Raw genomic sequence first — 56,078 nt, forward strand, 5'->3', positions numbered from 1 at the left:
AAACCCGCTGACGTGGTGCATGAGTGGTTTGTGATTGACGCCACCGATAAGGTGCTCGGACGGGTAGCCAGCGAAGTTGCCCTCCGTTTGCGCGGCAAACACAAAGCCATTTATACGCCTCACGTCGATACCGGTGACTTCATCGTCATCATCAACGCATCCAAGATCAAGGTCACTGGCACCAAATCTTTGGACAAGGTGTACTACCGTCACTCGGGTTACCCAGGCGGTATCACAGCCACCAACTTCCGCGACATGCAAGCCAAGCACCCTGGCCGCGCCATCGAGAAGGCCGTCAAGGGCATGTTGCCCAAAGGCCCGCTCGGTTACGCCATGATCAAAAAGCTCAAGGTGTACGGCGGTGCAGAGCATCCCCACACCGCCCAACAGCCTAAAGTGCTGGACATCTAAGGAGCTGACATGATTGGTGAATGGAACAACGGCACCGGCCGTCGCAAATCGAGCGTCGCTCGCGTGTTTCTGAAAAAAGGCACAGGCCAAATCAAGATCAATGGCAAAGACATCGCCGAATATTTCGGCCGTCAAACCTCGATCATGATTTCCAAGCAGCCCTTGCTGCTGACCAACAACGGCGAAGCCTTTGACATCCAAGTCAATGTGCACGGCGGTGGTGAGTCGGGTCAAGCGGGTGCGGTGCGTCACGGCATCACCCGTGCCCTGATCGACTACGACGCAGCCTTGAAGCCTGTGTTGTCGGCCGCAGGGTATGTGACCCGCGATGCACGCGAAGTGGAACGTAAAAAGGTCGGCTTGCACTCTGCGCGCCGCCGCAAGCAGTTCAGCAAGCGCTAATCCGCTTTCTGTTTTGCGCCAAAGCCGCACCGGTTCGCCGCTGCGGCTTTTTTGTGCGCGCTTGATGGTGCCGTATCAGCGCCACCCCCTCACCCCACGAATGCGTGTGTCCCCGCGTGAAACTGCCTTTGGCCATGCGATGGGCTTCAAAGTCCCCTATGGCCACCGAGTTACTCTCTGGAGGAGGCTCAATTCCCGACTAAAGCGCTATACTTTAGGCCTTGTATTTGGAGAGTCCTCATGAGCGCAGTTGCTGAAAACATTCAAACCGAAATGCCCACCCCGATCGTCTTCACGGACAGCGCAGCTGCCAAAGTGGCGGACTTGATCGCAGAAGAGGGCAACCCAGACCTCAAGTTGCGCGTGTTTGTCCAAGGTGGCGGTTGCTCAGGTTTTCAGTACGGTTTCACTTTCGACGAAGTGGTCAACGAAGACGACACCACCATGACCAAAAACAATGTGTCTCTGTTGATCGATGCCATGAGTTACCAGTACCTGCTGGGTGCTGAGATTGACTACAAAGAAGATTTGCAGGGCGCCCAGTTCGTCATCAAGAACCCCAATGCGACCACCACCTGTGGTTGTGGTTCATCGTTCTCGGTTTAACGCCCCGTCCATCACGGACGAGCCGTCGCCAGACCGCTAGGCGGGAAACACACCACCCAAAATACGGGCGCCTTGTGCGCCCGTGACTTTTGGCGAATTGCCAGGCAAGCGCAGCGTGGTTTGGCGGGCCAGCCAGGCAAAAGCCGCTGCCTCAACCTGCAAGGGAGGCAAACCGCGTTCAGCGGTAGCGGCCACGTGCAGTTGTGGCAAACCGTGTTGCAAGCGTGCCATCAACCAGCCGTTCAAGGCGCCGCCGCCGCACACCAGCAACTCGCGGGCCAGCGGCGCGTGACGGAGCACATCATTCAGGCAGGCGCGTGCCGTGAACTCGGTGAGGGTGGCTTGCACATCGACTGCTGTCAGCGTCGAAAAACCTTGGAGCTGTTGGGTCAACCAAGCAGGATGGAACAAATCGCGCCCCGTGCTTTTGGGGGGCACTTGGTGCAAAAACGGTTCGCGCAACATCGTGTGTAACAAAGGCTCAATCACTTGCCCCGAGCGCGCCCACCCACCGTCGTGGTCAAAGGGCTGGCCGGTGTGTAAGTGGCACCAGTGGTCGAGCAAGGCGTTGCCGGGCCCGCAGTCAAAGCCTTGAACCTCCCCTGAGGCGTGTAGCACGCTCAGGTTGGCAATTCCACCCAGGTTGAGCACGCACACCGTCTCCTCAGGTCGGGCAAACATACCTTGATGAAACAAGGGCACCAAGGGCGCTCCCTGTCCACCGGCAGCGACATCGCGGCTGCGAAAGTCGGCCACCACATCGATCCCCGTCAACTCGGCCAACAACGAGGGGTTGTTGAGTTGCAGGGTGTAGCCGGTACCGTCGTAGGCGCCAGGTTGGTGGCGTACGGTTTGTCCATGGGCGCCGATGGCCTGTATGTGCTGGGCCTGTCGACCGCTGGCTTGCAGCAAAGCGCTGACGGTGTCGGCGTACAAGCGCACCACGCGGTTTGCAGCCAGCGCGGCGTGGTGGAGTTCGTTCTCGGCGGGGGTGTTGAGCGCCAACAGGGTGTGCCTGAGTTGCGCATCAAAGGGGATGGCTTGATAACTCAGCACGCGGGGCGTCAGTGCGTCGAAATCCACCAAGACACCATCCACGCCATCCAGCGACGTGCCCGACATCAAGCCGATGTAGAGCGATGGCATTTATTCTGCGCGGCTTTGCTGGACGCTGGCAGCCGCAGTCAATTCGGTCTTGGCGGTGATGACCTGGCGTTTGAAAGCGTCACGTGCTGCGGCAGAAATTTCTGTCGCCACGCTTTGTCTGGCCATCGTGAGGGGGTCTTGGTGTTGGCCGTTGACCCGGAATTCAAAATGCAAGTGTGGACCGGTGGCCCATCCGGTGGCGCCCACCTCGCCCAAAGTTTGGCCTTGCGCCACGCTTTGCCCGCGTTTAACCAAAACACGGTTCAAGTGTGCATACACCGTGGTGTGACCGTTGGCATGCTTGACGAAGACCACATTGCCAAATCCGCCTTGCGTGCCCGCAAAGTCCACCGTACCTTGGCCCACGCTGTGCACAGCGGTGCCAGTGGCGGCGGCATAGTCCACACCTAAATGGGCGCGCCATGTTTGCAAGATCGGGTGAAAGCGCATTTTGAAGCCGCTGGTCATGCGCGAAAAGGTCAAGGGCGACGCCAAATACGCGCGGCGCAGGCTGACGCCTTCTGGAGAGAAGTAACCGCCTTCAGCGGCCTGTGGCTCTTTGAACCAAATCGCTTGGTGCGTTTTGCCGTTGTTCACAAATTCGGCCGACACAACGCGGCCTGCGCGCAGGGTTTCGCCATCGGCCTGCAGCGACTCGTACACGACCGAAAACCGGTCTCCCTTGCGCAATGCACGGTGAAAGTCGATGTCGCCTGAAAAAATATCGGCCAGCTGATTGGCCACGCTGTCAGGGATGTTGGCTTCGTCGGTGGCTGCAAACAGAGAGCTTTGGATCACGCCACTGGCCATGCGTGTGCTCACGCTCAGAGGGGCATTTTCCAGACGCTGCGTCAAGCCGTCGGCGCCTCGCTCCAGCACCCAGCGCGTGAACTGGTCTGATTTGTCGCTGCTCCAGCGTGCGGTCAAACGGGTCAAGCGGCGTGAATCGTCGCCTTCTACGCTGACCCAACGGCCAGCCCGTCCAAGCAGTTGCTGACGTGCCAAAGGAGCGCTTCGTAAAAAGCTGGCAGCTTCGTCGTCGTTGATTCCGAGACGGCTGAGCAAGCTCTCTGCGGTGTCGTTGGAGCGGGTGACGTCAGAGCGGAACAACACCATGGGCTGCTTGCTCGGCGTGCTCAAGGCCAGCGGTGAGCTCACGTTTTCCAACACCTCGCGCAAAGGCAGTTGGCTTGCATCTGGCCCAAGGTTGGCAACAGCCAAGGCACCGCCACCCATCACCGACAAGGCCACTGCCACACCCGCCATGATGCGGCGAGGATGGGTGGTCCAAACGGTGTGAAGGCGCATAGCCAAGGTTTCAAGATGTTGCTGCAAACGGGCTCTCCGGCAGAAGGTGGGTGCGAGGTTTCATATTCCCTCTGCGCCCTGTCGTGTTGTGCCAACTAAAATTGACCCATCACCCAAAGGGCGCAGTATAGCCGATCCGTCAAAAAATCCTTATGAATCAAGCATCTTTACCTCAACACCCCATCACAGACCGGGTGCGTGAAGCCCTGGCGGTTTCCAAGCGCGGCAGCGAAGAGCTGATTCCTGAGGACGAGTGGGTCAAAAAACTGGCGCGCTCTGAGGCGACGGGCCAACCTTTGCGCATCAAACTGGGCCTGGATCCGACCGCACCCGACATCCACATCGGTCACACCGTGGTGCTCAACAAAATGCGCCAGTTGCAAAACCTGGGGCACCAAGTGATTTTCTTGATCGGCGACTTCACCAGCCTGATCGGTGACCCTTCCGGGCGCAACAACACCCGCCCCCCTTTGACACCAGAGCAAATCAAGGTCAATGCCGAGACCTATTACAAACAAGCTTCTTTGGTGCTCGACCCAGAGAAAACGGAGATTCGTTACAACAGCGAGTGGTGCCTGCCCTTGGGCTCGATGGGCATGATCCAACTCGCCGCCAAATACACCGTGGCGCGCATGATGGAGCGCAACGACTTTCACGACCGTTTCAAGGCTGGCACCCCCATCAGCGTGCACGAATTCTTATACCCGCTCATGCAAGGCTACGACTCGGTAGCGCTGAAGTCGGATTTGGAACTGGGCGGCACCGACCAAAAATTCAATTTGCTCATGGGGCGCCACTTGCAAGTCGAGTACGGCCAAGAGGCCCAGTGCATCCTGACCATGCCTTTGTTGGAGGGCTTGGACGGTGTGGAAAAGATGTCCAAGTCAAAAAACAACTACATCGGCATCAGCGAAGAACCCAACACCATGTTCGCCAAGGTGTTGTCGATCTCTGACACGCTGATGTGGCGTTGGTACACCTTGTTGTCTTTCCAGTCAGAAGCACAGATTGAGGCTTTGAAGCAAGAAATTGCCAATGGCCGCAATCCCAAAGATGCCAAGGTCGCGCTGGCCAAAGAAATCACCGCCCGCTTCCATGGCGCTGTGGCCGCCGATGCGGCTGAGCAAGACTTCATCAACCGCAGCAAAGGTGGCGTGCCTGACGACATTCCTGATGTGGCGCTTCTGGGCGCACCTATGGGGCTGGGGACCTTGCTGAAATCGGCAGGCTTGGCGCCATCCAGCAGCGAGGCCAACCGTTTGATCGATGGCGGTGGCGTGCGTGTGGACTCGGTGGTGATCAGCGACAAAGGCCTCAAGCTCGACGCTGGCAGCTATGTGGTGCAAGTAGGCAAGCGCAAATTCGCGCGCGTCACGCTCGCGTGATGCCGAACAAGACGCCATGCCCATGAACAAATCCACCCTGGCCAAATGGCTGTCTCCCCAAGGCTTGCTCTTGGCTTCGGTGGCGGTGGCCGTGGTCACCATTGCTTTGAAGACGCTGGCTTGGTGGCTCACCGACTCGGTGGGGTTGTTGTCTGATGCCATGGAGTCGGTGGTCAACTTGGCCAGCGCAATCTTTGGTCTGTTGATGGTCACCGTGGCCGCCCGTCCAGCCGATGAAGACCATCCGTATGGGCACCACAAGGCCGAATATTTTTCCAGTGGCTTTGAAGGTATCTTGATCGTCGTGGCCGCGCTGTGCATTGTCTGGGCGGCCAGCCATCGCATCTTTGATCCGCAGCCCATCGAACAAGTGGGCCTTGGCTTGGTGCTGTCAGTGGTCAGCTCCGCACTCAACGGGTTGTTGGCCTGGGTGATGTTTCGCGCTGCCAAAACACACCGATCCATTGCCCTAGAGGCCGATGCCCGGCACCTGGTGACCGATGTGTGGACCTCGGTGGGCGTGGTCTTAGGCATTGGCTTGGTCGGTGTCACCGGCTGGTTGTGGCTCGACGCCGTGGTCGCGATTGGCGTGGCCCTGAACATTTTGAAAGAGGGCTGTCATTTGGTGTGGCGCGCATCCCAAGGCTTGATGGATGAAGCGGTCGAGCCCGATGTGTTGGCACAAATCCAAACCACCTTGGCCGGTTTTGCGCACCAACGTGGCGAACACCACATCATCCGTTTTGACCACGTCACCAGCCGCAAGGCGGGCCAGCGCCGCTTTGTGGACTTGCACATGCACATGCCTGCCGAGTGGTCGCTGGGTCGTGCGGCTGCCCTGCGTACCACGGTAGAGCAAGCCTTGATGAGTGATGTGCCGGGCTTGCGTGCCACCATCCAGTTGCTGCCCAGTGATGTAGAAGCACATCTGGACGACGGCAGGGACGTGCTGTGAAGGCCCTCTTACAGCGGGTGAGTGAGGCCCGTGTGGTGGTCGACGGGGATACGGTGGGTGAAATTGCCCAAGGCTTGTTGGTGCTGTTGTGCGCCGAACGTGGGGACACCGAGACCGTGGGGCAAAAAATGCTCGACAAAATTTTGAAGCTGCGCGTTTTTTATGACGAATCCGGCAAGATGAACCACAGCGTGCAAGACGTGGCCGGTGGACTGCTGGTGGTGAGTCAATTCACCCTCGCGGCAGACACGCGCAGCGGTACCCGGCCCAGCTTCACCTCGGCGGCGCCGGCAGAGGAGGGGCGTCATTTGTACGACCACTTCGTGGCGCAAGCGCGCTTGCGCCATCCTTGCGTGCAAACCGGTGTGTTTGGTGCAGACATGAAAGTTCATTTGGTCAACGACGGTCCCGTCACCATCCCGCTCACGATAATCGGTGCATGACCGCACCTACCCCCACTTTCGACACCCTGCCTTTATCGCCTGCCACGCTGAGCAACTTGACCCAGTTGGGCTACACGGCGATGACGCCCATTCAGGCGGCCAGCCTGCCGCTCACGCTGGCGGGACGCGACCTGCTGGCGCAGGCCAGCACGGGCAGCGGTAAAACCGCAGCTTTTGGCCTGCCCTTGGTGGAGAAACTCGATCCTGCGCAATTCGACGCCCAAGCCCTGGTGCTGTGCCCCACGCGTGAATTGGCCGACCAAGTGACGCAAGAAATTCGCCGCCTGGCACGTGCGGTCGGCAACATCAAGGTGGTCACCCTCTGCGGGGGCGTGGCCTTGCGTAGTCAGACCGTGAGCCTAGAGCACGGCGCCCATGTGGTGGTGGGCACGCCTGGTCGCATCCTGGACCATTTAGAGCGCGGTTCCTTGCGCTTGCAAGGCGTGCGCATGCTGGTGTTGGACGAAGCCGACCGCATGCTCGACATGGGCTTTTTCGATGACATCGCCAAGGTGGCGCGTCAGTGCCCGCCTGATCGCCAAACCCTGCTGTTCTCGGCCACTTACCCAGAGGGCATTGACAAGCTGGCTGCGCAGTTCATGCGCGACCCGCAAAGCGTCAAAGTGCAAGCCCAGCATGACGCACAAAAAATCAAGCAAATTTGCTACGAAGTCGACGAGCGCGAGCGCCTGCATGCCGTGTCTCTGTTGCTCAACCACTTTCGCCCACCCTCCAGCTTGGCGTTTTGCAACACCAAACAGCAATGCCGCGATTTGGTGGCGGTGTTGCAGGCCCAGGGCTTCAGCGCGCTGGCGCTGTACGGCGAGCTTGAGCAGCGTGAGCGTGACCAAGTGCTGGTGCAATTTGCCAACCGCAGTTGCTCGGTGCTGGTCGCCACCGATGTGGCGGCACGTGGTTTGGATGTGGCGCAACTGGAGGCCGTCATCAATGTGGATGTCACGCCTGACCCGGAGGTGCACATCCACCGCATTGGACGCACCGGACGCGGCGATGCCGAAGGCCTGGCCCTCACCTTGGTGAGCATGGACGAGATGGGGTCAGTGGGCAAGATCGAACAGCTGCAAGGCCGTGAATCGGTGTGGCAACCCTTGAGCAGCTTGACCCCCACCGCGGGTGGCCCCTTGCAGCCGCTCATGGCCACTTTGCAAATTGTGGGCGGGCGCAAAGAAAAAATCCGCGCCGGTGACGTCTTGGGCGCACTCACCGGCGACGCAGGCTTCACCAAAGAGCAAGTCGGCAAGATCAATGTCAACGAGTTTTCCACTTATGTGGCCGTGTCACGAGACGTGGCCGCAGATGCTGTCCGGCGTTTGAGCGCAGGACGCGTCAAGGGGAAAACCGTGAAAGTGCGTTTGCTGGAAGACACCGCAGGCCGTTGAACCCACATCGCGCAATAGCGCTGACCCGCCCACAGCTCTGGGTCTTCAGTAGGGGTTGGCAAAGCCCAAATCGGCCATGATGTCGACCTCGTAGGCTTCCATCTCTTGCGCGTCTTGTGCGCTGGTTTCATGGTCCCAGCCTTGTGCATGCAAGGTGCCATGCACCAGCAGGTGGGCGTAGTGCGCTTGCAAGGTTTTGCCTTGTTCTTTCGCCTCGCGTGCCACCACGGGTGCACACAGCACCAAGTCGGCCACCACCACCGGCTCTTGGGTGTAATCAAAGGTCAGCACGTTGGTGGCGTGGTCTTTTTTGCGGTAGCTCAAATTGAGCGCGCGTCCTTCGTCTTCCCCCACGATGCGCACCGTGATCTCTGCGTCGAGTGCCAGCGCGTGGCGAATCCAGCGGGTCACCTTGTGACGTGGCAGCGCGGTGCGGTGGCGTGCCGCATGCGGCACGTCACCAAATTGCAAGGAGAGTTGGAGCTGTTGAAGTGCCATGGTGCTGGGGGGATGAATCAGGTTGGGTGCCGTCACGCTCACGTGCGTTTGCGTGACGCGTCGGGGGCATCGCTGCTGCGTTTGGCGTCGTAAGCGTCCACGATCCGCGCCACCAGGGGATGGCGCACCACATCGGCACTGGTGAAGTGGCAAATGGCAATGCCCTTGACGCGGCGTAGCACACGCTCGGCATCGATCAAACCGCTCAACTGGGCTTTGGGTAAATCGATTTGGCTCACGTCGCCCGTGACCACCGCTTTGGCGCCAAAACCAATGCGGGTCAAAAACATCTTCATTTGTTCGGGCGTGGTGTTTTGCGCCTCATCCAAGATGACGAAAGCGTTGTTCAAGGTGCGCCCGCGCATGAATGCCAGGGGCGCAATTTCAATCGCCTGGCGCTCAAACGCTTTTTGCACCCGGTCAAAGCCCATCAGGTCATACAGCGCGTCGTACAGCGGGCGCAAATACGGATCGACCTTTTGGCCCAAATCGCCGGGCAAGAAGCCCAGTTTTTCGCCCGCCTCTACCGCTGGGCGGGTCAGCACAATGCGTTGCACCGCACTGCGCTCGAGCGCGTCTACGGCACATGCCACGGCCAAGTACGTTTTACCCGTGCCTGCTGGGCCAATGCCAAACGTGATGTCGTGGCTGGCAATGTTCTCAAGGTACACGCTTTGGTTGGGGGTGCGCGCGCGCAGGTCGGTGCGCCGCGTCTGCAAACTCATGCTGCCCTCTTCGTCTGGGCTCATGCCAGCGTCTGCCGCCAGCATCAGTTGCACCAGTTCTGTGGGAACGGTGCGTGCCGCACGTTCATACAGGGCTTGCAGCACCTCCAGAGCCCGGGTCGCCTTGGCCTTGGGGCCGTCGACCTTGAACTGTTCGTGGCGGTGTGCGATTTTGACGTTCAGCGCCATCTCAATGGTGCGCAAATGTTCGTCAAGCGGGCCGCACAAATGGGACAAACGTGTGTTGTTCGGTGGGGAAAAAGTGTGTCGCAGAATCAAGTCGATAATCTCGCAAAAGGTGACCCAATGATAGGCAAGATGTGATTGGCAGATTAAGCGGCATCCTCAGCGAAAAAAATCCTCCCCAAGTGCTGGTGGACTGCAACGGTGTGGGCTATGAGGTGGACGTGCCCATGAGCACCTTCTACAACTTGCCAGCCACGGGTGAGCGCGTCACCTTACTCACGCATTTTGTGGTGCGCGAAGACGCTCAAATTTTGTATGGCTTTGGCTCGGCCAGCGAACGCGCCACCTTTCGCTTGCTGATCAAAATATCTGGCGTGGGTCCGCGCACTGCCCTGGGCGTGCTCAGTGGCATGAGCGCCGACGAATTGGCCCGTGCCGTGGCCGAACAAGAGCCCGCACGTTTGACCAAGGTGCCTGGCATCGGCAAAAAAACGGCAGAACGTTTGTTGCTCGAACTCAAAGGCAAACTTGGCGTCGATCTCTGCCCCAGCACCGCCGGTCATACCGACCACCACAGCGACATCTTGCAGGCCTTGCTGGCCCTGGGCTACAGCGACAAAGAAGCGGCCCTGTCACTCAAAGCTTTGCCTGCGGATGTGGGGGTGAGCGAGGGCATCAAGTTGGCCTTGAAGGCTTTGGCCAAGTAAGGCGGGGCATCCATGAGCATTCAAACCGACAGTTTTGGCGAGGGCTTTGTGCCCACCCCGCGCGTGGTCTCTGCCGCACCTGTGTCATCCCATGAAGAAGCGATTGAGCGCGCGCTGCGCCCCAAGCTGTTGCAAGAGTACGTGGGGCAGGTCAAGGTGCGAGAGCAACTTGAAATTTTCATTGGTGCGGCCAAAAAACGTGGCGAGGCGCTCGACCATGTGCTGCTGTTTGGCCCGCCCGGTTTGGGTAAAACCACCTTGAGCCACATCATTGCCCAAGAGCTGGGCGTCAACCTGCGCTCAACCAGCGGACCCGTTCTAGAAAAGCCCAAAGACCTGGCCGCTTTGTTGACCGGCCTAGAGAAAAACGATGTGCTGTTCATCGACGAGATTCACCGCCTCTCACCTGTGGTCGAAGAAATTTTGTACCCCGCGCTGGAGGACTACCAGATCGACATCATGATTGGCGAAGGGCCGGCTGCGCGCAGCATCAAACTCGACCTGCAGCCCTTCACCTTGGTAGGCGCCACCACCCGTGCGGGCATGTTGACCAACCCGCTGCGCGACCGCTTTGGCATTGTGTCGCGCCTGGAGTTTTACACCGCCGACGAGTTGCAACGCATCGTCATGCGCAGTGCCGGCTTGCTCAACACCCCCACCGATGTGGAGGGCGGTTTTGAAATTGCGCGCCGTTCACGCGGCACACCGCGCATCGCCAACCGTTTGTTGCGCCGTGTGCGTGACTACGCGGAAGTGAAGGGCACGGGTCGCATCACCGAAGACATTGCCAAACGCGCACTCGCCATGTTGGACGTGGACCCGCAAGGCTTTGACTTGATGGACCGCAAACTGCTCGAGGCCGTCATTCACCGCTTTGATGGGGGTCCGGTGGGCTTGGACAACATCGCTGCCAGCATTGGCGAAGAGCGCGACACCATCGAAGACGTGATCGAGCCCTATTTGATCCAGCAAGGCTATTTGCAGCGCACCCCCCGTGGTCGCATCGCCACCCTGGCGGCTTACCGCCATTTGGGCGTGGCGCCACCCAGCAGCAACGGCGACTTGTTGTCAGACGCTTGATTCGTCTTTCGGTGCACGTGCCAAGTGCGACACGTCGCCCCAGCCCACCAAGCTCAAACCCTGGGGCGTCCACAACAAGCGGTTGATGGCGGCATTGCCCAAATGCCAGGTGCGCGGGGCTTGGATGTCTTGCTGTGTGGCCAAGCGGTACAGCACGTCCATCACACCCCCATGCGCCACCCACACAATGTGCTCGCCGATGTGCTGACTGGCCAATGCGCTCACACAGGCCGCAATGCGCTCACGCAACACCCACAAGGATTCGCCGCCCTGTGGTGACCAGTGGGGGTCTCGCGCGCGCCACAGCTTGGCGTCCTCGGGCCATTCGGCTTCAATGGCCGCCCAGGTTTGCCCTTGCAGATGTCCAAAGTGACGTTCACGCAGCGCGCGTGTGGGGGTCAGGGGCACAGGCTGTGCACGTGTCGGAGCTTGCGCAATGGCTTGGGCGGTTTGGTGGGCACGCTTCAAATCGCTGCTGTAAACCACTTGAATGTCTTCGTCGCTCAGCGCCAGGCCCAGCTGCTGTGCTTGCCACAGGCCGGTGTCGTTGAGTTCAATATCAAGTTGCCCTTGAATGCGCGTGTCCACATTCCATGAGGTTTCGCCATGGCGAATGGCCAAAATTCGAGTCGCTTGCATGGGGTATGAGTTGAGGAGTTGAAGGGGTTCGTTGGGTTTTTCATGCAAAATAGCACGATCGTTCTTTTTAAGTGAGCCATGACCGTTTCTCAAAAATTGCCAGCCTCTGAAAGCCGTGCTATTCAAAAAGGTCAGCAAACCAAAGCGGCCATTGTCGACGCTGCCTTGGGGCTGGCCACGCAAATCGGCCTAGAGGGTTTGAGCATCGGTGCTTTGGCGGAGGTCGCGCGCATGAGCAAATCGGGCGTTTTTGCCCACTTCGGGTCGCGCGAAGAATTACAGCTGTCGGTGGTGCGTGAGTACCACGAGCGCTTTGAGGCCGAGGTGTTCTACCCCGCCTTGCAAGCCGAGCGAGGGTTGCCCAGGTTGCGTCAGCTGTTTGCCAACTGGACCCAACGCACCTCTGCAGAGATTGACTCAGGCTGTCTGTACATCAGCGGTGCGGCCGAGTTCGACGACCGCCCAGGCCCGGTGCGCGACGCCTTGGCGAGTTCGGTCAAAACCTGGCTGGCCGCCGTTTTGCGATCTGTGTTGCAAGCGCGTGATGAGGGGCATTTGGCCCCCGACATGGATGCCGAGCAAATGGTTTTTGAGATCCATGGCTTGATCTTGGCGCTGCAATACGAGGCCCGTTTTTTGCGCTCAGCCAAATCGTTGCAGTACACCGCCGTGGGGTTTGAAAACATTTTGGTGCGCTATGGCGCAGCCACTGCGCCCACCCAAGCCGATCGCTGGGTGGCGAAGACATCTGTCAAAAAGTAAGGAGCTTGTGATGCCCAGCTATACCCCCCCGTTGCGCGACATGCAGTTTTTGTTGCATGAAGTTCTGCATGTCACCGAGGCATTGCACGCCATGCCTGCGCATGCAGACATGGATGCCGAAACTTTAGCGGCCGTTCTCGAAGAAGGCGGCAAATTTGCCGCTGAAGTGATCTTTCCGCTCAACCAGGTTGGCGACCAGCAAGGCTGCCAGCTCGATCCCGCCACGCACGACGTCAAAACTCCCGATGGTTTCAAAGCTGCCTATGCACAGTACGTGCAAGGGGGCTGGCCATCGCTGAGTTGTGACCCAGCCTTCGGAGGCCAAGGCCTGCCCATCGTGGTGAACCAGTGCTTGTACGAAATGCTCAACAGCGCCAACCAGGCGTGGACCATGTACCCCGGTCTCACACATGGCGCATACGAGGCCTTGCATGCCCACGGCACCGAGGCGCAAAAGCAGTGCTACCTGCCCAAACTCACCAGCGGCGAATGGACTGGCACCATGTGTCTGACCGAGCCCCATTGCGGCACCGACCTCGGACTGTTGCGCACCAAGGCCGAGCCGCAAGCTGACGGCAGCTACCGCATCACGGGCAATAAAATTTTCATCAGTGCGGGTGAGCATGACATGGTCAGCAACATCGTGCACCTGGTGCTGGCGCGATTGCCCGATGCGCCTGCGGGCAGCAAAGGCATCAGCTTGTTCGTGGTCCCTAAGTTCATGGTGCGCGAAGACGGCAGCTTGGGCGAGCGCAACGCGGTCTACTGTGGCGGCCTGGAACACAAAATGGGCATCCACGGCAATGCCACCTGCCAGATGGTGCTCGATGGCGCGGTGGGCACCTTGGTGGGACAACCCCACAAAGGACTGGCGGCGATGTTTGTCATGATGAACGTGGCACGCATCGGCGTGGGCATGCAGTCCTTGGGTTTGACCGAAGTGGCCTACCAAAATGCATTGGCTTATGCCAAAGACCGCATCCAGTCCCGCAGCTTGACGGGCGTGAAGTCACCCCAGCAAGCGGCTGACAGCATCTTGGTGCACCCGGATGTGCGCAAGATGTTGCTGACTGCCAAAGCCTATGCCGAAGGTGGCCGCGCCCTGGGCTTGCATTGCGCCTTGTTGGTCGACCAAGAGTTGAACCACCCCGACCCCGCCGTGCGCGCCGAGGCCGCCGAGCAAGTGGCTTTGCTCACGCCCATCGTCAAGGCCTTCATCACCGACAACGCGTGGATTTCCACCTCGGCGTGCATGCAGGTATTGGGTGGGCATGGTTTCATCCGCGAGTGGGGCCTGGAGCAGTATGTGCGCGATGCCCGCATCAATATGATTTACGAAGGCACCAACACCATCCAAAGCTTGGACTTGCTGGGTCGCAAGGTCTTGGGCAACCAAGGTGCTTCGCTCAAAAAGTTTGGCGAACTCATCACCACCTTGGTCATGGCTGAGCAGGGCAACGAGGACATGGCCGAGTTCATCCAACCTTTGGCCAAGTTGGGCCAGCAGATGACGCAATTCACGGGTGAGATGGGCTACAAAGCTTTGCAAAACGCCGACGAGGTGGGGGCTGCGGCGGTGGACTATCTGCGTGTAGCAGGGCACTTGGTATTCGGCTATTTTTGGGCTCGTATGGCGCAAGTCGCCTTGCAACGCATCGCTGCGGGTGACCGTGACCCGTTCTACCAAGCCAAGCTGCAAACCGCCCGCTTTTACTTTGCCAAGTTGTTCCCTGAAACGGCTTCTCTGATGCAAACCGCACGTGCGGGATCAGGCGTGTTGATGGACACCGAGGCGGTGTTTGCCTGAGTTCAAGGCGGCGACAATGCGAAGCAATTTCAAGGAGTGGCTATGTTGAGTGGGCGTGCTTTTTTTGTGGCGAGCGTGATGTGTGGCGCAGTGCTGGCCGCACACGCGCAGATGACGCCTGTGGGCCTGTGGCGCACCGTGGATGACAACACAGGCGAGGCCCGTGCCGAGATTGACATCGTCGAGCGCCAAGGGGTGTTGTTTGGCCGTGTGGCCAAGTCGCTGGACCCAGACCCCAAGGCCGTCAAAACCTGTGACGACTGCAAAGACGACCGCAAGGGCCAAGCCATTGTGGGCATGGAGATCATCCGTGGCGTGCGCTACGAGCCCGACGACAAACGCTGGGGCGGCGGCGGCAAAATCCTCGACCCGGAAAACGGCAAGGAATACACCGTGCGCATGGTGCCGCTCGAAGGCGGCAAACGCTTGCAACTGCGTGGCTACATTGGCCCGTTTTACCGCACCCAAATTTGGCAGCGTATTCCATAAACCCAACCGAGATTTGCCATGACCGACATCCTGCAACACATCGACCAAGGCGTGATGACGCTGACCTTCAACCGTCTGGACAAAAAGAACTCCATCACCGCGGCCATGTACGCCAGCCTGGCCGATGCAGTGGAGCACGCCCAAACCAACGCCGAGGTGCGTGTGGTGCTCATCCAAGGGCATGAAACCATCTTCAGCGCCGGCAACGACATAGCCGACTTTTTGAACCACCCACCCTCAGGTCACGACGCGCCGGTGTTTCGCTTTTTGCGCGCCATCGCTGGCTTTGGTAAACCTTTGCTGGCCGCAGTGGCCGGGCCTGCGGTGGGCATTGGCACCACGCTCTTGTTTCACTGCGACTTGGTGTACGCCGGTGACAACGCCGCCTTTTCGATGCCTTTTGTCAATTTGGGTCTGTGCCCTGAAGCTGGCTCCAGTCTCTTGGTGCCGCAGATGATGGGCCACCACCGTGCCGCAGAGGCCTTGCTCATGGGCGAGCCCTTCATGGCCGAGGCGGCGCAAGAGGTGGGCTTGGTCAACCGCGTGGTGCCCCCCACCGAGGTCAACAGCTATGCCCAGGCGCAGGCGCGCAAACTGGCCGCGAAACCCATGAGTTCTTTGGTGGAGACCAAGCGGCTCATGAAGAGCGGCCAGTCTGCACAGATCATGGCGCAGATAGAGGCCGAGGCCGCCAGCTTTGGCCGCATGTTGCAAGCGCCTGCTGCACGCGAGGCGTTTGGTGCTTTCATGGAAAAACGTCGACCTGATTTTTCCAAACTCTGAAAGCCTTTTTTGATGAAACGCTTGTCACCCGATGGCCACTTTGAACCCGAGTTTGTCGAAGGCGTGCGTGCCATCTTTGAAGAAAAAATTGTTTTCAATCAAATCTTAGGCGTTCAATTGGTCGACATCACGCCCACCGTGGTCACCGCGCGTTTGCCCATGAGGCCCGAACTCGTGGGGCATTTCGCCTACAACCGCGTGCATGGGGGCGTCATCAGCGCGAGTTTGGATGCCTTGGGGGGCGTGGCTTGCTTGGTCGCCAAGGCGGCACGACACATGGACCAAACGCCAGCGCACCGGCTCGACTTTTTTCTCAAGGTCGGCACCATCGATTTGCGCATCGATTACCTGCGACAAGGGATTGGTGAGTTTTTTGACATGCGTGCCGAGGTGCTGCGCATTGGCTCGCGTGTGGGGACCACGCGCATGGATTTTGTGGACCCCGATGGCCACATGGTGGCCGCTGGCAGCGGGGCCTACATCGTCTCTTGAGCTCAGTCTTTGGGGATCGGGCGTGGTTTGCCTAGGTCGTCAATCGCCACATAAGTCAGCGTGGCCTGGGTGACCTTGATGTATTGGCCTTGGCGGCTGAAACGCTCGGCATACACCTCGACATCCACGCTGATGGAGGTGTGCCCAATGCGGTTGACCTTGGCGAAAAAGCTCAAGATGTCGCCCACCTTCACCGCTTGTTTGAAGATGAACTCGTTCACTGCCACCGTGGCCATGCGGCCGCGCACATAACGGGCGGGTAGCACGGCCCCGGCCAAGTCCACCTGAGCCATCACCCAGCCGCCAAAAATATCGCCGTTGGCATTGCAGTCGGCAGGCATCGGGATGACCTTGAGCACCAACTCTTGGTCGGTCGGCAGTGTCACCACAGTGGCGGAGGAATTGGAAGACATAGGCACAATCAACGGTTAACTCTTCGGCATTGTGCAATATGCGTCACCACGCGCCTTCAACTCCCCCATCCCCCGCCAATTCCGGCACCCCGCGCTCCGACAGCGCCACACTCAAGCGACTCTTCCCCTACCTGTGGCAGTACAAGTGGCGCGTCATGGCGGCCTTGGGGTTCATGGTGGGTGCCAAGTTGGCCAACGTGGGCGTGCCCTTGTTGCTCAAAGAGTTGATCGACACCCTGTCCTTCAAACCCAGCGACCCCACGGTGGTGCTGGTGGTGCCGGTGTCTTTGTTGCTGGTTTATGGTGTGTTGCGTTTGTCTGCGTCGGCCTTCACCGAGTTGCGCGAGTTGGTGTTTGCCAAAGCCACGCAAGGCGCGGCACGACAAATTGCGCTGGAAACCTTTCAACACTTGCATGGTTTGAGTTTGCGCTTCCACCTCGAGCGCCAAACCGGTGGCATGACGCGCGACATTGAACGCGGCGTGCGTGGCATTGAGTCCTTGATTTCGTATTCGCTCTACAGCATCGTGCCCACCTTGATCGAGGTGACCTTGGTGCTGTCCATCCTGGCGGTGAAGTTCGACGTGTGGTTTGCCGGCATCACCTTGTTGGCTTTGGCCATCTACATCGTGTTCACGGTCAGCGTCACCGAGTGGCGCACCCACTTTCGCCGTCAGGCCAATGAGTTTGACTCGGCAGCGCACACCAAAGCCGTGGATTCGTTGCTCAACTACGAAACTGTCAAATACTTCAGCAACGAAGGCTTTGAGGCCAAGCGTTACGACACCAGCTTGGACCAGCTGCGCCGTGCGCGCTTGAAGTCGCAAACCTCGCTGTCGCTGCTCAACACCGGTCAGCAACTCATCATCGCCATTGCCTTGGTCACCATGCTGTGGCGCGCCACCGTGGGCGTGGTCGAAGGGCGCATGACTTTGGGTGACTTGGTGATGATCAACGCCTTCATGATCCAGCTCTACATCCCGCTCAATTTCTTGGGCGTGCTCTACCGCGAAATCAAGCAAAGCCTGACTGACTTAGATCGCATGTTCAGCTTGCTGGAAAAAGAACGCGAAGTGGCCGACGACCCAGGCGCCGCCGATCTGCAAGTCAGTGGCCCGCCCACGGTGCGCTTTGAGTCGGTGGTGTTTGCCTACGAGGCTGCGCGGCCCATTCTGCATGGCATCAGCTTTGAAATTCCTGCTGGCAAAACCGTGGCCGTGGTGGGGCCGTCGGGCTCGGGCAAGTCCACGCTGGCGCGTTTGTTGTTCAGGTTTTACGACGTGGGCAGCGGCCACATCACCATCGACGGGCAAGACATTCGGTGTGTCACCCAAAACAGTGTGCGCCGTGCCCTGGGCATCGTGCCGCAAGACACGGTGCTGTTCAACGACACCGTGCGCTACAACATCGCCTATGGCCGCACCGACGCCTCGGTGCAAGAAGTGGAGCAAGCGGCCCGTGCCGCCCACATCCACGACTTCATCGCCGCCACGCCCAAGGGTTACGACACCATGGTGGGTGAACGGGGTTTGAAGCTCTCGGGCGGTGAGAGGCAGCGCGTGGCGATAGCGCGCACCTTGCTCAAGAACCCACCGATTGTGATTTTTGACGAAGCCACTTCGGCCTTGGACAGCGCCAACGAGCGCGCCATTCAAGGGGAGTTGCAGAGCGCTGCGCACAACAAAACCACCTTGGTGATTGCCCACCGCTTGTCCACCGTGGTCGATGCCCACGAGATTTTGGTGCTGGACGCCGGGCGCATTGTGGAGCGCGGATCGCATGTGGCCTTGTTGGCGCTCAATGGGCGGTATGCGCAGATGTGGGCGTTACAGCAGTCGTCTGAGGTTTGACGCTTTTATCCCTGTTGTTTTTCGCGCATTCGTTTTTGCGTTTGACGGTGCTGCGAAGCACGGGTGGTGCACCCCAAACGGCTGACATCGCTGCGCGATGAATGGCGCCTTATTGGGGTACACCACCCATGCTTCTTAGGGCGAGCGGATACCTTCAAGGCCTCCATGGTGGTGAAGGCTATCGAGACCTCTGCTACCTGAAACTTTGCGCCTTGGCGCCATGGCCTAAGCCTGTCGCTTTTCGCTTTCCGTCTTTCGTCTTTCGCTTCTCGCCCGAAATTCTTCGAACAACAACATGCGGGTTGGGGGAGGCCGATGCGGCGCCATTCGTCGCGCAGCGATGTAAGCCGCAGCGGCCTCCTCCAACCCGCATCCACAAGGGCGAGGAAGACGAAGCGCAAGAGGAAGAGGAAGAGGAAGATGATCGACGGCATGACGGTGAGGATCGACGACACCAACAAAAAAGGCCCCTCGTCAGCAACGAGAGGCCTTCACAGCCAAAGCTGAAAACGTTTACTTCAAACCAGCTGCGGCCTTCAATGCAGCCGCCTTGTCGGTGCGCTCCCACGTGAACTCGGGTTCTTCACGGCCGAAGTGGCCATAGGCCGCGGTCTTGCTGTAGATCGGGCGCAGCAAGTCGAGCATTTGAATGATGCCTTTGGGGCGCAGGTCAAAGTGCTCGGCCACCAAGGCGGCGATCTTCTCGTCGCTGATCACGCCGGTGCCTTCGGTGTTGACCGTGATGTTCATTGGACGCGCCACACCAATCGCATACGCCACTTGAATTTGGCACTTGCTGGCCAAACCGGCGGCCACGATGTTCTTGGCCACATAGCGTGCAGCGTAGGCGGCGGAGCGGTCCACCTTGGACGGGTCTTTGCCCGAGAAAGCGCCACCACCGTGGGGGCAAGCGCCGCCGTAGGTGTCCACAATGATCTTGCGGCCCGTCAAACCGCAGTCGCCTTGTGGGCCGCCAATGACAAAACGACCCGTGGGGTTGATCAAGTACTTGGTGTCTTGGAGCCACTCTTTGGGCAGCACGGGCTTGATGATTTCTTCGATGATGGCTTCGGTGAAGCTGGCCTTCATCTTGGTGGCCGACTCGCTTTGGTCCGGGCTGTGTTGGGTCGACAGCACCACGGTGTCAATGCTGTGGGGCTTGCCATCCACATAGCGCATGGTCACTTGGCTCTTGGCGTCAGGGCGCAAGAACGGCAAGCGGCCGTCTTTGCGCAGCTGGGCTTGGCGCTCCACCAAGCGGTGGGCGTAGTGGATGGGGGCTGGCATCAGCTCAGGGGTTTCGCTGCAAGCGTAGCCAAACATCAGGCCTTGGTCACCGGCACCGGTGTTGAGGTGGTCGTCACTGGCATGGTCCACGCCCTGGGCGATGTCGTTGGACTGTTTGTCGTAGCAAACCATGACGGCGCAGCCCTTGTAATCGATGCCGTAGTCGGTGTTGTCGTAGCCAATGCGTTTGATGGTGTCGCGCGCCACTTGGATGTAGTCCACGTTGGCTTGGGTGGTGATCTCACCAGCCAACACCACCAGACCGGTGTTGGTCAGGGTCTCAGCGGCCACGCGTGAGCGTGGGTCTTGGGCGAAGATGGCGTCCAGGATCGCGTCAGAAATTTGGTCCGCCACTTTGTCGGGGTGGCCTTCTGAGACAGATTCGGAAGTGAAGAGATAGTCGAGAGACATGAAAAAAGCTCCTAAGGTTGATGGTTGGCGTTGCCAACCCCGAAGGAGCCCGGCGAACGCTTTAGCAGATGGTTCGGCCTTGACCGATCCGGGACCCACCTGGGTGGGGTTGTCGCTCTGCAAGTTGCTCTGTTAACTCAGCGACAATCGATATTGTATTCAACTTTTATCGTTTCAATCAGCCTCATGGCCCCTGTCACCCGTCTGTTCCATTGCTTATCGCGTGTGCCGCTGCCATGGATGCAACGCGCAGGCGCCGTGCTGGGTTGGTTGGTGTGGGCCTTGTCGCCCAGTTATCGGCACCACTTCAACACCAATGTGCACGCCGCTGGGCTGACTTGGCGCGATGCCCGCGGCGCCATTGCCGCCATGGGCATGATGGTGGCTGAACTGCCGTGGGTGTGGATGCGTTCGACCTCCCAGCCCTTGGGTGATGTGGTGCGCTGGGAAGGCGCTGAGCACTTTGAAGCCGCCTTGCTGGCGGGCAAGGGGGCCATTGTGATGTCGCCCCATCTGGGCTGCTGGGAAATTGGAGCGCAAGCGATTGCCGAAAAATTCGGTCCCCGATTCGGCCCCTTGGTGGCGCTGTACCGACCCGCCCGCAAAGCGTGGCTTGAGCCCTTGGTGGCGCAAGCGCGCACGCGTCCCTATTTGGCGTCCGCCCCCACCTCCTTGGCGGGCGTTCGCACCTTGATTCGCACCTTGCGTACCGGGGGCTACACCGCCATCTTGCCCGACCAAGTGCCGCCTTTGGGGCAAGGCGTGTGGGCGCCCTTTTTTGGCCGCGATGTCTACACCATGACGCTGCTGGGCAAGTTGGCCCAACAAACGGGCGCCACCGTGATCTTGACTTGGTGCGAGCGCTTGGCGCCAGGCCAAGGCTTTTGCATGCACATGCGCCCTCTCCATGCCCCTGAGTTGGTGGACGCCACTTGCTCGCCCGAGTTGGCTGCCGCTGCCGTGAACCGTGGGGTTGAAGCTTTGGTGCGCGAGGCCCCTGGCCAATACCTGTGGAGTTATGCCCGAGACAAGCCGCCACGAGGCGAGGGCTGAGCCATGGTTTCGCAACTGGGACTTTGGTTGCTGCGCGGTTTGGGCTATTTGCCTTTGCCCGTGTTGCGCGCATTGGGCGCTGCTTTGGGCCTGTTGTTGTTCGCCGTGGTGGCCGATCGGCGGCATGTGGTGTTCACCAATTTACGCACCTGCTTTCCAACCTTGACTGCTGCACAGCGGCACACCTTGGCGCGTCAGACGTTTGTGCACTTTGCACAGGCTTGGCTGGACCGCAGTTGGTTGTGGCACCGCTCACCCGCTTGCATCCAAGCGCGGGTGACGCTCGGCGGCGACGTGGCCAGCTTGTCCGAGGTCCAACCCACGGTGTTGTTCGCACCGCATTTTGTGGGTTTGGATGTGGGCTGGACCGCGTTGACCTTGAATTTGCCCCTGCACTTCACCACCATCTTCACACCACAGTCCAACGCCGTGGTCGATGCATGGGTGGCCAAGGGACGCTTGCGTTTTGGTCAGGTGCGCTTGTTTCGCCGTGAGGACGGCGTCAAGCCCATCGTGAGCGCATTGCGCCAGCATGAATTGCTGTATCTCTTGCCAGACATGAACTTTGGGCCCAGCGAGTCCATCTTTGTGCCGTTTTATGGTGAGCCAGCGGCCACGGTGCCTTCGTTGTCACGGTTTGCCAAGCTCGGGCGGGCGCGGGTGGTGCCGGTGATCACGCGGATGACCCCGACGGGGTATGAGGTCACAGTGCACCCGGCATGGCCTGACTTTCCCACCGACGATGTGTCGGCCGACACCGCCACCATGAACCTGCGTTTGCAAGGCTTCATCGACGCCATGCCCGCCCAATACTTCTGGGTCCACAAGCGTTTCAAAACACGCCCGCCTGGCGCGCCAGAACTTTATTGATGTCTGTCGTGTGCCCGCGCGCTGATGCGCGTGGTGCGTTCACCTGCGGTGCGCCCGGCTTTGTCTTCGCTCAAAAAGTCAGCCACCTGTTGCGTCACCCGAGCAGGTTGCTCATGCAACAACCAATGCGTGCCGTTTTTGATGCGGTGCACGGTCAGCTTGGGCACGTAGTCGCCTAAACCCTCGATCAAGCCGGGCAGCAAGGCACTGTCTTGCATGCCCCAGATCACGCAAGTGGGGACGTTCACCGTCAACATGTCTTGTGGCAGATGCAGGGCCGATGCCGCCGGGTCGCCCAAGCGTGGTGGCCGCATGGGCGATGCGCGGTAGTAGTTCAGCGCAGCGTTCAAGCCCAGATCCCAAATGGCGCGGTATTGGTCTTTCACTGCCTCGGTCAACCACGCGTGCTTGCCATCAGCCGCGCCCATGCCGGTGAAAAACTCCCACAGGCGGCGGTAGTTGTCTTCGGCCAGCAGTGCCTGGGCGTCTGGTCGAATCAAAAAATTCATGTACGCACTGGCGGCTTGTTGTGCCGGGTTGTTTTGCAGTTCGCGCAGCATGGTGCCGGGATGGGGTGCGTTGAGGATGACCAATCGACGCAGCTGCGTGGGGTGTTGGTTGGCGAAGTTCCAAGCGATTGCACCGCCCCAGTCATGCGCCACCAAACCTGCCAAGGGCGCGTTCGGGCTCTCTAGGCTGGCCAAGGCCAGCACGTCTTGCACCAAATGCTTGGCGCGGTAGTCGCTCACTTCAGCCGGGCTGCTGGAGTGTTCGTAACCGCGCAAATTAGGGGCCACGCAGCGGTAGCCGCCATGCTCGGGTTGTGCGAAGTAGGTCAAGAGGTCGTCCCAGACAAAGGCCGCCTCAGGAAAACCATGCAAAAACATCAGCACCGGACGCCCCGGCTCACCGCTGACCCGGCAACTCAAGGCAATGCCAGTCGCCAGGGTGTGTGTGAGCGTTTGAATCACGGGTGCATCCAGTCGTACAGCAGCGTGGCCACTTCGTCCACCCCTTGTTTTTTGAGGGCAGAGAACAACTTGACTTGGCCACCACCGGCTTGCAGTTTGGCGATCGAGAGGGCTTTGGCGCCTTCGGTGCGGTTGAGTTTGTCGGCTTTGGTCAGCAGTACCAAGAATTTCAGACCCTCTTCCACGCGGGGGCGAATCACGTCGAGCAAGATGTCGTCCAAATCGGTCAAACCATGGCGCGGGTCGCACATCAGTACCACCGCACGCAAGTTCTCACGGGTCAACAAATAGTTGGCCATCACCTGTTGCCAACGGATCTTGTCCTGCTTGGGCACAGCGGCATAGCCGTAGCCGGGTAAGTCGGCCAGCACCGCGTCTGTCTGGCCCTGGCGACCCAAGGCAAACAAGTTGATGTGTTGGGTGCGGCCGGGTGTTTTGGACGCGTAAGCCAAGCGCTTTTGCTGCGTCAGCACGTTGATGCAGGTCGACTTGCCGGCGTTGGAGCGACCGACAAAGGCAATCTCAGGCAGTTCGTAGGCGGGCAGGTGGTGCAACTGAGCGGCGGTGGTCAAGAACCGGGCGGTGTGCAACCAGCCCATGGCGTGCTTGGCCTGTTGGGCTGGACTCAGGGCAGTGAAGGGGGGCGGTGCCAAGACCGTGGGCGCGGCTTCCTGTGGGGTGTCGTCAGGAGCGGGAGTGGCTTGTGTGTCAGGCTGATTCATACAGCATTGTAGAATCGACGGAGTTTTTCAGCGTCTTTGCGCGTCATTTACCAAAGCACATCTATGAAATTGTTTGCCTCTTTGCTGATTGCTGCCGCCTTGGTGGCCCCTGTTGTATCTGCACATGCCAATGAACCCGCCAAAGTAGCCAAGCCCGATTTGGCCAAAGGCGAAGCCAGCTTCACCGCTGTGTGCGCGGCTTGCCACGGTGCCGATGGCAATTCGGGCGCCCCCGTCAACCCCAAGTTGGCCCAACAGCACCCCGAATACATCGTCAAGCAATTGCAAGAGTTCAAGTCTGGCAAGCGTGCCAATGCCGTGATGAGTGGCATGGCCGCCACCTTGAGTGAAGACGACATGAAGAACATTGCCGCTTGGGTGGGTTCTAAGAAAGCCAAAACAGGCTTTGCCAAAGACAAAGAGTTGGTCACCTTGGGTGAGCGTATTTACCGCGGTGGCATTGCCGACCGTCAAATTGCCGCTTGCGCGGGTTGCCACACACCCAATGGCGCGGGCATTCCTTCCCAGTACCCACGTCTGTCCGGTCAGCATGCGGAATACACCGCAGCGCAGTTGACAGCGTTCCGTGACGGCGTGCGTAAAAACAGCGTGCAAATGGCCCAAGTGGCGGCCAAGCTCAACGACCGTGAAATCAAGGCTGTGGCCGACTACATGGCGGGTCTGCGCTGATCTGAACTGACGATTGGAAAAAGCTGGCCTGGTGCCAGCTTTTTTTTGGCCTCGAATTGGTAAGAACCTCCTTGGCTCAGGCTTGGCCTTTGAGGTGTGGTTTTGCACGTTGGCACCAAGCACCGCACAATGTCATCCATGACCACCAGGAGATGTCGTGTCGCGCCACCTTTTTTCAGCCCACAGTGATTCAGGATTTATTCACCCCCACAGCAGCGAGATCACGCCACTGTCTGCCTATGTGCAGCGGCGTGACTGGTTGAAACAGCTTGCGGCTGGGGCCGGCGGCGCTGCATTGGCCGCTTGGGCGGGCCGAGAAGCATGGGCCCAGGCTGCTCCCCCTAGGCCCGGCAAGCTCAGCCCCTTGGCGGGGGCGGTGAGCCGCCAAGCCGGTGCCAGCACGATGGAGAAGGTCACGCCTTACGCTGACGCCAGCAGCTACAACAATTACTACGAGTTCGGCACCGACAAAGCCGATCCTGCCAAATACGCCCACACCCTCAAGACCCAGCCTTGGCGTGTCGAGATCGAAGGCTTGGTCAAAAAGCCAGGGCCTATCGACTTGGAAGATTTGCTCAAACTCAGCCCCATGGAAGAGCGCATTTACCGCCTGCGTTGTGTCGAAGGCTGGTCGATGGTCATCCCTTGGGTGGGGTACTCCTTGTCCGAGTTGATCAAGCGCGTCGAACCATTGGGCAGCGCCAAGTATGTGGAGTTCATCACACTGGCCGATCCCAAAACCATGCCGGGCGTGGGTTCGCGCGTGCTCGATTGGCCCTATGTGGAGGGGCTGCGTTTGGACGAAGCCATGCACCCGTTGACCTTGTTGAGTTTTGGCATGTACGGCGAAGTGCTGCCCAACCAAAGTGGCGCGCCCGTGCGCTTGGTGGTGCCTTGGAAGTACGGTTTCAAGAGCGCCAAGAGTTTGGTCAAGATCCGTTTTGTCGACAAGCAGCCCACCAATTCGTGGGGTCGCTCAGCACCTCAGGAATATGGCTTTTATTCCAACGTCAACCCAAGCGTGGACCACCCACGCTGGAGCCAAGCCACGGAGCGGCGCATTGGCGAAGATGGTTTGTTTGCCAAGAAGCGCAAAACCCTGATGTTCAATGGTTACGAAGCGCAAGTGGGCCAGCTCTACAAGGGCATGGACCTGAGCAAGTTTTTCTAAACACAACGCCCGCTGTGACCGTGACCCTGACCGTGCGCACCGCCTTGCGTCACGCGGCTGCCAAGCCGCTGCTGTGGGTCTTGTTGCTGCTGCCCTTGGCATGGTTGCTGTGGGGTGCATTCAACGATGCCCTAGGGGCCAACCCCGCGGAGTACCTCATCCGCGCCACGGGCGACTGGACCTTGCGTGCCTTGTGCTTGACACTGGCCGTGACCCCCTTGCGCGTGGGTCTGGGGTGGCCCGAGCTGGCGCGTTTTCGCCGCATGCTGGGGCTCACGGTGTATGGCTACGTGGTGCTGCACCTGCTGTGTTACAGCTGGCTCGACATGGGTTTCGAATGGGGCGATATCGCCCAAGACATTGCCAAGCGGCCATTCATTTGGATGGGGTTTTCAGCCTTTGTGCTGCTCACACCCTTGGCTGCCACGTCGTTCAATGCGGCCATTCGTCGCTTGGGTGCCAAGCGTTGGCAAACCCTGCACAAGGCGGTGTATCTGGTGGCCGCCCTTGCGGTGTTGCACTTTTATTGGATGCGTGCGGGCAAGCACAACTTTGCCGAGGTGTGGGTGTATGGCTTGATCTTGGGCGGCTTGTTGTTGTGGCGTGTGAGGGCTTGGGTGATCAAGCGTTGACCAGCGACTCCAAAGCCATTTGCTCGGCAGTTGACTCGCGGCGGCGAATCACATGGGCCTGGGTGCCGTCCACCAACACCTCCGCCGCACGTCCACGGGTGTTGTAGTTGCTGGCCATGGCCATGCAGTAAGCACCGGTGGACAGCACGGCCAGCACATCGCCTGCCTGCACCACCAGCTGGCGGTCGCGACCGAGCCAGTCGCCGCTCTCGCAAATCGGGCCGACCACGTCGTAGCACACGCTGTCGCCGATGCGTGGTGCAAGGGGCACGATTTGGTGGAAGGCCTCGTACATGGCGGGGCGGGGCAAGTCGTTCATGGCGGCGTCGACGATGCAAAAGTTTTTTTGCTCACCGGGTTTGAGGTAGAGCACTTCGGTCAGGCACACGCCGGCATTGCCCACCAGTGAGCGACCCGGTTCGATCATCAGTTGGCGCTGGCCGTAGCCCCGTGCATCCAGTTTGGCCAGCAGTTGCGCCCACAGCGCATCGGCTGCGGGTGGGGTGTCGCCGTTGTAGTCGATGCCCAATCCACCGCCAAAGTCGATGTGGTGGATCGGGATGCCGGCGGCTTCGATCGCATCCACCAAATCGAGCACGCGGTCCATCGCATCGAGGTAAGGCGTGGCCTCGGTGATTTGCGAGCCAATGTGGCAGTCAATGCCCACCACGTTCAAGCCGGGCAGGGCCGCCGCGCGCTGGTAGGTCTGCAGGGCTTGTTCGTGGGCCACGCCAAATTTGTTGCCTTTGAGGCCGGTGGAAATGTAGGGGTGGGTCTTGGCGTCGACGTTGGGGTTGACGCGAATGCTCACCGGGGCGCGCAGGCCCATGGCATGCGCCACTTCGCTCAACACTTCCAGCTCGGCATCGCTCTCGACATTGAAGCAGGCGATGCCCGCTTGCAGGGCTTGGCGCATTTCGGCGCGGGTTTTGCCCACACCTGAAAAAATCACTTGGGCCGGGTCGCCACCGGCGGCGATGACGCGTTCCAGTTCGCCGCCTGAGACGATGTCAAAACCACATCCGGCTTGTGCAAACACTTGCAGCACGCCCAAGGACGAGTTGGCTTTCATGGCGTAGCAAATGCGTGCCTTGCGTCCGGCAAAGCCGCGTTGGTAAGCGGCCAGTGCGCTCAACATGGCGGCTTTGGAGTACACAAACAAAGGCGTGCCGTGCTGCGCAGCCAGGTCGGCCAGTTTCACGCCTTCAAGGTAGAGGGCGTTGTGTTGGGTGGCCACGAAGGGGGCACCGGCAAGCGTGGGGTGTGACATCGAACAGCTCGTGAAAGAGGACAAAAAATCAGCGGCCCGACGGTGCGGGGCTGACCGGTGCCGAGGCGGCAGGTGTGGGGGATGGGGCGCTGGACGTTGCGCCACCGGGCAACTGGCGACGCACGATGTCGGGCAGGGTGGCACGTTGTTGAAACTCGGGGTCGTTGGGCAACTGCAAAGGCCCCTTTTGCCCGCATGCCACCAGCAACGCCATGACACAGGCACAGGCGGCCACACGACCACCAAGGGCACTGGCCCTGACTAGAATCTTTTGCTCAATACCCATGGCGCAAATTGTAATGACCGATCTTGAATTCTTGGACCACGCTGAACAACTCCTGCGTGCGGTGGAGCTGGCGTGTGACCGCATCAACGACGAGAGCGATGCCGACATCGACAACCAGCGCACCGGCGGCATGATCACCCTGGTCTTTGCCAACCGCAGCCAAATCATCATCAACTTGCAAAAACCGTTGCACGAGGTGTGGTTGGCGGCCAGGTCGGGCGGCTATCACTTCCGCTGGGATGGTCAGCACTGGGCAGACACCAAAGGGCAGGGTGAGTTTTTTCAGCGCTTGACGCAAGACGCCAGCACCCAGTCGGGCTTGGCGCTTGCTTTCACGGCTTGAGCCGACGCTGCACTTCCAACCCAACCTCGCGCAAAACACTCAGTTTTTGAACAAATCGAGGATGCGTTTTTTCTCGTCGTTGGCTGGCAACTCACTGGGCGCTGATTTGCTCTCAAGTCCCAAACTGCTCACGCCGCCGCCTCGGCTGTATTCGCTGTAAAACCATTCACCGCCTTCGTGGGTGAGGCCTGCAGGTGGTGCGGGCTCGGTGATGGGCACGTTTTGCAGGGCGTGCTGCATGTAGCTGATCCACACGGGCAAGCTCAGGCCACCGCCGGTTTCACGGTCACCCAGTTTGCGTGGCGTGTCGTAGCCAATCCAGGTCACCGCCGTGAGGGTGGGTTGAAAGCCTGCAAACCAGGCGTCCATCGAGTCGTTGGTGGTGCCTGTCTTGCCGTAAACGTCGGGGCGCTTCAAGGTGGCTTGGGCGCGTGCCGCGGTGCCGGAGCGGGTGACCTCTTGCAACAAGCTGGTCATCACAAACGCGTTGCGTGCATCGATGCCTCGCACCGACTCGTCCAGCTCTGGGGGGGTGAACTCGGACAGCACCTTGCCCGTTTGGTCGGTGACCTTGCTGATCAGGTAGGGGTTGACGCGGTAGCCGCCATTGGCAAACACCGAATAGCCCGTGGCCATTTGCATGGGCGTCACCGAGCCCGCGCCAAGCGCCATGGTCAGGTAAGGGGGGTGCTTGTCGGCTTCAAAGCCAAAGTGGGTGATCCATTGCTGCGCGTTTTGTGCGCCCACGGCTTGCAGCAGGCGAATCGAGATCATGTTTTTGGATTTGGCCAAACCCTTGCGCAGCGTCATGGGGCCCTCAAATGTGCCGTCGTAGTTTTTGGGTTCCCAGGGTTGGCCGCCAGTCACGCTGGCGTCAAAAAACAGCGGGGCATCGTTCACCACGGTTGCCGGTGTGAAGCCTTTTTCCAACGCTGCCGAATAAATAAAAGGCTTGAAGCTGGACCCCGGTTGCCGCCAGGCTTGGGTCACGTGGTTGAACTTGTTCTTGTCAAAGTCAAAGCCGCCCACCAGCGCGTGGATGGCCCCATCGCGGGGGTCCACCGACACAAATGCGCCTTCGACCTCGGGCAGTTGGGTGATTTCCCACGCCCCTTTGGCGGTCTTGGTCACACGGATCAAAGCGCCTGGGCGCAAGCGGATGTTGGGCGGCGCTTTGTCAGACAAGCCCGACTGCACGGGTTGCAGGCCTTCGCCCGTGATCTCCAGCACTTCGCTGTTTTGGCGCACAGCCCTGACTTTCTTGGGACTGGCTTCCAGCACCACGGCGGCCAACAAGTCGCCCTTGTCGCCTTGCTCAATCAAGGCGTCGTCGATCGCGTCTTCTTGTTCTGCGGGGGTGCTGGGCAAGGTGATGAACTTCTCAGGTCCCCGGTAGTGCTGGCGGCGTTCGTAGTCCATGATGCCGCGACGCAGCGCAAAGTAAGCCGCCTGTTGGTCGCTGGCGCGGATGGTGGTGTACACATTCAGGCCACGGGTGTAAATCTCGGGGCCGTATTGCGCAAACATCAGCTGGCGTGCCATCTCGGCCACGTACTCGGCGTGGGTGTTGAGGCTGCTGGCAGCGGTGCGAATCTTCAACTCTTCTTGCTTGGCGGCAACGGCTTCGGCTTTGCTGATGAAGCCGTTCTCTTCCATGCGCTCAATGATGTAGAGCTGACGCGAGCGTGCCCGCTTGGGGTTGGCGATCGGGTTGTAGGCCGACGGAGCTTTGGGCAAACCGGCCAGCATGGCCGCTTCGGCGATGCTGATGTTTTTCAAAGGCTTGCCAAAGTACGCCTCAGAGGCCGCCGCAAAGCCATAGGCACGGTTGCCCAAATAAATTTGGTTCAGGTAGATCTCAAAAATCTGGTCTTTGCTGAGCATGTGCTCCAGCTTGGTGGTGAGCAGAATTTCGTAAATTTTGCGGGTGAAGGTTTTTTCCGACGACAGATACACATTGCGTGCCACCTGCATGGTGATGGTCGAGGCCCCTTGGCTTTTGGCCCGTCCCAAGTTGGCCAAGCTCGCACGCAGCAAGCCGATGTAGTCCACCCCGCCGTGTTGGTAAAAGCGCGCATCCTCGATGGCCAGCACCGCGTCTTTCATGACCTTGGGAATGTCTTTGAAAGGGGTCAGGTTGCGTCGCTCTTCGCCAAACTCGCCAATCTGTGTGCCTTCGACCGAGTACACGCGCATCGACAGTTTGGGGCGGTAGTCCGACAGGTCGCTCACATCAGGCAACTGTGGGTAGGCCATGGCCAGGGCCAACCCCACCAACAGGGCCACCACCAGCATGCCAGCCGCGGCAATGCCGAAGGCCCACAGCAGCAACTGGCCAGCCAGTGAGCGGGACGCTGCGGGTGCAGCGGCTTGTTCTTTCGAACTTTCGGGGGGGTGCTTGTGGGCCATAAGTGAATGAAATTATAAAAACCATGCTGTGATCACAAAATCTCTGAGTCAGGCGCCTGCAACCCCATCGTATTGGTCTTCAAAATTTCGCGACTTTTCAACAACCAGAGGAGGCCGCATGTCCCTGTTCCCGTGGCGCTTGCCACGCCGTCCATCCGGTCAAGTTGTGGCGGGTTTGGACCTGGGGGCGGACGCTGCCTGGCTGGTGGTTTTGGCCGGCAGCGCGGAGCAAGCGCAGGCGGTCAGTTTTGCCCAAGCCCTGACCTTGCCCGACGGCTTGGTGCAAGGCGCCCTGGTGCTCGACCCCGTGTCCTTGGGCCAATGGCTCAAAACTTTGCTTCTTGAGCAGGGGCTGACGCCCCATGGCTTGTGTTTGTCGGTGGACGACGCGTGGCTCACACGCCAGCAGGTGGCCATGTCAGCACAGTTGTCGTCCCGTGACTTGGCGTTTCAGTTGGCAGCCGAGTTGGAAATCACCCACGCCACCGACCCAGCCCAGGTGTGCTGGACCTACAACGCAGTGGCTGCTGCTGCGCCCAACCCGTCTGCGGCACAGGTGACCTACGACCTGGGTTTTTTGGCGCAAGAACCCGTGCTGCGCTTGAAAGAATTGGCCAAAGCAGCGGGCTTGAGGGCTTGGGTGGTGGAGCCACGCACAGACGCCTCCGAGCGCGTGTTGCGCGCACAAATCCATCCGTCACACGCTTTTCTCTCTGCGTTGCCCGGCCCGGCCGCAGTGGCATGCGGCTTGTGCTTGGCCGCCTGGGCAGAGACTGGCCTGAACTTTTTGCCCCACCGCCGTTGGGCGCGTCAACGTCGACAGCGTGCATGGATGCAACACTTAGGTGGCGTGGTTGCGCTGGGCGCTGTGTTGACATTGGGGGGTGTCGCATGGCTTGAGGCCATGGTCCACGCGCATCAACAGCAGTTGCTGGTCGGACCTCGGGTGCGAGAGCGCTTGGCTGCCGCTCAGAGCGCGCAGCAAGAACTCCGCGCGGCCTTGCAACGCGCAAAGGCGCAGGGTGAGTGGTTGAACGCGCAACACCTTCAGCAGCAGCACACCGTGCAGTGGCATGACGCGTTGCGCCAAGCCAGTCACAAGCTTTGGGTCTCTCATTTGCGCCAAGACCAAGCCCGTTGGGTGGTGCAAGGCGAAGCGCTGAGCGCCACCCAGGTGCAGCAATGGACGACACAACTGGCGGCACTGCCCGTCTGGCAACGCGCACCGGAGGTACACCAATTGCAGTTTGTGCGCTCTGCCTCCGCCGGCGGCGGATGGGTGTGGCAATTTCGAATCGATGCTGAGTTGAAAGGCGTGCGCTGATGCCAGACCACCTGGCGGCCCTTGCGGGTGCATGGCGTCAAGTGGTGGCTTGGGCCTTTGCGCACCGCAAAGCCTCATGGGCTGTCGCGCTGCTGCTGGGGGTGGCCTTTGTCATGCCCTGGGGAATGGCCAGCCTGCAAACCTGGCTGGAGGTGCAAGCGCAGTGGGAGCAACAAGGGATCGACCAGCGCAACTTGGCCGGACTTGAGGCCACCAATGCGGATCTGAGGCGCACCTTGTCTGCGGGCGCTGCGTTGCAGGCCTTGCCTGGGATGGGCCGCATGACGGAGGGCGCGCATCAACAAGGCTTGCACATCACAGGGCTGACGATGGGCAAACCTGTGCGTGTGCTGCGCACAGACAGCGCCGAGTTGCAGCAGCTTCCCGTGAGTTTCAAAGCGCAAGGCACATGGGCCAATTGGTCGAGTTGGGTGTCGGGTTGGCCTCAGCAAATGCCCAGTGCCCAGCTCCATATGCTGGATCTCGTGGCCCGTCCCGATGGGTCGGTGGACGTTCAAGTGTCGGTGGCTGTGCCGCAACGGGTGGCTTTGCAAGCAGAGCCTGCATCGGCTCCGCAGCCAGATGGGCTGGCTCCTTCCAGCGAGGCCGCGTTGGCTGACGCCACCGCTTGGGCCGCCACCCAGCGCCAGCAGGCGCAACAGCACCCGAGTTTTGCGCCTTGGATGGCGCTGGAGTTGAAGCGCCCACGCCAAGCGCTGGAGGCTTTTCCTCTGGCGCATTTGCGCTACATCGGGCACCTCACCCAAGCGGGACGCAGCCTGGCGCTGGTGCGCGTGATGGACCCCAGCCAGTCTGCGCTGTCGCAGGTGTACACGGTGTCGGTCGGCGCCTACCTGGGACAAGACTTTGGGCGGGTCGAGGCGGTGGACCTTGCGCAATTGCAGGTGCGTGAGTTGGTGCGTGACGCCAACGGAACGTGGCAAACCCGCCGGGTGAGTTTGCCTTGGACGGAGACCAGACCATGAGTTTCAGTGTGCGTTCATTCGCGTGTCCTCGCCGGCTAGTGGCGCTGCTGGGGCTGAGCGCAACGCTCTGGGTCTGTGGCCAAGCCCAGGCCCAAGACACGTCGCCTGTCTACAGCGGCCAAGCCATGTCGCTGAATTTTCAGACCATCGAGGTGCGCACGGCTTTGCAAATCGTGGCCGACTTCACCGGGCTCAACATCGTCACTTCCGACAGCGTCACAGGCTCCTTGACCCTGCGCTTGCAGCACGTGCCTTGGGACCAGGTGCTGGACATCATCACCCAGGCCAAAGGCTTGAGCCAGCGCCGTCAAGGCAACGTCATCTGGGTGGCGCCCCGTGCCGAGGTGGCCGCGCGCGACAAACTGGAATTTGAAAGCCGCCTGGCCTTGCAAAACCTAGAGCCGGTGCAGACCCGCAGTTTTGTGCTCAATTACGCCAAAGCGGTCGATGTGGTGGCGCAGATTCAGGGCTCAGGGGCTGCGCCCATTGGGTCGTCTTTTGCGGGTTGGGGCGGCAACACCGGCGCCAGCAGTTTTGCCAATCCGTCACCCAGCCAAGCGGCCTTGAGCCCGGCCTCCTTTGGCGGCGCGGCCAGCATCGCTACGCGCATCTTGAGCGTGCGAGGCAGCGCCATGGCGGAGCCCCGCACCAACCAACTGTTCGTTACCGACATCCCCTCGCGCTTGGACCAGGTGGCCGAGATGATCACCAAAATCGACGTGCCACTGCGGCAGGTGATGATCGAGGCGCGCATTGTGCAAGCCACCGACACCTTTGGTCGCGCCTTGGGCGTGCGTTTGGGGGGTGTGGGGCAAACCGGTGCACAAACCGTGGTGGGCCCCACCGCCGCCACGACCTTGGCCAACGCCAACCCCACCGCCTTGCAAGCGACCAACTTCAACATCGCTGACAAAGCCCTCACCACCACCGGACAGTTTGTCAACTTGCCAGCCGCTGCCATCAATGGCTTTGATTCGGCCAGCTTTGCGGTGTCGATCTTCAACGCATCGAAAAACCAGTTTTTGAATTTGGAGCTGTCTGCCTTGGAGTCCGATGGCAAAGGCAAGGTGGTGTCGAGCCCGCGCGTGGTTACCGCAGACCAAACCAAAGCCATCATCGAGCAAGGCACCGAATTGCCTTACCAGGTGGCAGCCGCCAGCGGGGCAACGTCGATTGCTTTTCGCAAGGCCAACCTCAAGCTGGAAGTCACGCCGCAAATCACCCCGGAGGGCGGCATCGTGTTGGACTTGGATGTGCACAAAGACAGCGTGGGCCAATCGACCACCGCAGGGTTTGCGATTGACACCAAGCATGTCACCACCCAAGTTCGGGTGGACAACGGCGGCACCGTGATGATTGGCGGCATTTTTGAAAGCACCGAGCAAGACGACGAGTACAAGGTGCCGTTCTTTGGCGATTTGCCAGTGTTGGGTTATCTGTTCAAAAACCGCCGCCGCAGCACCTCCAAGCAAGAGTTGCTGGTGTTCATAACCCCTAAAATGCTCGACCAAAGTGCATCCGCACGTTAAGAAAGCACACCTTGTTGGTTTTGGTTGGTCTGCCGGGGTCTGGCAAATCTACCGTGGGGCGACAACTCGCCCGACGGCTCTCTATCCCCTTTGTTGATTCGGATCATGCGATTGAGCAGCGCCTAGGCTGTTCCATTCGCGATTTTTTCGAGCGCGAAGGGGAAGACCGCTTTCGCGACGTAGAGGCTGACGTGCTCGATGGTTTGAGCCAGCGCCCACGCGGCGTGCTCTCCACCGGGGGCGGGTCGGTGTTGCGCCCTGAAAACCGCGAGCGTCTGCGCCAACGCGGCCAGGTGTTTTATTTGCGATCCACCCCCGAAGAAGTGTTTCGCCGCTTGCGCCACGACCAAAACCGCCCGCTGCTGCAAGTGGCCGATCCACTTGGGCGCTTGCGCGAATTGTTTGCCATCCGCGACCCGCTGTACCGCGAAGCCGCGCATTACGTGATTGAAACCGGGCGACCCACCGTGGCCTCGTTGGTCAACATGATCGTGTCGCAACTGGAGCTGGCAGGTCAGCTCGATGCCCTCACGGCACTTCCGCCATCTTCCTCTGTTGTTTGAAATTTAAAGGCGCTTGCCATGTCTGCCTCTCCCGCCTCTGCCGTATCTGTGTCCATCGATCTGGGCGAGCGCAGCTACCCCATCTTGATTGGCACCCAACTGTTGGATGCCCCCAGCACCTGGGCTGATTTACCCAAAGCCAGCAGCGCTGTGATCGTCACCAACAACACGGTGGGGCCGCTCTATGTGGCGCGCTTGCAAGCGGCTTTGGCGGGCCAGTACCCGCACATCCACACCGTGGTGCTGCCCGATGGCGAAAGTCACAAAGACTGGTCCACGCTGAACCAAATTTTTGACCTGTTGCTGGCCCAAGGCTGTGACCGCAAAACCGTGCTGTTTGCCTTGGGCGGTGGTGTGGTGGGCGACATGACGGGGTTTGCGGCCGCCTGCTACATGCGCGGCGTGCCCTTTGTGCAAGTGCCCACCACCTTGCTGGCGCAGGTGGACTCGTCGGTCGGCGGCAAAACCGCCATCAACCACCCGCTGGGCAAGAACATGATTGGGGCCTTCTACCAACCCCAGCGTGTGGTGTGTGATTTGGACACCCTGCAAACCTTGCCCGCGCGCGAGATGAGCGCGGGCTTGGCCGAGATCATCAAGTACGGACCGATTGCCGACATGGCGTTTCTTGACTGGATCGATGCCCACCTCGATGCCCTGATGGCACGCGACCCCCAAGCCTTGGCCCATGCGGTGCAGCGCAGCTGCGAAATCAAGGCCTGGGTGGTGGGGCAGGACGAACGCGAGTCGGGCCTGCGCGCCATCCTCAACTTTGGCCACACATTTGGCCATGCCATCGAAGCAGGCTTGGGCTTTGGCGTCTGGTTGCACGGCGAGGCCGTGGGCTGTGGCATGGTGATGGCGGCGCATTTGTCGCACCGCCTGGGGCTGGTCGATGCCGCGTTTGTCAGCCGCTTCACCGCCTTGTTGGCGCGTGCGGGCTTGCCCACGGTGGGCCCGCAGTTGGGCACCGACGTTTACCTGCACCACATGCGGGTGGACAAAAAAGCCGAGGCCGGCGACATCCGTTTTGTGCTCATCCACCAGCCCGGCAGCGCCGTGGTGCGCGGTGCCCCCGATGCGTTGGTGGTCGAGGTCATCACCGCGTGTTGTCAAGGATGAAGCACCTCAGCCTGGCGGTGTTTGCTTGCGACGCAGCCCAGTCACGTGGGCGTCGCCACACGGAAGTTGAAGCGCACTTGATGGCCCCCAATGTGCGCAACCCGCACCAGCGCGACCGCGACCGCATCGTCCACTCCACCGCGTTTCGCCGTTTGGTCTACAAGACCCAGGTGTTTTTGAACCACGAAGGCGATTTGTTTCGCACCCGCATGACGCACTCGCTGGAGGTGGCGCAGTTGGGCCGCTCCATCGCCCGTGCGCTGTGCTTGAACGAAGACTTGGTCGAGGCGGTGGCCTTGGCCCACGACCTGGGCCACACCCCGTTTGGCCACGCCGGGCAAGACGCGCTCAACGCTTGCATGGCACCTTTTGGCGGCTTCGAACACAACCTGCAAAGCCTGCGTGTGGTGGACGAACTGGAAGAGCGCTACCCCGCCTTCAATGGTTTGAACCTGAGCTTTGAAACCCGCGAGGGCATCTTGAAGCACTGCGCCCGGCGCAACGCCGAGTTGATCGAGGCACAAGAGCCCGGCGGTGTGGCGGCTCGTTTTTTGAACGGCACACAACCCAGCTTGGAAGCGCAGTTGTGCAACCTGGCCGACGAGATTGCCTACAACGCGCACGACATCGACGACGGCGTGCGCTCTGGGTTGTTGAGCATGGCGCAACTCCAAGAGGTGCCCTTGTTTGCCCGTTACTGTGAACAGACCTTGTCCGAGTACCCCCAACTGCAAGGCCGACGTGTGCTGTACGAAACCATCCGCCGCATGCTGAGCGACCAGGTCTACGACGTCGTGGCTGCCACCCAAGCGGCGCTGGCGCAACATGCGCCTGAAAGCGCTGATGCAGCCAGAGCCTGTCCGCCCCTGGTGCAGTTCAGCCAAGAGATGCGAGAGCAGTCCAAAACACTCAAAGCGTTTTTGTTTCGCAACCTGTACCGACACCCTCAGGTGATGCAAACCACCGACTGGGCGCGCGAGGTGGTGCGTGAGTTGTTTGACGCTTACCTCGCCAAGCCCCACGAAATGCCTGCCGCCTACGCCCAGCGCTCAGATGTGGCACGTGCCGTGGCAGATTACCTTTCTGGCATGACCGACCGTTTTGCCACCCGCGAACACGCACGATTGACCGCATGACAACATCCCGTTCTTTGATTCATCCGGCTTGGGTGGTGGTGCTCGCAGCCGTGTGCGCGGCGTTGCATGTGGGCAAAATTCCGCCGGCCCTGCCCGTGCTGCAAGCTGCTTTGTCGTTGAGCTTGGTGCAAGCGGGGTTCTTGTTGTCCATGGTGCAGTTGGGGGGCATGACGCTGGGCTTGGCCGTGGGCTTGAGTGTGGACAGCATCGGTTTGCGGCGCAGCGTCTTGGTGGGTTTGGGCTTGCTCACGGTCTCGAGCGCCTTGGGCGGTTTTGCTTCGGGCATCGAAACCTTGCTGGTGTTGCGTGCCATCGAAGGCTTTGGCTTTTTGTGGGTCGTCATGCCCGGCCCGGCTCTGATTCGTCGCTGCGTGCCGCCCGCACAGATCAACGCCCGCATGGGGCAATGGAGCGCTTACATGCCACTCGGCACGGCCGCTGCGTTGCTGGTGGGCGCGTGGGTCTTGTCGGTGTGGACTTGGCCTGTGTGGTGGTGGCTCATGAGCGGCGTGTCTGCCCTGGCCTGGTGGATGGTGTGGACGGGCTTGGCGCCAGATGCCCTCTATCCCGCTGTGCAGGCATCGGGGAAGGTGGGCTGGCCGCGACGTTTGAGCCAAACCCTGCGTTCACGCGGGCCTTGGTTGTTGTCGCTCACCTTTGGTGTTTATGCCGCACAGTGGTTGTCGGTGATTGGTTTCTTGCCCACCATGTACGCAGGTCTGGGCGTGGACAAGGGGGTGTCGGGTTTGCTCACCGCAGGCGTGGCGCTGGCCAATATGACGGGCAACTTGGCCTCGGGTCGTTTGCTTCAGCGCGGCTGGCAAAGCCGCTGGCTGTTGTTCATTGGCTTTGGCGCCATGGCCCTGGGGGCCGTGGGTGCGTTTGGCGAGTGGCAGGGTTTGGGCTTGCCGATGGCCGGGCGTTATGTGTCGGTCATCCTGCTGTCGGCGGTGGGCGGTTTGATCCCTGGCACCTTGTTTGCGCTCTCCATGCGCTTGGCGCCCAGCCCAGACACACTCTCCACCACCGTGGGTTGGATGCAGCAGTGGTCGGCCACCGGGCAGTTCTTTGGCCCGCCTGTGGTGGCTTGGGTCGCGGCCAGCATGGGCGGCTGGCAATGGACCTGGGCGGTCACAGGCAGTTGTTGCTTGGTGGGCATGGGCTTGGCCTTGGCCATTGACCGTGCGCTGCGTGTGCCAGCCCCACATGGGGGACAAGGCCTGCCATGACCGACATCGAGCGGACTGCCATTGAAGACACCCAAACTTGGTTGATGCAAGCCGTGGTGGGTTTGAATCTGTGCCCATTTGCCAAAGCCGTGGTGGTGAAAGACAGGGTGCGTTACCGCGTGTGCACCTCTGCCGAGTCTGTCGACTTGTTGGCCATGTTGCGCGAAGAATTGCAACACCTGGCTGAGGCAGACCCGGAACAACTCGACACCACCTTGCTGATTGCACCCCATGCCTTGCCTGACTTTTTGGACTTCAACGACTTCTTGGGTGATTGCGATGAGGTGCTTTGCGAGCTTGAGTTAGACGGCGTGCTGCAAGTGGCCGACTTTCACCCGCACTACCAATTTGGCGGCACGGACGTGGACGACATGGAGAACTTCACCAACCGCTCGCCGTACCCCACGCTGCACTTGTTGCGCGAGTCGAGCATCGACAAGGCGGTGGAGGCCTACCCAGATGCGTCGCTCATCTTTGAGCGCAACATCGAGGTGTTGAGCACGCTGGGGCATGAGGGGTGGCTTGCGTTGGGGGTGAGGGCGCGGGTGTGAGTGAGCGCCCGGCACAATCGAAGCATGCCCAAACACAAAACAGCAGCACCCCAGAAACCGCTCGACCTCGACCTGCGCCCCGGCCAATCCATTGAGCTGCTCAAAGAGCTGCACATCCTCACGCGCGAGGGCAAGCTCAACCAAGACTCGCGGCGCAAACTCAAGCAGGTCTACCACCTGTTTCAGTTCATCGACAAGCTGCTGAAAGAACTGCCCGCCAGCGAGGCGGGACCCACCTTGGCGGACCACGGGGCAGGCAAGTCGTATTTGGGTTTCATCATCTACGACCTGTTTTTCAAGGCGCTGGGGCGGGGCCATATTTATGGCATTGAAACCCGGGCTGAATTGGTGGCCTCCTCTCAGGCGCTGGCGCAGCGCTTGGGGTTTGAGCGCATGCAGTTTCTCAACCTCAGCGTCGCCGAGTCGGCGCACAGTGACGCGCTGCCTGCGCACATCGACGTGGTCACTGCGCTGCACGCCTGCGACACCGCCACCGACGACGCCATCGCGTTTGGCCTGCAAAAGAAAGCCCAGCACATGGTGCTCGTGCCATGCTGCCAGGCCGAGTTGGCGCGCGTGCTCAACCAGCACAAAGCCCTCAACTTGCAGCGCACACCCTTGGCCGAGCTGTGGCGTCACCCCTTGCACACCCGCGAGATGGGCAGCCAACTCACCAACGTCTTGCGGTGTTTGTACCTGGAGGCGCAGGGCTACCAAGTCACCGTCACCGAGCTGGTCGGTTGGGAGCACAGCATGAAAAACGAACTCATCCTGGCCAAGTACACCGGCCAGAAAAAACGCACTGCCGCCGAGAGTTTGCAGGCCTTGTTGGAAGAGTTTGGCTTGCAAGACTTGGCAGCAACGCGCTTCAAAATCTGAGGGATCTCTTTTAATTGGGGTCAGAACCCAATTAACATGATGCGATGGCTCGCCTTCCCCGTCTCACTGTCACCGGCTACCCGCACCATGTCATTTTGCGGGGCAACAACCGGCAGGATATTTTTCGCACCCCTGACGATGACCAGCGCATGCTCGATTTGCTCTTCGAGCACAGCCGTGCACAAAAGGTCGACGTGCACGCCTATGTGCTGATGAGCAACCACCTGCACCTGCTGGTTACGCCTCAACAAGACCAAGCCTTGCCCAAGATGATGCAGGCGGTGGGCCGCAGCTATGTGCAGGTGTTCAACAAAGTCCACGGCCGCACCGGCACGCTGTGGGAAGGGCGTTACCGCTCCACCTTGATCCAGACCGACCGCTACTTGCTGGCCTGTATGGCCTACATCGACCTCAACCCTGTGCGCGCCCACCTGGTGGCGCAGCCCGAAGACTATGTGTGGTCCAGCCATCGGCATTACATCGGCCAACGCAGTGATCGTTTGGTCACGCCCCATGCCTTGTATTGGGCTTTGGGCAACACCCCATTTGCCCGCGAGGCGGCGTACGCCGAATTGGTGCGGGCTGGCATCAACGCGGACCAACAGGGTGCATTGACCGATGCCACGCTCAGTGGTTGGGCGTTGGGAGACGATGAGTTCAAAGGCAGTTTGCAAGCGCAAACTGAGCGTCGGTTGAGCAAATCCAAGGCGGGACGGCCCTTTGCCAAGGTTGATAAACCTGTCCCCAATTAATTCCTGGCGCTTGTGAGGCTTTAATTAATTAGGTTCTGACCCCAATTAATTTGCTTGGCACAAATGGTGCAGTGCAGTATCCTCTCACCCCCGCTGAATATTTAGAGGAATGCGCCATGACCACGGCTGCCCAAAAAGCTCAACTGCAACATCAGGGTTTGTACGACCCTTCCAACGAACATGACGCCTGCGGCGTGGGTTTTGTGGCCCACATCAAAGGGGTCAAGAGCCATGCCATCGTGGGTCAGGCCCTGAAGATTCTGGAAAACCTGGATCACCGGGGTGCGGTGGGCGCAGATGCCTTGATGGGCGACGGCGCAGGCATCTTGATTCAGCTGCCCGATGCGCTGTACCGCGAAGAGATGGCCAAACAAGGCGTGACCTTGCCGACCCTGGGCGAGTACGGTGTGGGCATGGTGTTCTTGCCCAAAGAACATGCATCCCGTCTGGCCTGTGAGCAAGAGTTGGAGCGTGCGGTTTTGGCCGAAGGCCAGGTGCTCTTGGGGTGGCGCGATGTGCCCGTCAACCTTGAGATGCCCATGTCGCCCACGGTGCGCGCCAAAGAGCCGATCATGCGCCAGATCTTCATCGGTCGCGGCAACAACGTGATCGTGCAAGACGCGCTGGAACGCAAGCTGTATGTGATTCGCAAAACCGCCAGCGCTGCCATTCAAAACCTGAACCTCAAGCACAGCAAAGAATATTACGTGCCCAGCATGTCCAGCCGCACGGTCATTTACAAAGGCTTGCTGTTGGCCGACCAAGTGGGCACCTATTTCAAAGACCTGTCGGACGAACGCTGCGTCTCGGCCTTGGGCCTGGTGCACCAACGTTTCTCAACCAACACCTTCCCCGAGTGGCCGCTGGCCCACCCGTATCGCTATGTGGCGCACAACGGCGAGATCAACACGGTCAAAGGCAACTACAACTGGATGAAGGCCCGCGAAGGCGTGATGTCGTCACCCGTGTTGGGCGACGACTTGAAAAAGCTCTACCCCATCAGCTTTGCCGACCAATCGGACACCGCCACGTTTGACAACTGTTTGGAGTTGCTCACGATGTCGGGCTACCCCATCAGCCAAGCTGTGATGATGATGATCCCAGAGCCCTGGGAGCAACACACCACCATGGACGAGCGTCGCAAAGCGTTTTACGAATACCACGCTGCGATGTTGGAGCCCTGGGACGGTCCCGCGTCCATTGTGTTCACCGATGGCCGCCAGATCGGTGCCACGCTCGACCGCAACGGCTTGCGTCCCTCGCGTTACTGCATCACCGACGACGACATGGTGATCATGGGTTCAGAGTCCGGCGTGTTGCCTGTGGCCGAAAGCAAGATCGTGCGCAAGTGGCGTTTGCAACCCGGCAAGATGTTCCTGATCGATCTGGAACAAGGCCGCATGATCGACGACGAAGAGCTCAAAGCCGGCTTGACCAACACCAAACCGTACAAGCAGTGGATCGAGAACGTCCGCATCCGCTTGGACGACGTCAAACATCCGGTGGCAGGTGAAAGCACGCAAGAGTTGCCCTTGGGCGCCTCTGAGCCACACGGCGTGGGCTTGGAAGATGCCAGCCCTGAATTGCTGGATTTGCAACAAGCGTTTGGCTACACGCAAGAAGACATCAAGTTTTTGATGGCCCCCATGGCCATCAACGGCGAAGAAGGCATCGGCTCCATGGGCAACGACAGCCCCTTGGCTGTTTTGTCGAGCAAAAACAAACCGCTCTACAACTACTTCAAGCAGTTGTTTGCTCAGGTGACCAACCCGCCGATCGACCCGATCCGCGAAGCCATCGTCATGTCCTTGGTGTCATTCATTGGCCCCAAGCCCAACCTGCTTGACATCAACCAAGTCAACCCACCCATGCGCTTGGAAGTGAGCCAGCCCGTGCTCAACTTCTCCGACATGGCCAAGTTGCGCGACATCGAGCAGCACACCCAAGGCAAATTCAAGAGTGCCACGCTCAACATCGCCTATCCCCTGGCGTGGGGGCATGACGGTGTGGAGGCCAAGTTGGCTTCTTTGTGTGCTGAAGCGGTCGATGCGATCAAGGGTGGCAAAAACATTTTGATCATCAGCGACCGTGGCGTGAGCGCCACCCAGGTGGCCATCCCTGCCGTGTTGGCACTGTCTGCCATTCACCAGCACTTGGTGCGCGAAGGTTTGCGCACCACCGCTGGCTTGGTGGTGGAGACGGGCAGCGCCCGCGAAGTGCATCACTTTGCCGTCTTGGCCGGTTACGGTGCCGAAGCGGTCCACCCCTACCTCGCCATGCAAACCTTGGCTGCGATGCACAAAGACTTGCCAGCCGATTTGTCAACCGACAAAGCGATTTACAACTACGTCAAAGCCATTGGCAAAGGCCTGTCCAAGATCATGTCCAAGATGGGCGTGTCGACCTACATGTCGTATTGCGGAGCGCAATTGTTTGAAGCCATCGGCATCAACACCGAAACCATCAGCAAGTACTTCACCGGCACGCCCAGCCGTGTGGAAGGCATCGGTATTTTTGAGATGGCAGAAGAAGCCATCCGCATGCACCATGCCGCGTTTGGTGACAGCCCCATCTTGGCCAACATGCTCGACACCGGCGGTGAATACGCTTGGCGTGCCCGTGGCGAAGAACACATGTGGACGCCTGATGCGATTGCCAAGTTGCAGCACAGCACCCGCTCAAACAACTTCAACACGTACAAAGAGTACGCCCAGATCGTCAACGACCAAAACAAGCGTCACCTGACTCTGCGTGGTTTGTTCGACTTCAAGATCGACCCAGCCAAAGCCATTTCGGTGGACGAGGTCGAACCCGCCACCGAGATCGTCAAACGCTTTGCCACCGGGGCTATGTCCTTGGGCTCGATCAGCACCGAAGCCCATGCCACCCTGGCTGTGGCGATGAACCGCATCGGTGGAAAAAGCAACACTGGCGAAGGCGGTGAAGACCCTGCGCGTTACCGCAACGAACTCAAAGGCATCCCCATCAAACAGGGGGAAACCTTGAAGAGCGTGATCGGTGACGATGTGGTCGAAGTCGACATGCCGCTGCAAGCGGGCGACAGCCTGCGCTCGCGCATCAAACAAGTGGCCTCGGGCCGCTTTGGTGTCACCGCCGAATACCTCTCGTCGTCAGATCAAATCCAGATCAAGATGGCACAAGGTGCCAAGCCGGGCGAGGGCGGCCAGTTGCCAGGTGCCAAAGTGTCTGAGTACATCGGCAAGTTGCGTTACAGCGTGCCAGGCGTGGGCTTGATTTCGCCTCCGCCACACCACGACATTTACTCCATCGAAGACTTGGCCCAATTGATCCACGACTTGAAAAACGTGGCACCCCATGCCGACATCAGCGTCAAGCTGGTGTCTGAAATTGGTGTGGGCACCATCGCCGCAGGCGTGGCCAAGTGCAAGGCCGATCACGTGGTGATCGCCGGGCACGACGGTGGCACGGGCGCATCGCCTTGGTCGTCCATCAAGCACGCAGGCAGCCCGTGGGAAATCGGTTTGGCCGAAACCCAACAAACCTTGGTGCTCAACGGTTTGCGCGGTCGTATCCGTGTGCAAGCCGACGGCCAAATGAAGACGGGCCGTGACGTGGCCGTGGGTGCTTTGTTGGGTGCTGACGAGTTTGGCTTTGCCACCGCACCGCTGGTGGTAGAAGGCTGCATCATGATGCGCAAGTGCCACCTCAACACCTGCCCGGTGGGTGTGGCCACGCAAGACCCCGAGTTGCGCAAGAAGTTCACCGGCAAGCCAGAGCATGTGGTGAATTACTTCTTCTTCATCGCCGAAGAAGTGCGCCAGATCATGGCCCAGTTGGGCATCCGCAAGTTTGACGACATGATTGGCCGTGCCGACTTGCTCGACATGCGCCAAGGCATTGAGCACTGGAAAGCCAGTGGCCTGGACTTCAGCCGTTTGCTGGCTGTGCCGCAAGTGGGTGCCGATGTGCCGCGCTTGCATGTGTCGACCCAAGACCACGGTTTGGAAAAAGCACTCGATCAAAAACTGATCGAGAAATCCAAACCCGCCATCGAGCGTGGCGAAAAAGTGCAATTCATGGACGTGACGCGCAACGTCAACCGCTCGGTCGGTGCCATGCTGTCTGGCGCGGTGACCAAGGTGCACCCAGAAGGTTTGCCGGATGACTCCATCCGCATCCAACTCGAAGGCACGGGCGGTCAATCGTTTGGCGCGTTTTTGTGCAACGGCATCACCTTGTATCTGATTGGTGACGCCAATGACTACACCGGCAAAGGTTTGTCGGGTGGTCGCGTGGTGGTTCGTCCGAGCCTCGATTTCCGCGGCGAAGCGGTCAACAACATCATCGTCGGCAACACCGTGATGATTGGTGCCACACGCGGCGAAGCCTTCTTTGCAGGCGTGGCCGGCGAGCGCTTTGCGGTGCGCCTGTCCGGTGCCACCGCGGTGGTGGAAGGCACGGGCGACCACGGCTGCGAATACATGACCGGTGGCACCGTGGCTGTGCTGGGCAAGACAGGGCGCAACTTTGCGGCCGGTATGAGCGGCGGCGTGGCCTATGTGTACGACGAAGACGGTCAATTTGCCAAACGCTGCAACACCGCCATGGTGTCGTTGGAAAAAGTGCTGACCGCTGCTGAGCAAGAAGCTGCGTTGCCACGTGCCATCTGGCACCGTGAGCAAAGCGACGAAGCCCAGCTCAAAAAGCTGCTCGAAGACCACCACCGCTGGACCGGCTCCAAGCGTGCCCGCGATGTGCTGGACACCTGGGCTGAGTCACGCGGCAAGTTCGTCAAAGTCTTCCCCAACGAATACAAGCGTGCCTTGGGCGAGCTGCATGCGGCCAAGGAAGCGAAGGCCTCCGTGGTCAAAGCAAAAAAAGCTGTCGCCGCCAATTAAGCCAATCTGCACGTTAGAGCACAAGGACATACATCATGGGAAAAGTCACCGGCTTCATGGAAATTGAGCGCATCGAGGAGGGCTACAAGCCCGTGCCTGAGCGCCTGAAGCATTACAAAGAGTTCGTCATCGGCTTGGATGACACACAAGCCAAAGCCCAAAGCGCGCGCTGCATGGATTGCGGCACGCCGTTTTGCAACAACGGTTGCCCGGTCAACAACATCATTCCGGATTTCAACGACTTGGTGTACCAAGGCGACTGGAAGAACGCGATCGAGGTGCTGCACAGCACCAACAACTTCCCCGAGTTCACCGGACGCATTTGCCCCGCACCTTGCGAAGCCGCTTGCGTGGTCAACGTCAATGGCGACGCTGTGGGCATCAAGTCCATTGAGCACGCCATCATTGACAAGGCCTGGACTGAGGGCTGGGTGACGCCCCAAGTGCCCAAGCACAAAACCGGCAAAAAAGTGGCGGTGGTGGGCTCTGGCCCTGCAGGCATGGCCGCTGCACAGCAGTTGGCACGCGTGGGCCACGACGTGACCCTGTTCGAAAAGAACGACCGCATCGGTGGCTTGCTGCGCTACGGCATTCCAGACTTCAAGATGGAAAAGTCACACATCGACCGCCGTGCCAAACAGCTTGAAGCCGAAGGCGTGACCATCCGCACCGGCGTGATGGTGGGTGAGTTGCCCAAGGGCTCCAAAGTCACCAATTGGGCGGTGGAGACCATCAGCCCCGAGCAGCTCAAGAAAGACTTCGACGCGGTGCTTTTGACCGGTGGTTCCGAGCAGTCACGCGATTTGCCCGCCCCGGGCCGTGACTTGGCAGGCATTCATTTCGCCATGGAGTTTTTGCCACAGCAAAACAAGGTCAATGCCGGCGACAAGCTGAAAGACCAATTGCGTGCCGATGGCAAACATGTGGTGGTGATTGGCGGTGGCGACACCGGCAGCGATTGCGTGGGCACCAGCACCCGTCACGGCGCTGCGGCCGTGGTGCAGTTCGAGGTGATGCCCATGCCGCCCGAGCAAGAAAACAAACCCTTGGTGTGGCCCTACTGGCCGCTCAAGCTGCGCACCAGCTCCAGCCACGACGAGAGTGCCGAAAAGGGCTTGCTCAAGCGCGAGTTCGCCATTTCGACCAAAGAGTTCGTGGGTGAAAACGGCCAAGTCACGGGCGTGAAAACCGTTCGTGTCGAGTGGAAAGACGGCAAGATGGTGGAGGTGGCTGGTACAGAAGAAACCATCAAGGCCGACTTGGTGCTCTTGGCCATGGGCTTTGTCAATCCTGTCGCCACCGTGCTCGACGCCTTTGGGGTGGACAAAGATGCCCGTGGCAATGCCAAGGCCAGCACCGAGGCGACGGGGGGTTATGCCACCAATGTGGCCAAGGTGTTTGCAGCAGGCGACATTCGCCGTGGTCAGTCCTTGGTGGTGTGGGCCATCCGCGAAGGCCGACAGGCCGCCCGCTCTGTGGATGAGTTCTTGATGGGCGCGAGCGATCTGCCCCGTTGATCTATACCCATCTTCACAAGTCTGTAACGACTTGGTTTTAAAATCGCAAAGCCGGCATTCACCGGCTTTTGCTTTGCTATGACTTTCCCATTAAACCCTTCCTCCAACATGACGCCCTTGGTCGAACTGCGCGACATCCGCTTTGGCTATGGCGAGCGCGTCATTTTGGATGGCATCACCTTGACGGTGCCGCGTGGCAAAGTCACGGCCTTGATGGGTGCCTCTGGCGGCGGAAAAACCACGGTCTTGCGCCTCATTGGCGGCCAGTACCGCGCCCAGTCGGGCAGCTTGACCTTTGATGGTCAAGAAATCTCTACCCTCGACCCAGCCGGCTTGTATGCCGTGCGCCGTCGCATGGGCATGCTGTTTCAGTTTGGCGCCTTGTTCACCGACTTGAGCGTGTTTGACAACGTGGCGTTTCCCCTGCGTGAGCACACCGACTTGAGCGAATCCATGGTGCGCGACATTGTGCTGATGAAGCTCGAAGCCGTGGGCTTGCGCGGTGCGCGCGATCTCATGCCGTCTGAGGTCTCGGGTGGCATGGCAAGGCGCGTGGCCTTAGCCCGCGCCATGGCCTTGGACCCGCAGCTGGTGATGTACGACGAGCCTTTTGCGGGCTTGGACCCGATTTCTTTAGGCACCGCTGCGCGTTTGATTCGCCAGCTCAACGACACCTTGGGGTTGACCAGTGTCATCGTGTCGCACGACTTGGACGAGACCTTCCACATCGCCGATCAGGTGATCGTGCTGGCCAACGGCAAGATCGCGGCACAGGGCACGCCGGACGAAGTGCGCCACAGCACCGACCCCTTGGTGCACCAGTTTGTCAGCGCAGCGCCTGAAGGGCCGGTGCGCTTTCATTACCCCGGCCCCTCGGTGGCGCAAGATTTTGGTGTTCGAGGTTCGGTATGAAGTTCATCGCCAACATCGGGTTTGCCATTCGCAGTTACCTGGCCGATTTGGGTCAAGCCACACGGTTGTTTGTGCGCTTGCTCAGCCTGCTGGGGGACAACCTGCGCCGCTTTGGCTTGGTGCGTGACCAAATTCATTTTTTGGGCAACTACTCGCTGGCCATCATTGCCGTGTCGGGTTTGTTTGTGGGCTTTGTGCTCAGCCTGCAGGGTTACTACACCTTGCAGCGCTATGGCTCGTCGGAGGCGCTGGGTTTGTTGGTCGCCTTGAGCTTGGTGCGAGAGTTAGGCCCGGTGGTGAGTGCCTTGTTGTTTGTGGGGCGTGCTGGCACCTCGCTGACCGCAGAGATCGGTCTCATGAAGGCGGGCGAACAACTCAGCGCCATGGACTTGATGGCCGTGGACCCCGTGCGTCGTATTTTGGCGCCGCGCTTTTGGGGTGGCGTCATCACCATGCCCTTGCTGGCTGCCGTCTTCAGTGCCGTGGGTGTGCTGGGCGGGTGGATGGTGGGCGTGCTCATGATCGGTGTCGATGCTGGCTCGTTTTGGAGCCAGATGCAAGGCGGTGTGGACGTTTGGAAAGACGTTGGCAACGGGGTGGTGAAAAGTTTTGTCTTTGGTGTCACCGTGACCTTTGTGGCTTTGCAGCAAGGCTACCAAGCGCAGCCCACGCCGGAAGGCGTGTCTCGTGCTACCACCCGCACGGTGGTGGTGGCTTCTTTGGCCGTGTTGGCGTTGGACTTTGTTCTGACCGCCATGATGTTCAGTATTTAAATTCGAGGCGACGCAATGCAACGCTCTAAAAATGACGTGTGGGTGGGTTTGTTTGTCCTGTTGGGGGCGGCGGCTATTTTGTTTTTGGCCCTCAAGTCGGCCAATTTGCTGAGTTTGAACTTTCAATCCACCTACGCGGTGACGGCGCGTTTTGACAACATCGGTGGGTTGAAGCGTCAAGCCGCTGTCAAAAGCTCGGGCGTGGTGGTCGGGCGGGTGGAGTCGGTCACGTTTGACGACAAAACTTTCCAAGCCACGGTGACCATGGCGATGGAGAGCCGCTACAAATTTCCCAAAGACAGCTCGTTGAAAATCTTGACCAGCGGCTTGTTGGGCGAGCAATACATTGGCATAGAGGCCGGCTCTGAGGCGGATAACCTGGCCTCTGGCGACCGCATCCAATCCACCCAATCGGCCGTGGTGTTGGAGAACTTGATCAGCCAATTCCTCTACAACAAAGCGGCCGACCCAGCCCCGAGCCAAGGTTCCGCCAAATGAACGTTCTGTGTTTCAAGCGCCCAGTCGGCGCAATGCTGTGTGCAGGCGCAATGTTGATGGTTTCGGCGTGTGCGACCGGTCCCAATGCCAATCCGAAGGACCCGTTGGAGCCGATGAACCGCAAAATTGCGAGCTTCAACGACAGCGTGGACGAAAACGTGACCCAACCTTTGGCGCGTGGCTACCGCGATTACACGCCCAAGCCTTTGCAAACGGGGTTGCATAATTTTTTCAACAACCTGTCCGATGTTCGAACCACCCTCAACAGCGGTTTGCAACTGAAAGGCAAAGACACAGCAGAGTCGTTCATGCGCGTGGTGGTCAACACGGTGTTTGGCATTTACGGCGTGTTTGATGTGGCCACTGAAATCAAACTTCAGCGTCACAACGAAGACTTTGGGCAAACCCTGGGCTTTTGGGGTGTGGGCAGCGGCCCGTATGTGGTGTTGCCATTGTTTGGCCCCTCGACCGTGCGTGACACGGCCGGTTTCATGACAGACGCCACCACCGACGCGGTGCATGGCATCAGCGATGTCTCGATCCGCAACCAAACCACCGCCTTGCGTTTGGTGGACAAGCGGGCGGCGCTGCTGGACGCTGGCAACTTGCTTGAAGAGGCCTCTCTCGATAAATACAGCTTCACCCGCGACGCTTTTTTACAATACCGACGCTCGCAAATTTACGACGGCAACCCGCCAGAGGAAGACGAGCCCGACTACAGCGTCGAGCCTGAGTCGGCCAAATGACGCGCCAGCGCGTTGAAACCACATGTTATCGATGGACCTGAAACCAATGCCCCGTTTTTCTTTGATCCGACGTACGTTGACACGTGCCACCGCTGCCTTGGCCATTGGGCTGCTGGGCGGCGTGACACTGATCCCCGCCGCGTGGGCGGCTGACGACACAGCCGACGCCTTTATCAAACGCTTGTCCAGCGATTTGTTGGACACCGTCAAAGCCGACAAAACGATCTTGTCGGGTGACATCAACAAAATCTCGGTGCTGGTCGACCAGCGCGTCATGCCAAATCTGAATTTTCAACGCATGACGGCCTCTGCCGTGGGCCCAGGATGGCGTCAGGCCACCCCAGAGCAGCAAAAGCGTCTGCAAGAAGAGTTCAAAGCCTTGTTGGTTCGCACCTACGCTGGGGCGGTTAACCAAGTCAGCGACCAGTCGGTTGTGGTCAAGCCCTCGCGCGCCGCTCCTGAAGACAAGGAGTTCATTGTTCGCACCGAAGTCCGTGGCAAAGGTGACCCGATTCAGCTCGATTACCGGGTGGAGAAATCCCCCGATGCTCCATCGGGTTGGCGCATTTACAACCTCAATGTCATGGGCGTGTGGCTGGTCGACAACTACCGCACCCAATTTGCCCAAGAAATCAATGCCAAAGGGGTCGATGGGTTGATTGCAAGCTTGGCAGAACGTAACAAATCCAACAGCGTGCGCAAAGCGGACGCCAAATAAGCCATGTCTACCCCTGTTGCGCGCCCCGTGGCACTGCCTGCCATCTTGACCCAGGCTCAAGCCCAGTCGGTGGCTGACGCGTTGGTGAAGGCTCTGCGTGCCAACATGGCGCAAGGCGACCAAGCGGTGGTCGATGCCTCGGCGCTGACGCAATTTGATTCGTCCGCTTTGGCGGTGGTGCTGGCTTGTCGGCGTGCCGTGTTGGCGCAAGGCGGGCAGCTCCAAGTGCACGGTTTGCCTGAGCGTGCCCAGGCCTTGGCGCGCGTTTATGGCGTGACCGAGTTGATCGGCTGAACGTTGTTGCCCGAAGGGTACTGGCAAAGCCTTAAAATCGAAGGCTTCCCATGCCAGCTATCTCCTTTCAATCCGTTTCCAAAACCTACGTCACTGCCCGAGGCCCGTTTCAGGCCCTGGACGGTGTGCGCTTTGACATTCAGCCCGGCGAGTTCTTTGGCTTGCTAGGCCCCAATGGTGCGGGCAAAACCACCCTCATCAGCATCCTGGCGGGCTTGTCCAAAGCCAGTGCCGGTGCCGTCACCGTGCACGGCTTTGACGTCAACACCCAAGCCGCTCAGGCGCGCCGCCAATTGGGCGTGGTGCCGCAAGAGTTGGTGTTTGATCCTTTTTTCAACGTGCGCGAAGCTTTGCGCTTTCAATCGGGCTACTTTGGCGTGACCCACAACGACGATTGGATCGACGAGTTGTTGCACAGCCTCGGCTTGGCCGACAAAGCCAACCACAACATGCGCCAACTCTCGGGCGGCATGAAGCGTCGCGTGTTGGTGGCCCAGGCCTTGGTGCACAAACCGCCCGTCATCGTGCTCGACGAGCCCACGGCCGGTGTGGACGTGGAGTTGCGCCAAACCTTGTGGCAATTCATTGCCAAGCTCAACAAGCAAGGCCACACCGTGTTGCTGACCACCCATTACTTGGAAGAGGCCGAAGCCTTGTGCAACCGCATTGCCATGCTCAAGCAGGGCAAGGTGGTGGCGCTGGAGAACACCAGCGAGTTGCTCAAAGCCGCGTCCAGCAATGTGTTGCGCTTCAAGCTCGATGCCGAATTGCCTGCGGCGTTGGCGGTCAAGGCGCGCGTCACGGGCCGCATTGTGCAATTGCCGGCCAACGATGCGCTGGAGATTGAGCGCTATTTGGCCGCGGTGCGTGAAGCGGGCTTGGTGGCCGAAGACATTGAAATTCGCAAAGCCGATTTGGAAGACGTGTTCTTGGACGTGATGGCGGCACATGCCGACGAGGTGCGCGTATGACCGGCTGGACCGCTCTGTTTTACAAAGAAGTGCTGCGCTTTTGGAAGGTGGGTTTCCAAACCGTGGCGGCGCCTGTGCTGACCGCCGTGCTGTACCTGCTGATCTTTGGCCATGTGTTGGAAGACCGTGTGCAGGTCTACAGCGGTGTGAGCTACACCGCGTTCTTGATTCCAGGTTTGGTGATGATGAGCGTGTTGCAAAACGCCTTTGCCAACAGCTCATCGTCGTTGGTGCAAAGCAAGATCATGGGCAACTTGGTGTTTTTGTTGCTCACGCCGCTGTCGCACTGGAGCTGGTTCTTTGCCTATACCTTGTCGGCCATGGTGCGTGGCTTGGTGGTGGGCTTGGGCGTGTTGCTGGTGACCAGTGTGTTTGTCTGGCAATCCTCGGTGCTGAGCGTTTCGCTGTGGCCAGCCCACCCATTGTGGGCCTTGGTGTTTGCTGCGTGCGGTGCCGCGATGCTCGGCGGGCTTGGCTTGATCGCGGGTTTGTGGGCCGACAAGTTTGACCAAATGGCCGCGTTTCAAAACTTTGTCATCATGCCCATGACATTTTTGAGTGGCGTGTTTTATTCCATCCATTCCTTGCCCAGCTTTTGGCAAAGCGTGAGCCACCTCAACCCTTTCTTCTACATGATTGACGGTTTCCGTTATGGCTTTTTTGGCCAAAGCGATGTGTCACCGTGGCTCAGTCTGGGTTTGGTGGTGAGCTGCTTGTTGACGGTCTCGGGTGTGGCGCTGCATTTGCTGCGCACAGGCTACAAAATTCGAGGCTGAACCGCATGATCACCGCACAAGAAATACAAGCATTGATTGCTGCCCAATTGCCTTGCGAGCATTTGCACGTCGATGGCGATGGCCGCCACTGGTACGCCACCTTGGTATCGGCCGAGTTCGAGGGCAAGCGCTTGATTCAGCGCCACCAACGGGTGTATGCCACGCTGGGCCAAAAAATGCAGAACGACGAGGTCCATGCCTTGTCGATGAAAACCTACACCCCCGCCGAGTGGCAAGCCTTGCCTGCTGCCGATCGCGCTTGAGCCCCCCAACGCTATGGACAAACTATTGATTCGCGGCGGTCGCAGCTTGAACGGCGAGGTGCTGATTTCTGGCGCTAAAAACGCGGCGTTGCCCGAACTGTGCGCGGCCTTGCTGACCGACCAAACCGTGGTGCTGGGCAATGTGCCGCAGCTGCAAGACGTGGCCACCATGCTCAAGCTGATCCGCAACATGGGTGTCACGGCGGAGCGCGACGATGCCGGCGGGTTGCATTTGAATGCGGGGCGCTTGAACAACCCCGAAGCCCCGTATGAGCTGGTCAAAACCATGCGTGCCTCGGTGCTGGCTTTGGGGCCTTTGCTGGCGCGTTTTGGTCGTGCCAAAGTGTCGTTGCCTGGCGGTTGCGCCATTGGCTCGCGTCCTGTCGATCAGCACATCAAGGGCTTGCAGGCCATGGGGGCCGAGATTGAAGTGGCGCACGGCTACATGCTGGCCAAGCTCAAGCCGGGTTTGACGCGCTTGAAGGGCGCACGCATTGCCACCGACATGGTGACGGTCACGGGCACCGAAAACTTTTTGATGGCCGCGGCGCTGGCCGATGGCGAGACAGTGTTGGAAAACGCCGCTCAAGAACCTGAAATCCCAGACTTGGCCGAGATGCTGATTGCCATGGGGGCCAAAATTGAAGGCCATGGCACCAGCCGCATCCACATCCAAGGTGTCGAGCGCTTGAACGGCTGTCACCACCAGGTGGTGGCCGACCGCATCGAAGCTGGCACCTTTTTGTGTGCCGTGGCAGCCACAGGGGGCGATGTGTTGTTGCGCCATGCCCGTGCCGACCATTTGGACGCGGTGATCGACAAGCTGCGAGACGCAGGTGCCACCGTCACCGCCACCCCTGAGGGCATTCGCATTCAAGGTGCTGCCCCTGCGTTTGCGCACCTCAAGGCGCAAAACTTTCGCACCACCGAATACCCCGGTTTCCCCACCGACATGCAAGCCCAGTTCATGGTACTCAACGCCATTGCACGGGGGGCATCGAAGGTGACAGAAACCATTTTTGAAAACCGTTTCATGCACGTCAACGAGTTGGTGCGCTTGGGCGCGCACATCCAGATCGACGGCAAGGTGGCGGTGCTCGAAGGCGTGCCCCAGTTGTCGGGCGCCACCGTCATGGCCACCGACTTGCGGGCCTCGGCCTCGTTGGTGATTGCCGGCTTGGTGGCCGAGGGGGAGACCTTGGTCGACCGCATCTACCACCTCGACCGTGGCTACGACAAGATGGAAGCCAAGTTGCGCGCCATTGGCGCTGACATTGAACGAGTCAAATGATGGCCCCTACGCCATGAAAGCACATGACATGATCACACTCGCGCTCTCCAAAGGCCGCATCTTCGATGAAACCCTGCCGTTGCTCAAAGCCGCAGGCATTGAGGTGTTGGAAGACCCTGAAAAATCGCGCAAGCTGATCTTGCCCACCAACCACGCCAACGTGCGTGTGGTGCTGGTGCGTGCCTCAGATGTGCCCACCTACGTGCAGTACGGCGGTGCCGACTTGGGCGTGACCGGTCTAGACACCTTGATCGAGCACGGCGGTGGTTATGCCAACGGTGTGGTGGCGGCCGGCTTGTACCAGCCGCTGGACTTGCAAATCGCCAAGTGCCGCATGAGCGTGGCCGTGCGGGCTGATTTTGACTACGCGGCCCAGGTCAAACAAGGCGCACGCTTGAAAGTGGCCACCAAATACACCGCGATTGCGCGTGACTTTTTTGCCTCCAAGGGTGTGCACGTGGACATGGTCAAGCTGTATGGCTCGATGGAGTTGGCGCCGCTCACCGGCTTGGCTGATGCCATCGTTGACCTGGTGTCGACCGGCAACACGCTCAAGGCCAACCACTTGGTGGAGGTCGAGCGCATCATGGACATCAGCTCGCGCTTGGTGGTCAACCAAGCCGCCCTCAAATTGAAGCAAGCAGCCATTCGCCGCATCATCGATGCGTTCGAAGCCGCCTTGCCTGCCGCCCGTTAACTTCTAACTTCTGACACCGACCTGCCATGGCACAACCGCTCCGTCTCTCGACCGCAAGCCCCAGCTTTGAAGCCGATTTCAAAGCGCGCCTGCATTGGTCGGCGGACACCGATGCCGCCATTGAGCAACGTGTGGCCGAGATCTTGGCCGATGTGCGCGCACGCGGGGACGCCGCCGTGCTGGAATACACCGAACGCTTCGACGGCTTGAAGGCCGACCGCATGGAGGCCTTGGAGCTGACGCAGGCCGAACTCAAAGCCGCTTTCGACAGTTTGCCCACCGAGCAGCGCGACGCCTTGCAGGCGGCGGCGGCCCGGGTGCGCAGCTACCACGAGGCACAGCGCAAAGCCAGCGGCGAGAGCTGGAGCTACCGCGACGCCGATGGCACCTTGCTGGGCCAAAAAGTCACGCCGCTTGACCGTGTGGGCATTTACGTGCCGGGTGGCAAAGCCGCCTACCCATCGAGCGTGTTGATGAATGCCATTCCCGCCCACGTTGCCGGGGTGGCCGACATCATCATGGTGGTGCCCACGCCCGCCCGCGACAAACATGCAGCCAACGCTGCGCAGGGTGAACGCAACCCTCTGGTGCTGGCTGCCGCCTATGTGGCGGGTGTCAGCCGCGTCTTCACCATTGGCGGGGCGCAAGCGGTGGCAGCGCTCGCTTACGGCACGGCCACGGTGCCAGCGGTGGACAAAATCACCGGCCCTGGCAACGCTTATGTGGCGGCTGCCAAACGCCGAGTGTTTGGCACCGTGGGCATTGACATGATTGCGGGCCCGAGCGAAATTTTGGTGCTGGCCGATGGCTCCACACCGCCTGACTGGGTGGCGATGGATTTGTTCAGCCAGGCCGAACACGACGAGCTGGCGCAAAGCGTGTTGCTGTGTCCCGACGCGGCCTACATTGACCGTGTGCAAGCCGAGATCGAGCGTTTGTTGCCGCAGATGCCACGGCGCGAGATCATCGAAAAATCGCTCAATGGCCGTGGGGTGTTGATCCACACCCGCAGCATGGAAGAAGCCTGTGCCATCAGCAACCGCATTGCGCCCGAGCACTTGGAGGTGTC

At 59.7% G+C, this 56,078-nt stretch carries 56 protein-coding genes and 1 pseudogene (1 of these 57 running past the window's edge); 45 read left to right on the forward strand and 12 right to left on the reverse strand.

Features of this window, described 5'->3' with window-relative positions; all coding sequences use genetic code 11:
- The 3 genes from rplM to erpA all read left to right on the forward strand — a co-directional run.
- Nucleotides 1-411: 50S ribosomal protein L13 (gene rplM, locus ACKWJN_RS07595; protein WP_408595741.1), on the forward strand; the 411-nt coding region annotated here is incomplete at its 5' end.
- Nucleotides 412-420: 9 nt separating this feature from the next.
- On the forward strand, nt 421-813 hold the full coding sequence (gene rpsI / locus ACKWJN_RS07600; protein WP_408595742.1) for a 30S ribosomal protein S9: 393 nt from the start codon (nt 421-423) through the stop codon (nt 811-813).
- A gap of 240 nt (nt 814-1,053) precedes the next feature.
- On the forward strand, nt 1,054-1,419 hold the full coding sequence (gene erpA, locus ACKWJN_RS07605) for an iron-sulfur cluster insertion protein ErpA (protein WP_100147160.1): 366 nt from the start codon (nt 1,054-1,056) through the stop codon (nt 1,417-1,419).
- A 36-nt stretch (nt 1,420-1,455) separates the two neighbouring features.
- Here the strand turns inward: erpA and ACKWJN_RS07610 are convergent, their stop codons facing one another.
- Both ACKWJN_RS07610 and ACKWJN_RS07615 read right to left on the reverse strand, forming a co-directional pair.
- Nucleotides 1,456-2,565, reverse strand: coding sequence for an anhydro-N-acetylmuramic acid kinase (locus ACKWJN_RS07610; protein WP_408595743.1), 1,110 nt, complete (start codon nt 2,563-2,565; stop codon nt 1,456-1,458).
- Nucleotides 2,566-3,873, reverse strand: a complete 1,308-nt coding sequence (locus tag ACKWJN_RS07615) for a peptidoglycan DD-metalloendopeptidase family protein (RefSeq protein WP_408595902.1) — start codon at nt 3,871-3,873, stop codon at nt 2,566-2,568.
- Nucleotides 3,874-4,025: 152 nt separating this feature from the next.
- Here ACKWJN_RS07615 and tyrS point away from each other — a divergent pair, with 152 nt between their 5' ends.
- The 4 genes from tyrS to dbpA are packed head-to-tail and all read left to right on the forward strand — an operon-like array spanning nt 4,026 to nt 8,056.
- Nucleotides 4,026-5,258 carry a tyrosine--tRNA ligase gene (tyrS, locus tag ACKWJN_RS07620; RefSeq protein ID WP_408595744.1) on the forward strand — a complete coding sequence of 411 codons (1,233 nt, stop codon included), beginning with the start codon at nt 4,026-4,028 and terminating at the stop codon, nt 5,256-5,258.
- A gap of 16 nt (nt 5,259-5,274) precedes the next feature.
- Nucleotides 5,275-6,213: a cation diffusion facilitator family transporter gene (locus ACKWJN_RS07625; protein ID WP_408595745.1), complete on the forward strand. Its 939-nt coding sequence runs from the start codon at nt 5,275-5,277 to the stop codon at nt 6,211-6,213.
- Nucleotides 6,210-6,656, forward strand: coding sequence for a D-aminoacyl-tRNA deacylase (gene dtd / locus ACKWJN_RS07630; RefSeq protein ID WP_408595746.1), 447 nt, complete (start codon nt 6,210-6,212; stop codon nt 6,654-6,656). Before ACKWJN_RS07625 ends, dtd begins: the two co-directional genes overlap by 4 nt.
- Entirely contained in the window at nt 6,653-8,056 is a 1,404-nt protein-coding gene (gene dbpA, locus ACKWJN_RS07635; protein WP_408595747.1) for an ATP-dependent RNA helicase DbpA, read from the forward strand. Before dtd ends, dbpA begins: the two co-directional genes overlap by 4 nt.
- 45 nt (nt 8,057-8,101) lie before the next feature.
- Here dbpA and ybeY read toward each other — a convergent pair whose 3' ends face one another.
- Nucleotides 8,102-8,554 carry an rRNA maturation RNase YbeY gene (gene ybeY, locus ACKWJN_RS07640; RefSeq protein ID WP_408595748.1) on the reverse strand — a complete coding sequence of 151 codons (453 nt, stop codon included), beginning with the start codon at nt 8,552-8,554 and terminating at the stop codon, nt 8,102-8,104.
- Between the two features lie 38 nt (nt 8,555-8,592).
- On the reverse strand, nt 8,593-9,558 hold the full coding sequence (locus ACKWJN_RS07645; RefSeq protein ID WP_408595749.1) for a PhoH family protein: 966 nt from the start codon (nt 9,556-9,558) through the stop codon (nt 8,593-8,595).
- Between the two features lie 41 nt (nt 9,559-9,599).
- Between ACKWJN_RS07645 and ruvA the strand changes: the two genes are divergently transcribed.
- Both ruvA and ruvB read left to right on the forward strand, forming a co-directional pair.
- Nucleotides 9,600-10,172 (forward strand): Holliday junction branch migration protein RuvA, encoded by a 573-nt coding sequence (gene ruvA / locus ACKWJN_RS07650; protein WP_408595750.1) that lies wholly within the window; start codon nt 9,600-9,602, stop codon nt 10,170-10,172.
- A 12-nt stretch (nt 10,173-10,184) separates the two neighbouring features.
- Nucleotides 10,185-11,252, forward strand: a complete 1,068-nt coding sequence (gene ruvB, locus ACKWJN_RS07655; protein WP_408595751.1) for a Holliday junction branch migration DNA helicase RuvB — start codon at nt 10,185-10,187, stop codon at nt 11,250-11,252.
- Here the strand turns inward: ruvB and ACKWJN_RS07660 are convergent.
- On the reverse strand, nt 11,241-11,891 hold the full coding sequence (locus ACKWJN_RS07660; protein ID WP_408595752.1) for a histidine phosphatase family protein: 651 nt from the start codon (nt 11,889-11,891) through the stop codon (nt 11,241-11,243). The genes ruvB and ACKWJN_RS07660 overlap by 12 nt on opposite strands.
- 78 nt (nt 11,892-11,969) lie before the next feature.
- Here ACKWJN_RS07660 and ACKWJN_RS07665 point away from each other — a divergent pair, with 78 nt between their 5' ends.
- The 5 genes from ACKWJN_RS07665 to ACKWJN_RS07685 are packed head-to-tail and all read left to right on the forward strand — an operon-like array spanning nt 11,970 to nt 16,224.
- On the forward strand, nt 11,970-12,653 hold the full coding sequence (locus ACKWJN_RS07665) for a TetR/AcrR family transcriptional regulator (RefSeq protein ID WP_408595753.1): 684 nt from the start codon (nt 11,970-11,972) through the stop codon (nt 12,651-12,653).
- A 10-nt stretch (nt 12,654-12,663) separates the two neighbouring features.
- Complete coding sequence (locus ACKWJN_RS07670) at nt 12,664-14,460, forward strand: acyl-CoA dehydrogenase C-terminal domain-containing protein (RefSeq protein WP_408595754.1); 1,797 nt, start codon at nt 12,664-12,666, stop codon at nt 14,458-14,460.
- 42 nt (nt 14,461-14,502) lie between these two features.
- On the forward strand, nt 14,503-14,949 hold the full coding sequence (locus ACKWJN_RS07675; RefSeq protein ID WP_408595755.1) for a DUF2147 domain-containing protein: 447 nt from the start codon (nt 14,503-14,505) through the stop codon (nt 14,947-14,949).
- Between the two features lie 18 nt (nt 14,950-14,967).
- Complete coding sequence (locus ACKWJN_RS07680; RefSeq protein WP_408595756.1) at nt 14,968-15,732, forward strand: enoyl-CoA hydratase; 765 nt, start codon at nt 14,968-14,970, stop codon at nt 15,730-15,732.
- A gap of 12 nt (nt 15,733-15,744) precedes the next feature.
- Entirely contained in the window at nt 15,745-16,224 is a 480-nt protein-coding gene (locus ACKWJN_RS07685; protein WP_408595757.1) for a thioesterase family protein, read from the forward strand.
- Between the two features lie 2 nt (nt 16,225-16,226).
- On the opposite strand, the gene ACKWJN_RS07690 is transcribed toward ACKWJN_RS07685, so the two are convergent.
- Nucleotides 16,227-16,637: an acyl-CoA thioesterase gene (locus tag ACKWJN_RS07690; protein WP_408595758.1), complete on the reverse strand. Its 411-nt coding sequence runs from the start codon at nt 16,635-16,637 to the stop codon at nt 16,227-16,229.
- A gap of 38 nt (nt 16,638-16,675) precedes the next feature.
- Between ACKWJN_RS07690 and ACKWJN_RS07695 the strand changes: the two genes are divergently transcribed.
- Entirely contained in the window at nt 16,676-18,487 is a 1,812-nt protein-coding gene (locus tag ACKWJN_RS07695) for an ABCB family ABC transporter ATP-binding protein/permease (RefSeq protein WP_408595759.1), read from the forward strand.
- A 513-nt stretch (nt 18,488-19,000) separates the two neighbouring features.
- Here ACKWJN_RS07695 and metK read toward each other — a convergent pair.
- Nucleotides 19,001-20,185: a methionine adenosyltransferase gene (metK, locus tag ACKWJN_RS07700; protein ID WP_408595760.1), complete on the reverse strand. Its 1,185-nt coding sequence runs from the start codon at nt 20,183-20,185 to the stop codon at nt 19,001-19,003.
- 186 nt (nt 20,186-20,371) lie between these two features.
- Between metK and ACKWJN_RS07705 the strand changes: the two genes are divergently transcribed.
- Complete coding sequence (locus ACKWJN_RS07705) at nt 20,372-21,238, forward strand: lysophospholipid acyltransferase family protein (protein WP_408595761.1); 867 nt, start codon at nt 20,372-20,374, stop codon at nt 21,236-21,238.
- Nucleotides 21,239-21,241: 3 nt separating this feature from the next.
- Nucleotides 21,242-22,108, forward strand: coding sequence for a lysophospholipid acyltransferase family protein (locus tag ACKWJN_RS07710; RefSeq protein ID WP_408595762.1), 867 nt, complete (start codon nt 21,242-21,244; stop codon nt 22,106-22,108).
- Here the strand turns inward: ACKWJN_RS07710 and ACKWJN_RS07715 are convergent.
- Together ACKWJN_RS07715 and yihA are read right to left on the reverse strand one after the other, a co-directional pair.
- Entirely contained in the window at nt 22,102-23,079 is a 978-nt protein-coding gene (locus tag ACKWJN_RS07715) for an alpha/beta fold hydrolase (RefSeq protein ID WP_408595763.1), read from the reverse strand. The two genes, ACKWJN_RS07710 and ACKWJN_RS07715, sit on opposite strands and share 7 nt — an antisense overlap.
- On the reverse strand, nt 23,076-23,678 hold the full coding sequence (yihA, locus tag ACKWJN_RS07720) for a ribosome biogenesis GTP-binding protein YihA/YsxC (RefSeq protein ID WP_408595904.1): 603 nt from the start codon (nt 23,676-23,678) through the stop codon (nt 23,076-23,078). Before yihA ends, ACKWJN_RS07715 begins: the two co-directional genes overlap by 4 nt.
- A 186-nt stretch (nt 23,679-23,864) precedes the next feature.
- Here yihA and ACKWJN_RS07725 point away from each other — a divergent pair, with 186 nt between their 5' ends.
- The 3 genes from ACKWJN_RS07725 to ACKWJN_RS07735 all read left to right on the forward strand — a co-directional run bounded on the left by ACKWJN_RS07725 (nt 23,865) and on the right by ACKWJN_RS07735 (nt 26,294).
- Complete coding sequence (locus tag ACKWJN_RS07725; protein ID WP_408595764.1) at nt 23,865-24,491, forward strand: c-type cytochrome; 627 nt, start codon at nt 23,865-23,867, stop codon at nt 24,489-24,491.
- A 157-nt stretch (nt 24,492-24,648) separates the two neighbouring features.
- Nucleotides 24,649-25,662 (forward strand): protein-methionine-sulfoxide reductase catalytic subunit MsrP, encoded by a 1,014-nt coding sequence (gene msrP, locus ACKWJN_RS07730; protein ID WP_408595765.1) that lies wholly within the window; start codon nt 24,649-24,651, stop codon nt 25,660-25,662.
- 32 nt (nt 25,663-25,694) lie between these two features.
- Complete coding sequence (locus ACKWJN_RS07735; protein ID WP_408595906.1) at nt 25,695-26,294, forward strand: sulfite oxidase heme-binding subunit YedZ; 600 nt, start codon at nt 25,695-25,697, stop codon at nt 26,292-26,294.
- On the opposite strand, the gene lysA is transcribed toward ACKWJN_RS07735, so the two are convergent.
- Entirely contained in the window at nt 26,284-27,564 is a 1,281-nt protein-coding gene (gene lysA, locus ACKWJN_RS07740) for a diaminopimelate decarboxylase (protein WP_408595766.1), read from the reverse strand. The two genes, ACKWJN_RS07735 and lysA, sit on opposite strands and share 11 nt — an antisense overlap.
- Before the next feature lie 28 nt (nt 27,565-27,592).
- On the reverse strand, nt 27,593-27,850 hold the full coding sequence (gene lptM / locus ACKWJN_RS07745; protein ID WP_408595767.1) for an LPS translocon maturation chaperone LptM: 258 nt from the start codon (nt 27,848-27,850) through the stop codon (nt 27,593-27,595).
- A 13-nt stretch (nt 27,851-27,863) separates the two neighbouring features.
- Between lptM and cyaY the strand changes: the two genes are divergently transcribed.
- Nucleotides 27,864-28,193, forward strand: coding sequence for an iron donor protein CyaY (gene cyaY / locus ACKWJN_RS07750; protein ID WP_408595908.1), 330 nt, complete (start codon nt 27,864-27,866; stop codon nt 28,191-28,193).
- A 39-nt stretch (nt 28,194-28,232) separates the two neighbouring features.
- Here cyaY and ACKWJN_RS07755 read toward each other — a convergent pair whose 3' ends face one another.
- Entirely contained in the window at nt 28,233-30,488 is a 2,256-nt protein-coding gene (locus ACKWJN_RS07755) for a penicillin-binding protein 1A (RefSeq protein ID WP_408595910.1), read from the reverse strand.
- A 232-nt stretch (nt 30,489-30,720) separates the two neighbouring features.
- On the opposite strand from ACKWJN_RS07755, the gene ACKWJN_RS07760 reads away from it, so the two are divergent.
- The 24 genes and pseudogenes from ACKWJN_RS07760 to hisD form a co-directional block, all read left to right on the forward strand.
- Nucleotides 30,721-31,926 (forward strand): hypothetical protein, encoded by a 1,206-nt coding sequence (locus tag ACKWJN_RS07760; RefSeq protein WP_408595768.1) that lies wholly within the window; start codon nt 30,721-30,723, stop codon nt 31,924-31,926.
- Nucleotides 31,926-32,912 (forward strand): pilus assembly protein PilP, encoded by a 987-nt coding sequence (locus ACKWJN_RS07765; RefSeq protein ID WP_408595769.1) that lies wholly within the window; start codon nt 31,926-31,928, stop codon nt 32,910-32,912. Before ACKWJN_RS07760 ends, ACKWJN_RS07765 begins: the two co-directional genes overlap by 1 nt.
- Nucleotides 32,913-33,016: 104 nt before the next feature.
- Nucleotides 33,017-34,441, forward strand: a pseudogene (locus tag ACKWJN_RS07770) (type IV pilus secretin PilQ); the annotation flags it as partial.
- Nucleotides 34,442-34,452: 11 nt separating this feature from the next.
- Nucleotides 34,453-35,004 (forward strand): shikimate kinase, encoded by a 552-nt coding sequence (locus ACKWJN_RS07775; protein WP_408595770.1) that lies wholly within the window; start codon nt 34,453-34,455, stop codon nt 35,002-35,004.
- Nucleotides 35,005-35,022: 18 nt separating this feature from the next.
- On the forward strand, nt 35,023-36,126 hold the full coding sequence (gene aroB, locus ACKWJN_RS07780) for a 3-dehydroquinate synthase (RefSeq protein ID WP_408595771.1): 1,104 nt from the start codon (nt 35,023-35,025) through the stop codon (nt 36,124-36,126).
- Complete coding sequence (locus ACKWJN_RS07785; protein ID WP_408595772.1) at nt 36,123-37,262, forward strand: deoxyguanosinetriphosphate triphosphohydrolase; 1,140 nt, start codon at nt 36,123-36,125, stop codon at nt 37,260-37,262. The genes aroB and ACKWJN_RS07785 overlap by 4 nt, the downstream gene beginning before the upstream one ends.
- On the forward strand, nt 37,259-38,491 hold the full coding sequence (locus ACKWJN_RS07790; protein WP_408595773.1) for a CynX/NimT family MFS transporter: 1,233 nt from the start codon (nt 37,259-37,261) through the stop codon (nt 38,489-38,491). The genes ACKWJN_RS07785 and ACKWJN_RS07790 overlap by 4 nt, the downstream gene beginning before the upstream one ends.
- Nucleotides 38,488-39,042, forward strand: a complete 555-nt coding sequence (locus tag ACKWJN_RS07795) for a DUF1415 domain-containing protein (protein ID WP_408595774.1) — start codon at nt 38,488-38,490, stop codon at nt 39,040-39,042. Before ACKWJN_RS07790 ends, ACKWJN_RS07795 begins: the two co-directional genes overlap by 4 nt.
- A gap of 24 nt (nt 39,043-39,066) precedes the next feature.
- A complete protein-coding gene (locus ACKWJN_RS07800; protein WP_408595775.1) occupies nt 39,067-39,921 on the forward strand; it encodes a class I SAM-dependent methyltransferase in 855 nt (284 codons plus the stop codon).
- Nucleotides 39,922-39,965: 44 nt separating this feature from the next.
- On the forward strand, nt 39,966-40,673 hold the full coding sequence (locus ACKWJN_RS07805) for a transposase (protein WP_408595776.1): 708 nt from the start codon (nt 39,966-39,968) through the stop codon (nt 40,671-40,673).
- 116 nt (nt 40,674-40,789) lie between these two features.
- Nucleotides 40,790-45,553: a glutamate synthase-related protein gene (locus ACKWJN_RS07810; RefSeq protein ID WP_408595777.1), complete on the forward strand. Its 4,764-nt coding sequence runs from the start codon at nt 40,790-40,792 to the stop codon at nt 45,551-45,553.
- Nucleotides 45,554-45,588: 35 nt separating this feature from the next.
- Nucleotides 45,589-47,070, forward strand: a complete 1,482-nt coding sequence (locus ACKWJN_RS07815; protein WP_408595778.1) for a glutamate synthase subunit beta — start codon at nt 45,589-45,591, stop codon at nt 47,068-47,070.
- A 78-nt stretch (nt 47,071-47,148) separates the two neighbouring features.
- Entirely contained in the window at nt 47,149-47,982 is an 834-nt protein-coding gene (locus ACKWJN_RS07820) for an ABC transporter ATP-binding protein (RefSeq protein ID WP_408595779.1), read from the forward strand.
- Nucleotides 47,979-48,755: a lipid asymmetry maintenance ABC transporter permease subunit MlaE gene (mlaE, locus tag ACKWJN_RS07825; protein WP_408595780.1), complete on the forward strand. Its 777-nt coding sequence runs from the start codon at nt 47,979-47,981 to the stop codon at nt 48,753-48,755. The genes ACKWJN_RS07820 and mlaE overlap by 4 nt, the downstream gene beginning before the upstream one ends.
- A 15-nt stretch (nt 48,756-48,770) precedes the next feature.
- On the forward strand, nt 48,771-49,253 hold the full coding sequence (gene mlaD / locus ACKWJN_RS07830) for an outer membrane lipid asymmetry maintenance protein MlaD (RefSeq protein ID WP_408595781.1): 483 nt from the start codon (nt 48,771-48,773) through the stop codon (nt 49,251-49,253).
- Between the two features lie 56 nt (nt 49,254-49,309).
- On the forward strand, nt 49,310-49,999 hold the full coding sequence (locus ACKWJN_RS07835; RefSeq protein ID WP_408595912.1) for a VacJ family lipoprotein: 690 nt from the start codon (nt 49,310-49,312) through the stop codon (nt 49,997-49,999).
- A 46-nt stretch (nt 50,000-50,045) separates the two neighbouring features.
- Complete coding sequence (locus ACKWJN_RS07840) at nt 50,046-50,717, forward strand: phospholipid-binding protein MlaC (RefSeq protein ID WP_408595782.1); 672 nt, start codon at nt 50,046-50,048, stop codon at nt 50,715-50,717.
- Nucleotides 50,718-50,720: 3 nt separating this feature from the next.
- Nucleotides 50,721-51,011, forward strand: a complete 291-nt coding sequence (locus ACKWJN_RS07845) for a lipid asymmetry maintenance protein MlaB (RefSeq protein ID WP_408595783.1) — start codon at nt 50,721-50,723, stop codon at nt 51,009-51,011.
- A 50-nt stretch (nt 51,012-51,061) separates the two neighbouring features.
- On the forward strand, nt 51,062-51,982 hold the full coding sequence (locus ACKWJN_RS07850) for an ABC transporter ATP-binding protein (protein ID WP_408595784.1): 921 nt from the start codon (nt 51,062-51,064) through the stop codon (nt 51,980-51,982).
- Entirely contained in the window at nt 51,979-52,758 is a 780-nt protein-coding gene (locus ACKWJN_RS07855; protein ID WP_408595785.1) for an ABC transporter permease, read from the forward strand. The genes ACKWJN_RS07850 and ACKWJN_RS07855 overlap by 4 nt, the downstream gene beginning before the upstream one ends.
- Nucleotides 52,759-52,766: 8 nt before the next feature.
- Nucleotides 52,767-53,021: a BolA family protein gene (locus ACKWJN_RS07860; RefSeq protein ID WP_408595914.1), complete on the forward strand. Its 255-nt coding sequence runs from the start codon at nt 52,767-52,769 to the stop codon at nt 53,019-53,021.
- A gap of 13 nt (nt 53,022-53,034) precedes the next feature.
- Nucleotides 53,035-54,312, forward strand: a complete 1,278-nt coding sequence (gene murA, locus ACKWJN_RS07865) for a UDP-N-acetylglucosamine 1-carboxyvinyltransferase (protein ID WP_408595786.1) — start codon at nt 53,035-53,037, stop codon at nt 54,310-54,312.
- A gap of 28 nt (nt 54,313-54,340) precedes the next feature.
- On the forward strand, nt 54,341-55,009 hold the full coding sequence (gene hisG, locus ACKWJN_RS07870) for an ATP phosphoribosyltransferase (protein ID WP_408595916.1): 669 nt from the start codon (nt 54,341-54,343) through the stop codon (nt 55,007-55,009).
- A gap of 26 nt (nt 55,010-55,035) precedes the next feature.
- On the forward strand, nt 55,036-56,078 hold the 5' portion of the coding sequence (gene hisD, locus ACKWJN_RS07875) for a histidinol dehydrogenase (RefSeq protein WP_408595787.1). 307 nt of this gene lie beyond the right edge of the window; the window shows 1,043 of its 1,350 coding nt (coding positions 1-1,043); it begins with the start codon at nt 55,036-55,038; the stop codon falls past the right edge of the window.

Origin of the sequence: Limnohabitans sp., assembly GCF_046052825.1 — a bacterium.
Taxonomy (GTDB): Bacteria; Pseudomonadota; Gammaproteobacteria; order Burkholderiales; family Burkholderiaceae_C; genus Limnohabitans.

Coding starts and splice junctions, on each gene's coding strand:
- ACKWJN_RS07850 (WP_408595784.1), top strand. CDS start 51,062: ATGCCAGCTATCTCCTTTCAATCCGTTTCCAAAACCTACGTCACTGCC.
- ACKWJN_RS07665 (WP_408595753.1), top strand. CDS start 11,970: ATGACCGTTTCTCAAAAATTGCCAGCCTCTGAAAGCCGTGCTATTCAA.
- ACKWJN_RS07800 (WP_408595775.1), top strand. CDS start 39,067: ATGCCCAAACACAAAACAGCAGCACCCCAGAAACCGCTCGACCTCGAC.
- ACKWJN_RS07820 (WP_408595779.1), top strand. CDS start 47,149: ATGACTTTCCCATTAAACCCTTCCTCCAACATGACGCCCTTGGTCGAA.
- rpsI (WP_408595742.1), top strand. CDS start 421: ATGATTGGTGAATGGAACAACGGCACCGGCCGTCGCAAATCGAGCGTC.
- ACKWJN_RS07680 (WP_408595756.1), top strand. CDS start 14,968: ATGACCGACATCCTGCAACACATCGACCAAGGCGTGATGACGCTGACC.
- ACKWJN_RS07705 (WP_408595761.1), top strand. CDS start 20,372: ATGGCCCCTGTCACCCGTCTGTTCCATTGCTTATCGCGTGTGCCGCTG.
- hisG (WP_408595916.1), top strand. CDS start 54,341: ATGATCACACTCGCGCTCTCCAAAGGCCGCATCTTCGATGAAACCCTG.
- ACKWJN_RS07760 (WP_408595768.1), top strand. CDS start 30,721: ATGTCCCTGTTCCCGTGGCGCTTGCCACGCCGTCCATCCGGTCAAGTT.
- ACKWJN_RS07710 (WP_408595762.1), top strand. CDS start 21,242: ATGGTTTCGCAACTGGGACTTTGGTTGCTGCGCGGTTTGGGCTATTTG.
- yihA (WP_408595904.1), bottom strand. CDS start 23,678: ATGGGCTGGTTGCACACCGCCCGGTTCTTGACCACCGCCGCTCAGTTG.
- mlaE (WP_408595780.1), top strand. CDS start 47,979: ATGAAGTTCATCGCCAACATCGGGTTTGCCATTCGCAGTTACCTGGCC.
- aroB (WP_408595771.1), top strand. CDS start 35,023: ATGTCTGCCTCTCCCGCCTCTGCCGTATCTGTGTCCATCGATCTGGGC.
- ACKWJN_RS07810 (WP_408595777.1), top strand. CDS start 40,790: ATGACCACGGCTGCCCAAAAAGCTCAACTGCAACATCAGGGTTTGTAC.
- lptM (WP_408595767.1), bottom strand. CDS start 27,850: ATGGGTATTGAGCAAAAGATTCTAGTCAGGGCCAGTGCCCTTGGTGGT.
- ACKWJN_RS07660 (WP_408595752.1), bottom strand. CDS start 11,891: ATGCAAGCGACTCGAATTTTGGCCATTCGCCATGGCGAAACCTCATGG.
- ACKWJN_RS07765 (WP_408595769.1), top strand. CDS start 31,926: ATGCCAGACCACCTGGCGGCCCTTGCGGGTGCATGGCGTCAAGTGGTG.
- lysA (WP_408595766.1), bottom strand. CDS start 27,564: ATGTCACACCCCACGCTTGCCGGTGCCCCCTTCGTGGCCACCCAACAC.
- ACKWJN_RS07670 (WP_408595754.1), top strand. CDS start 12,664: ATGCCCAGCTATACCCCCCCGTTGCGCGACATGCAGTTTTTGTTGCAT.
- ACKWJN_RS07790 (WP_408595773.1), top strand. CDS start 37,259: ATGACAACATCCCGTTCTTTGATTCATCCGGCTTGGGTGGTGGTGCTC.
- ACKWJN_RS07855 (WP_408595785.1), top strand. CDS start 51,979: ATGACCGGCTGGACCGCTCTGTTTTACAAAGAAGTGCTGCGCTTTTGG.
- ruvB (WP_408595751.1), top strand. CDS start 10,185: ATGAGCATTCAAACCGACAGTTTTGGCGAGGGCTTTGTGCCCACCCCG.
- metK (WP_408595760.1), bottom strand. CDS start 20,185: ATGTCTCTCGACTATCTCTTCACTTCCGAATCTGTCTCAGAAGGCCAC.
- ACKWJN_RS07835 (WP_408595912.1), top strand. CDS start 49,310: ATGGTTTCGGCGTGTGCGACCGGTCCCAATGCCAATCCGAAGGACCCG.
- ACKWJN_RS07815 (WP_408595778.1), top strand. CDS start 45,589: ATGGGAAAAGTCACCGGCTTCATGGAAATTGAGCGCATCGAGGAGGGC.
- ACKWJN_RS07840 (WP_408595782.1), top strand. CDS start 50,046: ATGCCCCGTTTTTCTTTGATCCGACGTACGTTGACACGTGCCACCGCT.
- ACKWJN_RS07725 (WP_408595764.1), top strand. CDS start 23,865: ATGAAATTGTTTGCCTCTTTGCTGATTGCTGCCGCCTTGGTGGCCCCT.
- mlaD (WP_408595781.1), top strand. CDS start 48,771: ATGCAACGCTCTAAAAATGACGTGTGGGTGGGTTTGTTTGTCCTGTTG.
- ACKWJN_RS07695 (WP_408595759.1), top strand. CDS start 16,676: ATGCGTCACCACGCGCCTTCAACTCCCCCATCCCCCGCCAATTCCGGC.
- ybeY (WP_408595748.1), bottom strand. CDS start 8,554: ATGGCACTTCAACAGCTCCAACTCTCCTTGCAATTTGGTGACGTGCCG.
- cyaY (WP_408595908.1), top strand. CDS start 27,864: ATGACCGATCTTGAATTCTTGGACCACGCTGAACAACTCCTGCGTGCG.
- ACKWJN_RS07690 (WP_408595758.1), bottom strand. CDS start 16,637: ATGTCTTCCAATTCCTCCGCCACTGTGGTGACACTGCCGACCGACCAA.
- ACKWJN_RS07675 (WP_408595755.1), top strand. CDS start 14,503: ATGTTGAGTGGGCGTGCTTTTTTTGTGGCGAGCGTGATGTGTGGCGCA.
- murA (WP_408595786.1), top strand. CDS start 53,035: ATGGACAAACTATTGATTCGCGGCGGTCGCAGCTTGAACGGCGAGGTG.
- ACKWJN_RS07785 (WP_408595772.1), top strand. CDS start 36,123: ATGAAGCACCTCAGCCTGGCGGTGTTTGCTTGCGACGCAGCCCAGTCA.
- tyrS (WP_408595744.1), top strand. CDS start 4,026: ATGAATCAAGCATCTTTACCTCAACACCCCATCACAGACCGGGTGCGT.
- ACKWJN_RS07795 (WP_408595774.1), top strand. CDS start 38,488: ATGACCGACATCGAGCGGACTGCCATTGAAGACACCCAAACTTGGTTG.
- ACKWJN_RS07755 (WP_408595910.1), bottom strand. CDS start 30,488: ATGCTGGTGGTGGCCCTGTTGGTGGGGTTGGCCCTGGCCATGGCCTAC.
- ACKWJN_RS07610 (WP_408595743.1), bottom strand. CDS start 2,565: ATGCCATCGCTCTACATCGGCTTGATGTCGGGCACGTCGCTGGATGGC.
- erpA (WP_100147160.1), top strand. CDS start 1,054: ATGAGCGCAGTTGCTGAAAACATTCAAACCGAAATGCCCACCCCGATC.
- ACKWJN_RS07615 (WP_408595902.1), bottom strand. CDS start 3,873: ATGCGCCTTCACACCGTTTGGACCACCCATCCTCGCCGCATCATGGCG.
- ACKWJN_RS07845 (WP_408595783.1), top strand. CDS start 50,721: ATGTCTACCCCTGTTGCGCGCCCCGTGGCACTGCCTGCCATCTTGACC.
- dbpA (WP_408595747.1), top strand. CDS start 6,653: ATGACCGCACCTACCCCCACTTTCGACACCCTGCCTTTATCGCCTGCC.
- ACKWJN_RS07625 (WP_408595745.1), top strand. CDS start 5,275: ATGCCCATGAACAAATCCACCCTGGCCAAATGGCTGTCTCCCCAAGGC.
- ACKWJN_RS07685 (WP_408595757.1), top strand. CDS start 15,745: ATGAAACGCTTGTCACCCGATGGCCACTTTGAACCCGAGTTTGTCGAA.
- ACKWJN_RS07805 (WP_408595776.1), top strand. CDS start 39,966: ATGGCTCGCCTTCCCCGTCTCACTGTCACCGGCTACCCGCACCATGTC.